Below are 57,671 nucleotides of genomic sequence, written 5' to 3' on the forward strand. Positions count from 1 at the left end.
TTCCAACAAGACATAGAAAATGAAAAACTAAAAAACGATGTACTCCGCGCTGAACAAGATTTCCTGAGGGCTCAGATCAATCCGCATCTGCTCTTCAATACCTTAAGCTTTATCAAATATGCCGCAAAAAAAAATCCGCAGGAGGCAGATCAGGCGGTAATGAGATTATCCGGCATCATGAGCTTTGCGCTCGACAGCAATACACCAACCATTAAGCTAACGAAAGAACTGGAGCAGGTAGAAAACATAATCGAGCTCAACCAACTTCGGTTCAACCACAAACTGAACGTCAGGTACTCCACTGAACTGGAAGACAATCAGGTAAACATTATCCCTATTGTGCTGCTCACCCTGGTAGAAAATATTTTTAAACATGGAAATCTTTCAGATGAATCCTGTCCTGCAGAAATCTGTGTAAAGTCTGCAAGTGACCATATTATTTTACACACAAGCAATCTGCCAAATCGAAATAGCAATGCCGTAATCAACAATAAAGGACTTTTGAACATCAGAATGAGGCTCGATCAAACCTATAAAAATCAGTATGAATTTATCCATGGTATGACAGATAATTTATTCAAAGTATACATAAAAATTAAAATACAAAATAATTAAACTCATCTTCCTAATTCATATCTTTAGTATTAATATATTAACATTAAAATTGATTCTGGAAAATGAAGTTAACCCTCTCGGCATTTAGCATTTGCCGCACACCAGTATTTTCAATCCTTGAACAGCCCGGCAATGTATGGGATAAATTAAAAGAGTATATTCATGAATCTTCACCTGACTTTTTTGAGCTGATCAAAGATTATGAATATGCCGATCTGACTGCCGCAGATCCGAAGATCAGGTTTACGGTATGGAAATATTTCAACCGGGCAAAGTTCAGAGCTACACCCTACGGCAATTTTGCAGCCTTTTCCATTGTGCCACTGCTCAGGGAAGCTCAGTCAGATCATATCAGCCTTTCTCAACAAACAATTGTGCACCGCTTTCCCAACTGGCAGGAAAAGGAACGTGTCAACTTCGATCCTAAATACCTAAGTAAGCACGCAGCATTCGTCAGGACCAATACCTCAGGATATCTGTGCGGTCAGGAATTACGCTATGTAAATATTGAAAAGGGTATGTTTGAGCTTTCGGCAATAGCTATTTCCACAACTATAGCGGAGACACTTAAATTTTGCCGAACGCAGCGCACACTTGCAGAAGTCCGTAATTTTTTGCGCAAAGACCAGCGTATAGGTCATGCACTCAGCAGTTACTTTATTGAACAGCTGATAGGTACCCAGTTACTGCTGACTGATTTCCAGCCAAATATCACAGGCACAGATTATTTTATCAGGCTCGGTTATACATTTGAAGAAAAGAAGAATGATTATATTATTGCTGAAAGAAAGAGATCTTCCGGTCATCTGTCTCAAAAAAACCTGCAGATCATTCCGGAAATGATCAACTTTTTAAATCAACACCTACCCCTTGAGGAAAACAAGTCACTGAGTGATTTTAAAGCGAAATTCAGTAAAAGGTTTGATCAGAAAAAAGTTCCCCTGATGGTTGCAATGGACCCTGAAATAGGTATTGGCTACAGGTCGCTTACACAAAACAAGGAAGAGGACGATTTGATCCACGATCTTAAAATATACAGGCAGCAAGCGCAATCAACCGTAAATAACATCAATTATACCCCACTGCATCAGTTTCTGCTAAATGAAATGCTGCTGCAGAAAACGATACAATTGGAAGAGTTGAAAGATTTGGGCCATGCTGATCAGGCCCAGATCCCCAATACGCTGAGTGCGGTAATCGAGTACAGCAGCGAAAACCTGATCATCAGACAGCTCGGCGGATGTACAGCAAATTCCTTATTGGGCAGGTTTTCGATGGCGAATGATGAGATTACTTTAGCAGGCAACAGGTTCGCCCAGCTGGAAGCAGAGGCAAATCCAGATGTGTTATTTTTTGATATTGCTTATCAGCTGGAGAAGAATGCTGATAATATCAATCGCCGCAGAGGTATTTATGCCGCTGAAGTACCCATTTTAAGCTGGTCAGAAAGTGGTCAGATCATCGATCTTGATGACATATTGCTGAGCGTTGTGCATGATGAACTGGTCCTTCATTCTGCAAAGTATAATAAGCGCATTGTTCCGAAGCTGGCTTCGGCCTACAATTACACACGCTCAGATCTTTCAGTCTACAGGTTCCTGTCGGATCTCCAGCATCAGCACCTGCGTTCTGATCTGAATGTAAATCTGACAGCCATGTTTCCGGGCCTTGCACATTATCAAAGGTTACAGTATAAACATGCAGTTTTATCCCCCGAAAAATGGCTGATACCGGATCATATCTGCAGCGGAAAAGACAGGGAACAAAATTTTGCTGCCCTACTTCAATGGTTAAAGGAAATTGACCTCACCAAGCCTTTTAAATGTGGTTTCTCCGATCAGACATTGATTTTTGATCCGGGCATAAAGGAAGACATGACCTGCTTTCTGCTTTTTTGTAAAAACAGAAAGGCCCTCTATATTGAAGAGACATTTATCACTGATGCAGCCCTGATCAAAGATGACAGGCAACAGCCTTACCTATCTGAATTTATCGTCAGTATACAGCACCATCAGCAGATCTATTTCCCCTGTACAATTCATCAGAAAGAACATCTGCCGAATATCAAAAGTGCGTTTCTTCCTGGTGAAGAATGGCTTTATTTTGAGATCTACTGCCATCCCTCAAACAGTGATGCATTATTGATGCTCATTGCCGGGGATTACCTGCGTCCCCTTAAAAAGAAACTAAAAAGCTGGTTCTTTATCCGCTACGGTGAGCCCTATTATCATATCAGGTTAAGACTCAAACCTGCACGCAATGAGGATATTGCGGAACTTGTTTCCAGACTATCTCATCTGCTGGCACCTCATTTCAAATCAGGAATTATCACGGACCTCCAGCTGAGAACTTACCACAGGGAAACAGAACGGTACGGACCGGAAAGAATGGAACTCGTGGAAAAATGCTTCAATAATAACAGTAACCTGATCTTATACCTGATCAGCAAAGCAGGCATAATCAACCATTACTATTATCAATCGATAGTTCTGTTAGAACAGGTAATGTATTTAGCTGCATTCAGTACGCAGCAGCAGCTGAATTATGCGGAAAGGACCGCGGCCCAGTTTGCTGCTGAAATGGTTATTCCTTCTGAAGGTTCCAGAAAAATCAACCTGGGATATAAAACTTTTCTGGCAGACACAGAGCACAGCTGCCTGACAAAGACAAATCAGAAAAAGATCGCAGATACATGCAGGTATTTTTTGATTGTCCTGGAGAAATGCAATGATACAGAAAAGGAAAAAATGTTATTTGATCTTTTTCATATGCACACAAACAGGCTTTTTAGCACGGATCAGCGCCTGCACGAAATGATTATGTATTATTATCTCACAAAAAAAATAAAAACCAGATTAGGGCGACTGCAGCAAAGTGTCAAATGAGATTAGTTGAGTGGCAAGTAGCTGTATTTCATAAAATTAATTCGCAAAAGATTCCTGACTTTCAACAAAATTACTATTTTTACATAAGTGGTAACATTGCAGTTTTAGTTACGAGCTCATTACTGCCAGCAAAAGATGATTTATGAAACCTTCAATCAAAAATTATTTTAATGCTCCATCTTTACTGATGACAAGCCTGCAAGCTATCGAGCATTTTCAATCTGCGCACAAGCTGTATCTCAAGACAGACAATGAAGAGTCAAGAAAGTCGATGGCAAAAGCGCTTCAGGCAGTAAAATTACTGCAGGTAGAATTATCTGTTCCTGATGAAACTGCAGACAGGATCAGGGTTGCATTCCTAAATCAGGTCACGGTACTTGAAGAAAAGATCGAGGCAATCCATCTGGATGACCTTTTCCCGGACCTTTACCGCGACAGTGAAACCCCCTTCAGGTTGCTGACGGATATCCTGGACAGTTTTAAAATCTCCCTGCTTTCAAAAGGAGAAGCGCATCCGTATATCGAACTTTCCAGCAGCAGCAATGAATGGAAAGATCATGGAGTGGTTGCCTTTTGCAGGGATGTAAAGAATAACCTTAAGGAAAGTAAGTTCAACAGCCTCTGGGATGCGCTTCAGACTTATCAGAAAAACAAAACACAGCTCAGTTATACTTTTGAGATCCTGTCCATGACCGGGAATTTAGGGAAGCACCAGTAATACGGCGTCAGCTTTTGCTATTTCAGAAAAATCAATAAAATCAATACATATTTTCCTATCTTCGCCAAACTGTCTCCGTAGTTCAATGGATAGAATTTTGGTTTCCGGTACCAACGATGGGGGTTCGAATCCCTTCGGGGACACATATGCTTACAAGTGCCTTTAGATGATATTTAAAGGCACTTTGTTTATCACTGAATTTAGTTTAACACTTTTCTTAGATACGCGCTCTCATGCAACCCGGATTATCACTCAAATTGAAATTGTTTATAGCAATCTCAGTCCTGCTGAATATTGCCTACATTTATAAACTATCAAAAGATTATTACATCACCTATAAAAAAAGAATTGCTTCAGAGCATGTCACATATCTCTACAACAGGCAGACTATTTACAAAGTGCTTCCGATCAATAAAAATGATATTGTGTTCATAGGCGACAGCCATACGCAGAAGTTTGATGTTGCTGAGTTTTTCAACAAAACAAATATTAAAAACAGGGGCATCGACGGAGATGTAACCGAGGGAGTTTTACTCAGGCTGAGTGATATCACGAAAGGCCATCCGGCTAAAATATTTCTTCAGATTGGTATTAATGATATTTTTCAGCGAAACGATCTTATCAAAGCTATACCAAACTACAAACGGATTGTCAGGAGGATACTGGAGGATAGTCCTGAGACAAAAATATATGTGGAGAGCATTTTGCCGAGTAAGTTCGCCAATCCTGACACCGTCATACGGTACAACAGGGCGATCAAACAGATCAGCCGCGACAATGGCTTAACGTATATAGATCTTTACGACAAGTTCAATTCTTCCGGAAGTTTAAAACCGATTTATGATTGTGGTGATTTAATCCACCTCAATGGCAATGGATATGTGTTATGGTCCGGTATATTGAAACCGTATTTATAAGACCCGGGTTACGACTATCAAATATTGTTGAAAAACTCCAGCAATAAACGGCCTGTAAAGATCAGTACCAGGGAAATATAAATAACGAACCCATAATCCGGATGTTTTCCATCTGAGGATCTTTTATGCAGGTACATTTTCTTCATTTAACCGGCAACTGATAAATAATAGTTCATTAAATCGGTCAGATCTTCGGCCTGAGGCTGCTGACTTGCCTTAGCTATAGCTTTGATATGCTCAGTGATGATTTCTTCATTACGCTGATCAGTATCACTGCGTTTTTCGGCCGTTTTGTTACAAGTGTAGAAGGGATAATGGTTTTGATGCTGGTTGAATAATGTTTTCATAGCTAATTGTTTTTATTTGATGATACAAATATAGCGGGGATCCGCAGCTGGCAGATTGCAATAATCGAAGCATTAATTACAAAATTCAAACAGAATAAATTTTTCGGGAAACAAGGCAAAAACCCCTTCCGCCTCAAAACATCACCTATTTTGTTAAATATCGACCAGAACATCTTATTCCTTAAACAAAAACAGAACTAACAATAGATTTCTTATTTTGATAGCATCTCATTTTACATTAGGTTTGGGTTAAATAATGAAAACCCAACGCCCTTGAGAGCTTTTTTTATCGCCATAGTTTTACTTAGCAGTATAGGGGCTGATGCCCAATCGAAAAATGCTCCAACAGGCACTGATATTTTTGCCCCTGCCGATTCCCTGATCAGGTTAAAACAATTTGACCAGGCAACAGTCCGGGTGAGGGCGATTCTGGCAAAAGCAAAGGCTGCTCAGCAAAAAAAAAATATGGCCAAAGCATATGCTTTGATGGGGAACATCTTCCTTATGCAGCGAAACCCTGATAAAGCGCTGGAAAATTACTTCCTGAGCCTTAACCTTTATGAGGTCAATAAAGATACAATAGAGCTGAGCAAGTTGTACACCAATATTGGAACATTGTATTCCATGCTGAAAGAACTGCCAAAGGCACGAGTATATTATCTGAAAGCACTGTCCTCAAATAAGCATGAAAATGTAGAGAGATTGAAAACACTGACCAATCTGGCAGGTGTATATGCAGAGCTGAGAGAAAAAAAAATCGCTTTCAACACATTTAATCAGGGAATTAGCCTGGCAGTAAAACTAAATAACCTGCCGCTTGAAGCGGTCCTGCGTACCAACCTGAGCAATTTTTTTATTGAAGAAAAGGACTGGAACAATGCCATTATCAATGCCCGGAACAGCCTGGCTTTACGCAACAAGCTACAACAACCGCTATCGGTCATTACCCTGAATAATCTGGGATATGCACTCGTTCAGACCGGGCAGTTTAAAGAAGGAATAAGCTGTTATACCGCCGCGCTTAACACCGCTAATCCACAGGAGAAGAAACAACTCTATTACAACTTATATCAGGCGCACAAATCTTTGGGTAAGCTGCCGGAATCCTTAAAGTACCTGGAGCAGTATAATAGTGTGAAAGATGCTATTTCAAAGCTGAACTATGAACAGAAAGTCGCTGAGATCACAGCAGCTTACGAATCGTTAAAGAAGCAGAACCGTATAAATAACCTGGAAAAACAGAATATTCTGCAGAAAAAACAGCTCAGACAACAGTTGTTTCTGATTGTCGCAGTTATCCTGATTACACTGTTGGTTTCCGTTTTAATCTACATGCGCTTTAAGAATTACAAAATAAAGGCAGCCTTAGAAAAATCACAGATCAAACGACAGTTATTGCTGCTGCAGCTGAACCCTCATTTCATCTTTAACGCATTGCAAAGCGTTCAGCGCTTTATTTATTTGAAAGACCAGGAACAATCGATGCAGTATTTAAACAGTTTCAGCAAGCTGATCAGGCTGACACTGGAAAACTCCGACAAAGACCTTATTCCGCTGGATGAAGAGATTGAAATACTTGACAACTACCTTCGCCTTCAAAGCCTCAACCATAGTCCGGCTTTCTCTTACCAGATCAACGTTAGCCCGGCCATTGAAACTGAAAATATAGAGATACCAGTGATGCTCCTGCAGCCCTTTGTAGAAAATGCAGTAATACATGGCATCAGGGAACAAAAAGAGGGTAAAATAAAAATCGACATCAGTCAGGAAACAGATGGCCTGCATATTTGTATAATAGATAATGGACAGGGAACAAATATAGCAGCAAGCCAGACAAACAACAAGATGCACCGTTCTATGGGTATGGATATCCTGAGCCAGCGAATACAGGAGTTTAACCGGGAAAACAAAAGTTATATCAAGTTAACCGTAAGCAATCAGCAGGATGTGAACTATCAGGGCACAGCAATACACCTGCAATTAGCAATCTAACAAATGAACAATCCAATCGCCTTCTCAAATATTTCATGTCTGCTGCTTGAAGATGACCAGCAATGGCTGGCTATAATGGAAGAAACTTTAGAGCAGCATTTCCCTCAATTGGCCATCTACTCCTGTACCAATATCACAGAGGCCAACCTCTCCTATTCAAAACATAAACCCGAATTACTGATCCTGGACATCAACCTCCCTGATGGCATTTCTTTTGAATGGCTGATGGAACTGCAGAAAGAGAAAAAAGATCAGTTCAGAGTAATTTTCACCACTGCTTTTGCTGCTTATGCTTTACAGGCATTTAAATTCAGTGCGATGGATTTTCTGTTGAAACCTTATTTGCCTCAAGAACTGACAGCGGCAGCAGACAAGGCATTAAAAAGCTTAAATGACAAGAACTATCAGCAGCAACTGGAAACCTTTATCCATAACTATACCCATCAGGACCAAAAGAAAATTGTGCTAAAGACGCTGGACGAGATTTTTATCATTCCCATCGGAGATATCCTCACCGTTGAAGCAGATAATAGTTACAGCAGATTCCTGCTAAAGGGCGGACAAAGTATCCTGGTATCGCAGTCACTTAAAGAATTTGACAGCCAGCTAAGTCCTTCGGGATTCATGCGTGTACATCAGTCACACCTGGTAAACTTAAAACATATCTCCGGATATAAGAAAAAGACAAATATGCTCCTTCTGGAAGGAGAGCTGCAAATCCCTGTTTCCCAACAGAAAAAGACTAAAGTGATGGACTACCTGAATAGTTTATAGGCTGGATAGTATCAAATTCAAAGCAGATAGAGGCAAATTCAAAACGGTTATGGCTCAGCCTGTTTTCCTAAGCAGCGGGTCTGTAAATTTGATTGATATACATCTATCAGTCAGAACATGAAGAACAAATTTATTATAGCAGCTATTTTAATATTTACAGCAGGTATCAGCCAGGCCCAGGCGCAGTTATTCAAAAAACTTCAGCAGAAGCTTGAAGATCAGGTGGACAAAAGAGTTGACGGAGTGATAAATGGTAAAAAAGGCTCAAAAAGCACGGCTGATGGAAAGTCTGGCAAGCCAATGCCAAAACTGGAAGAGGTCTACTCCTTTGTTCCGGGAAGTACTGTCTACTTTGCTGATAACTTTGCCTCAGATAAAGCTGGCCGGATGCCCAAAAAGTGGAAAACAAGTGGCGGAGGCAGTATTGTTACCGTTCCGGATGTACCCGGCAAATGGCTGGCACTGGCTCCGCGTACAACATACAGAATAGATAGTATCCTTGCGATGCCGGGGAATTTCACTGTGGAGTTTGATATTCTGACCAGAAGTACAGAGGCAAAGGATATGGGACCACTAATTTTCGGATTTGCCAGAGATAATTCCGGCCGGGCGTATATGAATGATGCCTATAACGACAACGCGATCGTAGGAACGCAGCTGCATTTCTGGAACGAAGCGGTAAACAATGCCAGCAGCGACACTCAAATTAACACCAACCTTGATTTCCCGCTAAGTAATTTTGCAAATACGACCATTCATATCTCTATGTCGATAGAGGGGCAGGATATGAGGATATATTTGAACAGGGTCAAATTATTGGATACCCGGATGTTTAAAGCTCATACCCTCAAATACTTTTTTCTTAGTGGCCCTTATAGTTATGAAGCAGAGGCAATGGCATATTTCGGCAACTTTGTAGTGTCAAAACTTTGATGTTGCTGGCAGGCAGGTAAATAACAAGGATTGCCGCACTGCACAAGCTATGAAAAGGTGAATTGATGTTAATTCACCTTTTTTATTTTTTCAATTTTCCCCGGAAAGGCAGATTCCCCTTCGAGGTTGACAATCTTCAAATCTGTCACACCGTGGCTCTCCACCAAGTGGCCAAAATAATCAGGGCGGTGATTACCCCATACTACGGCGCTGTTCCTGATTGTGATGTGATTTGCCTGGTCAAAATAGAATGCTGAAGTAAGACCTTTTAACAAGCCCTCCACATTGCTGGGCCGGCGGTCATAGCTGCCTCCGGTTATACCCGTCGTTTTATCTATAGTAAGATCCACCTGATCAAACACAATTCCTGAAACTTTATCCGCAGTAGAGCCCCCGACATATACACCGTTCTCACTTACACCCCGGATATTACTGAAATAAATATTTGTAACTGCGCCTACCCGGCCTTCAGTTTCGCCTTTAGGAAAGCGCCAGCCGGCATCTTTATTATTGCCCTTTGCACGGGGGTAAGCAGTCACATAAATCGGCTCTGCCTTGCCCCACCAAACATCAGAAAATAAATGAGAATCTACAATGATATTGGAGAAGATCACATCTGATACCGTTCCTTCATCGCGGTTCTGGATGCCTATCCCCCTGTTGCTTTTTTTGATGATACAATTGTTGATCAGTACATGACTGATGCTGTCCATGTTTTCGGAACCTATTTTTATTGCGCAGGAGCGTGATGTCATGGTACAATTGCTCACTACAATGTTCTGGCAGGGGCCGAATTCTTCATATTCCCTGCGGTTTTTCAGACAAATACAATCGTCACCGGATTCGATATAGCAGTTGCTGATCCGTACATTCTTGCTATGGTCCAGATCAATGCCATCGCTGTTTCTCACTTTCAGATTATTTAAAAGTGTGATATTATCTATGGCCACGTCATTACAGCCAATAAGGTGTACCGTCCAGTATGCGGAATTACGGATTGTCAGATCCCGGATACGGATATTCCTGCCTCCCACGACAGTGAGCAGATGAGGACGCGGATCAATCACATTGAAAGGCTTTAGCACAAAAGAATCTTCCAGTTCCGCCCCCATAAAAGATACCCCATTGCCATCCAGGGTACCTGCACCGCAAATCGTAACATTGATCAGGTTTTCCCCTCCTATCCAGATGGTACCCTCCCCTTTATTTTCGCGGAAAGCACTTTTCCTGTAAACCTGTTCATCAGGATTGGCAATAACAGTGGCGTTAACCTCTACTATAAACTCAATATTCGATTTTAGGTTGAATGGCCCTGCCATAAAAACCTTGCCTGCCGGCACAATTACTTTGCCTCCGCCGGATTTTGAGCAGGCATCAATGGCTTTCTGGATCGCAATGGCATTGTCAGTTTTTCCGTTTCCAACAGCACCGTAGTCAGTGATGTAAAAATCTTCTTTCGGCTTAGCCTGGAGTGGGTTTAAACCAGTAAGCAAAATCATTAAAAACAGACACGCAGTAATTTTTGAGATCATATCAGCTGTATAGTAAGGAGGGCTAAACTATAAATTATAAAATAAACAGCCCATTTTTATTTACGAAAACGGTTTCGATTAGCCATATCTAAGCCCTGGGGCGCGAAATTAAAAATAATTAAGGACAGGAAGTAGAATCTCTTTTGATAAGTGTCGACTTCAATGTGAGCCACTCATTAGGCTCAAAGTGTTTTTTATCCAGGATCTTAAACAGGATGGCCGCAGCTTCCTTTCCCATTTGGAGAGCGGGCTGGGTAATGGTAGTTAAGGATGGATTCAGCAGGGGGGCAGTGTTCAGGTTGGAGAAACTGATAATCTTTAAATCCCCGGGAATATTGATATCTAATTCCTTGCATACGTAATAACAGGGCAAAGCAAGATCTTCAATCGATGAGATCACGGCATCCGGCTGCTCTGTCAGCATCAGTTGTTTTATATTTTGATAGTTGAGCTCAGCATCCTTATCATAATTGACAGTAAGGGCATCCCTGTAAACCAGCTGATTTGCCTCCAGCGCATCCCGGTATCCAGCCATACGCTGTTTACCTGCATTAAGGTTATTCAGGGCATACAGGTAGGCGATTTTTTTACATCCGCATTCCACCAGATAACTGGTAGCATTGTAAGCACTTTCATAATCATCTGTAGTGATTTTAGCAGCATCAATATCCTCATAAACGCGGTCGAAAAAAACAGTCGGTATTTCCTTTACGAGCGTGGCAAAATGATCATGGTTATTGTTATCACTGGAGACGGAGATCAATATACCATCTACCCTTCCGCTGAGCAAACTCTCTGTAAAGGCAGTCTCCAGTTCAGTATTTTCGTGGGTCTGATAGATGAGCACGTGGTAACCACGCTGCCGGGCAACCTCTTCAATACCGTTGATAGCCTGTGAAAAAAAATTGTTCGCAATCTCAGGAATGATCACTGCTATGGTTTTTGTTTTATGACTTCGGAGATTACTGGCGGATGGGTTACGGTTATACTTTAACATTTTAGCGAGGTCCCAGACTTTCTGTTTGGTCTCGATGCTGATTTCATAACTGTCATTAAGAGCCTTGGAAACAGTGCTGATTGAAATGTTTAATTCCTTAGCCAGGGTCTTAATAGTAATCGTCTCCTTCATTTACTCAAAATTTTAGATATCATTCAATCAGCAATATAGCAATCCACTCAAACGTTTTCGTAAATAAAATTCGAAGAAAACAAAATAATATACTTTTTATTCACAGTTTTGGTAAATAAACCAGCTAATTGGTTTCCGTTATCCAAATATAACAGACTTTAAAATCAAATGTATGAACAAACTTAGACCCAAACTATCTGGGATTAAAGGGTATTGCAGCATCCTCTGCTTAACATTACTTTTTTCCTTCAGTTATTCTTATGCACAAACCCTCAACGTAAAGGGTGTTGTAAAAGATTCACAGGGCGTAACTATCCCTTCTGTCACCATCGTTATCAAAGGCACTACCAAAGGGACAACGTCCGACATGAACGGAGCTTACACCATTGCTGCTGCCAAGGGCAGTACTTTAGTATTCCGCTTTGTGGGTTATGAAGCGAAAGAAGTTGTGGTAGCAGACCAAAGCACCATCAACGTAACCCTGGCCGATGTCAGCAATAAGCTGAACGACGTAGTCGTGGTGGGTTACGGAACAACAACCAAGAAAGAACTGACGAGTGCTATTACTACGGTTAAAGCTGAACAGTTTAATGCCGGTGTGGTTTCTACACCTGCAGAATTGCTTGAAGGTAAAGTTGCCGGTTTAAACATTACTGGTGATGGTAATCCAAACTCAACGCCATCTGTTACACTCCGTGGCCCATCATCACTTCGTGGTGGCGATGCTTCTGTTCCATTCTATATTATTGACGGTGTTCCAGGTGCAGATTTTAAATTGCTTGCTCCATCGGACATCGCTTCAATTGATGTATTGAAAGATGCATCTGCGGCTGCGATTTATGGTACAAGAGCCACCAATGGAGTAATTATCGTGACTACTAAAAAAGGAAGATCGGGCCAGTTGAGGCTCACTTACGATGCTTATGGCTCTGTAAAATCAGTAGCGAATCAGTTTGAAGTAGCAACTGCTGCCCAGCAACGTGCTTATGTACAGGCTAACGGATTATCTTTTACTCCTGCGAATGACAATGGTGGCAATACCGACTGGCAAAAGGCTGTACAGCGTGATGCTGCCTATGCACAAAACCACAACCTATCTTTCGGGGGCGGTACCGATAAAACAATTTTTGGCGGTAGCGTCAATTACCTGAGCGATCAGGGTATAGTAAAAGGAAGTGACTTGAAAAGGTTTATCGGCCGCTTAAACTTATCTCAGAAAGCATTAAATGACAAATTAAAACTGGATTTTTCCCTGAGTAATTCTGTAACGAACTCTAATCTCATCGTAGACGATATTCCTCTGGCTACTGCTGACGGAAAAAATCCGGGATTGTTTAAATCTGTGGTACAATATCTTCCTACACGTCAGATTTACAATGCAAACGGAAGCCTGTACAACGATCCAACCCTGCAACTGGGTTATAATCCTGTGGGACTGATCAGCAATGATACCTACAAACAAAAAGTAAACTTATTACTGGCGAACACAAGGGCAGAACTGCAGTTGCCTTTTGGTATTGTATACAACCTGAATATTGCCTACCAGTCGAGGAAAACGGATAACAGCACTTATTACAGCCAGGTATCCGAACTAGCGCCCAATCTTGGCGGAAAAGCAATCCGCTCGACCTATGAGGACACTAAGAAATTAATGGAGCACTACTTAACTTATGACCATAAATTTGGTGACAAACACGATTTAAAAGCGCTTGTTGGTTATTCATATGATGAAACCAATTCGGGAGACGGATTTCAGTCTGTAGCACAAAATTTCCCTGGCGACGCAACCGGGTCAAACAATCTTGGCCTGGGTTACCAGACCGGAAACCGTGCCGATTTCGGTACAGTCAGAGAAGAAACGCTGAAACTGATCTCATTTTACGGACGTGTAAATTACAGCTACCTGGGTAAATATATCCTGCAGGCATCCCTTCGCCGTGATGGTTCAAATGCTTTTGGTACCAATAACCAATGGGGATATTTCCCTGCAGGTTCTGCAGCATGGAGGATCATTGATGAAGATTTCATGAAATCCCAAACTATATTTGACGACCTTAAAGTTCGTGTGGGTTATGGTAAAACAGGAAATGCACTGGGCTTCTCATCCTATACTCCTCTAACGCTGTATGATACAAAAGGTAGTTTTTATACCGGAGGCAGTTATGTTGGTGCGGTGGGTGTTTCGCAGAATCCAAATCCTGACCTGAAATGGGAAAGTACTGCAACAACCAATGCGGGTATCGATTTCTCCCTGCTGAAAGGAAGATTAGGTGGTTCATTTGATATATATAACAAGAAAACCACGGATATGATTTATCCGAGACCTGTTTCCCTGATCAACAATTATGTAAATAATACTGTTTCCAATGTAGGCTCGATGAGCAACAAAGGTGTGGAAATCAGTCTGAACGGTACGCCGGTTAAAACTGAAGATTTTACCTGGGGCGTTTACGGTAATATCTCATTCAATAAAAACAAGATTACTTCCCTTGGCGAGAACATTTCCAAAATTTATACAGGCGGTCCTGAAGGACCGGGACAAAGCGGAATCAGGGTATCTATCATTGAAGCAGGATATCCACTGGGAGAATTTTACACACTTAAATACCTAGGTGTAGTGAACGGGGTATCTACTTTTATGGGTGCTAACGGACAGCCTACTACGACTCCAAAAAGTACTGATCAGACTTATGCAGGAAATGCACAACCTAAATACATCTTTGGATTTGGCAATGATTTCAGCTACAAAAAATGGAGCCTGAACTTCTTCTTCCGCGGTCAGGGTGGCAACAAGATTATGAATGCTTCACTGGCGAGTTTCAATACTCCGGCACAGGCTTCAACACATGGTATACCTACACTTACACTGTCTGAACCAGTTACGGATATTAATGCCAACCTTTACTCCACAAAATATCTGGAGAAAGGAGATTTCATCAGATTGAGCAATGCTACACTGGCATATAAGTTTAAAATTGCCGGAAATTACGTGCACAATCTGCGTGTATATGTTACCGGAACCAACCTGCTTACTATCACAAAATACAGAGGCGTAGATCCGGAATTGAGCTTAAACGTAAACAACCAGCAAAGCGGACAGTTCATTGGTGTGGACAGCAACAACTTCTATCCAAGAACCCGCAGTTTCCTTGCCGGCCTGCAATTAGATTTATAATCACCCTCAAAAAAGAATCAACATGAATTACTTTAGAAAATATATAAAATCGAACCTGCTGGTTTTACTCGCAGCAGCCACTTACCTCACCGGTTGTACAAAGCTTGATTCAGTACCTGGCTCCGCATTAACCCCTGAAAACTTTCCAACCACCGCCGCACAATTCGTACAGGCTACAGGACCAATCTATACTTCGTTTTACGGAGGGCCCGGTCGCCCATTCTGGTTTGTACAAAACCTGAGTACCGACGAAAATGTACTTGTAGCGCGCGGCGGAAACTGGTACGACGGTGCAACATATGCCCAACTGTTTCTTCACACCTATAATGCTGATAATGGAAACATTGCATCCACCTGGTCATGGGGATTTGGAACAATCGGACAGTGCAACCAGGTCCTGAGCATATTTGCTACTGCACCTGACAGTCCTGCGAAGACACAAACGCTGGCCGAGGTAAAAACTATGCGCGCCATGTGTTATTTTTATATGATGGACCTGTTTGGCAATGTGCCACTCACTACCGTTTTTGCTGATCCGACTGCAGACCTGAGTACCAAAAGCCGCGCCCAGATCTTTACCTTTATCGAGACAGAACTGCTTGCACAAATCCCTAATCTAAGCGGAACAAATAGCATTGCAACCTATGGCAGGCCAACAAAAGGCCTTGCATATGCTATACTTGCAAAAATGTACCTCAATTCACAATACTATACAGGTACGGCAAGATGGCAGGATGCGGTAACAATGTGTGACAACGTGATTACCAGTGCTCAGTACGAACTGTCACCTGACTACCTTGCGATGTTTAAACCAAGCAATGGGCCATCAGTAAAGGATTTCATTTATGCAATTCCATATGACGGACTAAATGCACTGGGTATGACTTATGCCCGTTTTACCATGCACCCAAGCCTGCAGACCAAATACAAAATGCCATATACTCCGGCAGGGCCGATGTATACCTTGCCATCCTTTATTGCCTTATACACTGACGCCAATGACGTTAGGAAAAAGACATACCTTATAGGAAAGCAATTCAACAATGATGGCACCCCAATCCTTGTGAGTACAACTAACAAAGGCTTGAGTGACGCTTATACCGGCAGTGCACCCTCAGCAGCGGTGCAGCACCAGCTGGAATTTACTCCAGATATTATTTTCAGGAATGTGGCCACATTTGACGTTGGTAATGATGAACTTGCCAATGAAGAAGGTGCGCGCAGTATTAAATTCTATCCTGACAGTTTGAGTCCGGTGCGCGACCAGGGAAATGATGTGCCGATGTTCAGATATGCCGATGTGCTTTTAGAAAAAGCTGAGGCGATCCTGAGAGGTGCAAACGCTACACAGGGACAAACAGCTTTATCACTCGTTAATCTTGTCCGTGCCCGCGCTAAGGCTGCCCCACTGACTTCAGTAACACTTGCCGATATCCTCGACGAGCGCGGCAGGGAGTTCCCAATGGAAGGATGGCGCAGAAATGACCTGATCCGTTATGGCTTGTACGAAAGAACATATAGTATTAAAACTGATACGGATCCAAATAAACGACTCTTCCCCGTACCGCGCGCAGAACTCGCACTGAACCCTAAGCTTGTGCAAAATCCGGGATATTAGTTATAGGCAATCTTATAAGGAATCATCATATTTGTTTTAATCATTAACCTGAATGATCACAGCTACCTGAAATGTATCAGGTAGCTGTTTATCAAAATTTACATGAACCATTTATCAGTCTTCGATTACGTTGTTTTCTTAATCTATTTCATTATCGTATCCGGTTATGGATACTGGGTATACTGGAATAAGAAAAAAACAGGTACCAGCACAAAGGATTACTTCCTGGCCGAAGGCTCGTTAACATGGTGGGCAATAGGTGCCTCCATCATCGCCTCCAACATTTCCGCAGAACACTTTATCGGCATGTCTGGTTCCGGCTTTGCCATGGGCCTCGCCATTGCCAGTTATGAATGGATGGCGGCAGCTACGCTGATCATTGTAGCCGTATTTTTTCTGCCCATCTACCTTAAGAATAAAATCTATACCATGCCCCAGTTTTTATCGGGCAGGTACAACAATACAGTAAGTACATTAATGGCCGTTTTCTGGCTGCTGGTATACGTTTTCGTAAATCTAACTTCTATTTTTTTCCTGGGTGCAGTAGCCATTGAAACCATCACAGGCATCCCATTTAACACCTGCATTATCGCTCTGGCGATATTTTCGGCGCTGATCACACTCGGCGGCATGAAGGTGATTGGTTATACCGACGTGATTCAGGTATTTGTTCTGGTAGCGGGCGGACTGGTTACGTGTTATATGGCCCTTAACATGGTTTCTGATAAATTCAGCATCAGTACCGTTTTGGGCGCACTCCCAGTATTGCGGGCAGAAGCCGGCGACCATTTCCATATGATCTTTCATAAAGGGGATAAATTCTACAGCGAACTGCCGGGCATTGCGGTGCTTGTAGGCGGATTATGGATCAATAACCTTAATTACTGGGGTTGTAACCAGTATATCGTACAAAGGGCGCTGGGAGCTGATCTCAAGACAGGCCGCAGTGGTTTATTGTTTGCTGCTTTTCTGAAAATGCTGATTCCCGTGATTGTTGTTATTCCGGGGATCTGTGCCTATGTTCTTTATAAACATGGTTATTTCCATCAGGAAATGATGGATAACGGTGTAGTCAAACCTGATCACGCCTATCCTGTACTGATGAACCTGTTACCTGCAGGATTAAAAGGACTGGCCTTTGCTGCACTGACCGCAGCAATCGTAGCTTCACTTGCAGGAAAATGTAATAGTATAGCCACAATCTTTACCCTCGATATCTACAAGAAGTTTATCAATGAAGGGGCATCAGAAAAGAAGATGGTGAATGTAGGCCGATGGTCTGTAGTAATAGCATCACTTATTGCGATTGTTATAGCCCCTGCACTGCGCAGTTTCGACCAGGTGTACCAATTTATACAGGAATATGTAGGTTTTATCTCCCCCGGGGTATTTGCTATTTTCCTGCTGGGTTTTTTCTGGAAAAGGACAACATCAAAAGCAGCACTTACTGCTGCTTTGCTTACCATTCCATTATCAACACTGTTTAAATTCCTGCCTGAAATCACAAAGGGGGCAATTGAGGCCATTCCATTTCTCAACCGGATGTCCTGGGTATTCTGCATAATTATTGCGGTAATGATCATCATTACACTGACCGATCCAAAGAGTAAAAATAATCCTCAGGGATTAGAGATAGATACGAAAATGTTTAAAGTTAGTCCATCATTTATGGTGGCCTCGGTAATAATCTGCGGCATACTTGCAGCGTTATATACCGTGTTTTGGTAAGTAAATAATTAAATTATCACAATAAAACTAAAGCGTATGAAAGAGTTAAGCAAACAGGAGATCTCTCCATTGGCTAGCCTCGATGAATGGGAAGATGATGTGCTGATGAGATATCCTGAACCAGGTACTCCGGCAAAAGCCAAAGATGAATTCAGAAATTATGACAGCCCTGAGATTGAACCGGTAAGGGAATTCTATAGGCTGAACCACAAATACCAGACTTACGGCAATGTGCTGGCAAAAAAAGCAAATTTCCTGAAATTTGATAAAATGGAAATGCCATGGTGGTCGGCCATGGAATACCTGAACACGCTGATCGATGATTCAGACCCTGACATTTCGCTGGACCAGTTACAGCACTTGCTGCAAACGGCCGAAGCCATCCGCGCCGACGGTCATCCAGACTGGTTTGTATTGACCGGGTTTATACACGACCTGGGTAAGGTACTCTGTTTATTTGGGGAGCCTCAATGGAATGTTGTTGGTGATTCGTTCCCTGTGGGCTGTAAGTTCTCTGACAAGATCGTTTATCCGGAGTTCTTTGCAGACAATCCGGACAGTACCGATGAGCGTTATAATACAAAATATGGTGTTTATACCCATCAGTGCGGTTTAGACAATGTGCATATGTCCTGGGGCCATGACGAATACCTGTACCATATCACTAAGGATTATCTTCCTGAAGAAGCACTGTATATGATCAGGTACCACTCATTCTACTCACAGCACAGAGAACACCAGTATGACCACCTGCTGAATGCGCATGATCAGGAAATGTTCAAATGGGTAGATAAGTTCAATCCATATGATTTGTATTCCAAGAGCCCTAAACCACCGGTAGTATCAGAATTAAGGCCATATTATGAAGATCTGATCGCTAAGTATTTACCGGCAACAGTTAAACTTTAATATGTACAGTTTTCAAATTACCAGCCAGTCGTATTCATTCATTCGTCTCTTCCGAAGCAATACGACTGGCTAATTTCTTTACCTACTTTTTTCTGCCTGTTTTTATCTTCAACCAAGATCCCCCTTCTGTAGTTCCTAAAACTTTAACTTTCTGCGGTTGAGATTTTTTAACATCACATTTTGACAATAAAATGTCGCAATTATACGGCGATATGTGTTTTAGGGCAATTGCCGGATTTGTAAATTTGACTATTAATAATAATCTGCGATGGTTGCTTTTAATAATCATATCTATCCACCCGGCCCGGATATTCCAGTGGAACTGGATGCAGGCGATGATACTATTGATCAGATCACAAAGCTGTTCCGCCAGTTTGGAAATATTTACAAAGTATACTCTGAAAGGAGAAAATCTTATACCTATGTGATAAACGATCCTGAAATGATCAAACATGTCTTGATCACAAATAACAGGAACTACACTAAAGGCGTAGGTATCGATCGTGTAAAAATCCTCCTTGGCAATGGAATTATGGGCAGTGAGGGCGAATACTGGAAAAAGCAGAGAAGAATGGTTCAGCCGGCTTTTCACAGGAAGGTGACCGAGAGGCTTTCCAGATCTATTGTTACAGCCAACCAGAAAATGGCCGCAGAATGGGGGGTGATGGCAAAGCAAGGTGAGGCTATTAACCTGACTGCAGAACTGAGCAGGTTAACTTTAAACATAGTGCTGCAGTCACTGTTCTCCACCGACCTCAATTTAATTGAAAAACAGCATCGGATGCATCCTTTTATGCTGCTCACGGAAGAACATGCACGCGATTTAAATTTTGCATTAAAATTCAGGTCGCTGGCATCCGAAATCCGAAATATAATGCAGCGAAGAGCACAGGATGGCCGTACTGAAGATGATTTTTTATCTATGCTAATGACTGCGCGCGACCCTGAAACGGGGGAAGGCATGTCTGATAAAGAAATTATCGATGAGCTATTGACCCTGATCGTAGCTGGTCATGAAACTACAGCAAGTGCCCTGAACTGGGCCTGGTACCTGCTTGCAACCCATCCACAGGTTTATCAGCAAATGAAACTAGAGATACAGGCGCTAAACGGTATGCCTCCTGGTTTCGGGCAGCTTCAACAGCTAGGTTTCGTCAAGCAGGTGATCGATGAAACCATGAGGATGTATCCGCCAGGATGGCTGCTCACCAGAAAATCCATAACCGATGATCAAATTGGCCGCTACCATGTCCCTGCAAAAACAGACATATTCATCTCTCCTTTTCTGATGCACCGCCATCCTGATTACTGGGAAAACCCGGAACAGTTTATGCCGGATCGGTTTAGCTACCCTCAGAAAGACAGAGGCCGCTTTGAATATTTCCCCTTTGGGGGAGGACCCAGACAGTGCATCGGGGATTACTTTGCACAGGTAGAAATGCAATTGCATCTGGCTATCATCACACAGAAATATGACCTGCAGGTAGTGGTACCTGAGCAAATAACCATGGAAGCCCGGATCAACCTGCGCAACCCGAATCCTTTATATACCTTTCTATCGCTAAGAAAATGAACTACCCTTCTACATTGATACAGACACTGAACAATCTTCAGCATTCATCCTCTTCCATAAATTATATCCGCGGAGAGCAGGAGAGCTACAGCACTTCATATGCTGAACTGCGCGAACGTGCACTTGGCCTTTTACACCATTTCCAGCAATCGGGCTTAACAAAAGGCGATCATATCGTACTGATCACTCAAAATAACACGGCTTTTGTGGAAGCATTCTGGGCTACTGTACTGGGGGCAGCGGTAGCTGTTCCTGTGTCATTCGGCATTTCTAATGAGCACCGCTGGAAATTATTCAGGATCCTCAGCCAGCTTAACCAACCATGGATCGTTATCGACCAGGCAAATGTTGTACGTCTTGAAAAATTTGCAGAAAATAATGATTTGCATGAAGAGTGGTCACAGCTTAAGGACCGTCTTTTTATAGTGGAAAAGATTCCTAACTTCAAGGAAAGAGGAACAATAGCACAGGTTGAACCCGAAGAAACTGCTTTGATCCAATTCTCGTCGGGTACCACAAGCGACCCTAAGGGTATAGTGCTTTCGCATAAAAACCTGGTCACTAATATTGCAGGGATTGGTGAGGGGATGAAGATCAGCAATGCTGATACAACTTTTAGCTGGATGCCGCTGACTCATGATATGGGCCTGATAGGGTTTCACCTCACCCCACTGTTTTTTGATATTGACCAGTATATCATGCCCACGGAGATCTTTATTCGCAGACCCTTGTTATGGCTGGAAAAGATCAGCCGGAAGATCACTGTTACCTGCTCTCCCAACTTTGGGTATCAGCACTGCCTCAATGCATGGAAAACTTCATCCGGGGAGAACATCGATTTATCAGCCATCAGGCTGATCTTTAATGGAGCTGAGCCAATTTCTGTTAACCTGACCGAACAGTTTCTGAAAACTTTTGAGCCCTATGGTTTGAAACCAACAACCATGTTTACCGTATACGGACTTGCCGAGGCCAGCCTGGCTGTTGCCTTCCCTGAAGCAGGCAAGCTTTTCAAAACTGTAAGCCTGGGCCGCAGCCACCTTAAAGCAGGAATGGAAGTGGTTGCAGATCAATCCGGGATTGCCTTTGTCGTGGAGGGAAAGGCTGTGAAAGGCTGCAAGATCCGTATTACAGCAACGGAGGGTACGCTCCTGCCGGCGAATACGATAGGAAGGATAGAAATCAGAGGCGACAATGTTACCAGCGGTTATCTTAACCTTCCTGAAATCAATATGCAGATGATCCGGGATGGTTGGCTCAATACGGGTGACCTGGGATTCCTGGATGCTGACCAGAACCTGGTTGTTACCGGCAGGGAAAAAGATATAATTTTTGTAAACTCCCAGAATTATTATCCACATGATATTGAAATGATTGTTGAAGACAGTTTATCTATTGACAAAGGGAAAATTGCAGCCTGCGGTGTCCGGAAACCAGGGGATATTCAGGACCAGGTCATCCTGTTCGTTATCCACAAAGGTCCTCTGGAAGGATTTGTGCCACAAATCCCTGCCTTAAAACGCACTGTTAATGAGCAGGCCGGATTGGAAGTGGCAGAAGTGATTCCCCTGTCTAAAATTCCAAAAACCACCAGCGGGAAAATACAACGCTATTTACTGGGTTCGCAATACCTGGATGGAGAATTTGACGGAATGCTTGACCAGATCCGCCAATATAGCTACCTTATAATGCCAAACAAAGGCCCTGCACTGGAGGGAACGGTAGAACAAGTACTCACAAACATATGTACAGAGCTGATACCTGAAAAGAAGATTGGCCCGGACGACAATATCTTTGAAGCTGGCACAACCTCTCTTTTACTTGCCAGTATTTACCAGCGGATTGACGAAGCCTACCCTGGTAAACTTGAGCTGACAGATTTTTTTGATTACCCCACGCTCAATGAGCTTGCTGCTTTTATACGGAGTAAGGCATAATGCTGCTATTCATAAGCGCCCCGCTGGTATTTCCACCGGCGGTGGCTCCATAGCCAACCAGCGGGATTGGCCCTGATTAGCTTCTCTGCATGCCTCACATAGGCAGGCAGGATTTGCCGGTTATCATAACTATATGGCGGTTGTGCGATTTCCTCCAGCTTGACCTCATAATATCCCCTTCTTACTTTATGAACCGCCATAAATACCACCGGCAGTTTGGTCATTTTTGGAAGAGATTCCGTACCCATAAAAAAAGCGGTTTCCTGATTGAGGAAAGTAGTCCAGTACTTTTGCTGGTTGTCCTTTGAGGGCATTTGATCCGCCACCAGGCCGATGATGCGCTGTTCCCTGATCCGCTTTGCAACCAAAGGGAGTGTGTCGTCTTTTGGAATAGGATTACCTCCGAATCTGGACCGGATTTTCAGCACAAATTCTTCAACCTTTTTATTACTGATGGGCATATAGACAGCATCTACCGGCACTTTAAATTTTATGCTCCCTGCAAGCAGCATCCATTCCCAGTTAAACTGATGTGTAGCCATCGTAATCACTGATTTACCCTCCTTCAGATAACGTTCAAGCACGGTGGTATTCACAAACCTGACCCTTTTATCCAATTCTTCGGCAGTCATTTCAGATGCTCTTAGTGTTTCCACCAGCCAGTCAGACATGTTCAGATAAAACTGCTTTATCAGCTGCCTGACTTCCGCTTCAGTTTTTTCCGGAAATGAAAGCTTTAAATTGCTATAAATCACCTTGTACCTATACCTGATTACATGATAGGCGAGAAAAGCTACGCAATTGGAAATTACATACAAGATTGATAAAGGCAATTTTGCCATTCTCCGTAACAAAAACATATCATATCAAAATTAACAGCTGTAAAATTATTGCCCGTTTACCTGATATCAAAAATTATTGCGCACAGGAGACCAACTATTACATTAATAGGTATAATCTGGAAAAGAAAATCACATTATGATGAGAAAATGAAAGTTTACTGATGATAGTTTTACTTCTGTCTAATCCATTTCTGAATCATCGAAGCAATAGTTTCTTCTACAAAAGGTTTGGTCACCACATCATCCATTCCCGCATCATAACATCTTTTTTTATCGCTGCTCAGACAACTGGCAGTAACGGCAATAATAGGAATATGACCCTCCTGTTCCAATGCCCTTATTCTGGTAGTGGCTTCATAACCGTTCATATCAGGCATCTGTATATCCATTAAAATCAGGTCAGGCAGGCTTGCAGCGCATGAGTTGAGGGCTTCGCGGCCATTAAAGGCTTCAATCAATCTGGCGTTGGGCACAATTCTTTTGATGACAGTTTTGGTAAGCAGCATGTTCACGGGATTATCTTCTGCAACCAGAATGGTCAGTGCTTCTGAGTATATACCCCTGGTTATATATGCAGGCAGCCCTGGTTTCTGTATTGCATGTTCATCTCCGGCTTCAGCTTTAAAAGCGATATCGAAATAAAAGAGGCTGCCCTCACCTGCTGTACTTTTCAGCAGCAGGCGACTGCCCATTAATCCCAAAAGCTTATTGGAGATAGTCAGTCCCAGCCCCGTCCCCCCATATTTTTTGGTGACTGAACCATCTTCCTGTGAGAAGGCTTCAAAGATCTTGGCCCTTTTATCTTCACCGATCCCTATTCCCGTATCGCGGACGCCAAATCTGAAGGTTGACATGCCGGCATTGACGGTCATCAGTTCTATCTTCAATTCTATTTCTCCTGTTTCAGTAAACTTGGAAGCATTCCCAAGCAGATTGATCAGCACCTGTTTTAAACGGATGGCATCGGCCCATATAAATCTTGGCATATCAGCGGCAATATTCATCCGCATAGTCAGTCCTTTTTGTTTGATGGTATGGGAAATAATATCAGTCGCATCCGCAGTCAACTGATAAATATCACACTTTTCGATATGGAGATCCATCTTTCGTGCTTCTATTTTTGCAAAATCGAGGATATCATTGATAATGGTTAAAAGAGAATCGGCCGACTGGTTAACGATAGCAAGATATTGCTGCTGCCGCTCATTTAGACTGGTTTTCAGAACCAGGTCAGTAAAGCCGATAATACCGTTTAAAGGTGTTCTGATTTCATGGCTCACGTTGGCCAGGAATTCTGATTTGGCCAGGTTTGCCTGTTCTGCCTGCTCTTTTGCAAACCGCAGTTTTTCTTCACTGGCGGCCAGCTCTTCTTCTCTTAACTTATCTGCTGTGACGTCTCTTCCAATCGAAAAAAAGCGGCCTGTCAGAGGTTCTGGGGTAATTGTCCACTGGACGTACCTGTAGTCGCCTGCCTGAGTTCTGGTACGATAGGTATGCTGCACAGGATTTACTCCGCTTACCAGCTTTTCCAGCTCCTGCCGGATACTTATTGTATCTGTGGGATGAACCAGGTCATACGCGGATGTATGCAGCAAAGAGCTGTTATCCCATCCCAGAATCTTTTTAAATGCTGGATTAATCTTTCTGAATGATCCGTCAGCATCTGTAATACAGATGAGGTCGTCGGACAGTTGAAATATCTTCTCAAAGTATCTCAGTTCTTCTTTCTGACTGCGCTCTGTTATCAGTACCATAATCTCTTCTGCAAGCAGTTTCAGTGATTTCTTCTGCCTTTCCGTAAGTGATTTTGGCTTATAGTCTATTACTGCTAACGAACCCAGTGCATAACCTTTGAGATCAATCAGCGGGTAGCCTGCGTAGAAACGGATATTAGGGTCTTCCAGAACCAGTTCATTATTGCTGAAACGCGCATCAGAACTTGCGTCACTTACTTCCAAAAGCACATTATCCATGATTGTATACTGGCAAAAGGATAAGTCTCTGTAGGTTTCCCTGTTTGTTAAACCCATGATAGACTTGAACCACTGCCTTTTTTCATCAATAAACGAGATAAGCGCAACAGGTGTATCGCAAACCAGCGAGGCCAATTCGGTAATACGGTCAAATTCGTTTTCATTTATTGAATCTAATATGGCGTAGTTATGCAGGGCACTCAGACGCTCCTTCTCATTTTCAGGTATAGGAATCTTAATCAATTTCTTATTGGAGAGCTTGTATATAAGCTAATACAAAATGAAGTTAGATAAAGTGCCGCAAATACATTCCGTTCAATTCGTTCATTCAATCAGGTCTTCGCAGGGGATAGTAAACCAGAAGACACTACCAGTTCCCAATTCACTCGCAGCGCCAATCTGTCCTTTGTGTTTTTTGACGATCTCCGAACAGATATATAGGCCAAGTCCCAATCCTGTATATTTTGCACCGGAATGATCACTTCGCCAGTAGCGGTCGAACAGATGTGGAACCTGGTCTGCTGGAATGCCAGGACCAAAGTCTGTAACAGAGACTTTTACATATCCGTCCTGCCTGCTTATATTCAGGTGTATTTCTTCAGAATCCGGGGCATATTTCACTGCATTGTTGACAAAGTTAACCACTACCTGATCAATGCGGTGTTCATCTGCATGCATCTGAGTCGTGAGATCCCCTTTTACGATCAGCTGATGATTTCCGGTTACGCGGACATGGTTACAGCAGAGGTCGAGCATTTCTGCAATATTGAAAGTTGTTTTGTCAAGGCGAAGTTGTCCTTCTCCGTACCGGTGCATATTTAAAAGGTCATCCACCAGGTGGTTGATTTTCTCCATGCTTTTGATGGCAGAATCAACAAGGCGTGGAAAGTTAGGGTTAGAAGGATTGCTCTTGTATCTGTCAAGCAACTGAAGATTTGCTTTTAAAATCGTAACAGGAGTTTTCAGTTCATGACTGGCAACGCCTAAAAATTCTGCCTGCCGCTGCTCCAGCTCCTTGCGCTCGGTTATGTTTTGCGTTACGCCTACCAGCCTGGTTACTTCTCCATTAATATCATATCGTGGTTTGCCTGATGCATTGATCCACTGTTTTGTACCGTCCGGCCATACAATCTGGTATTCGGCCTGGTAGACAGTATCGTTCATAATTGCAGAATTGATCCTTTCCTCCACGTATTCCCTGTATTCAGGAATGATGATTCCTAAGAGATCAGCGAAATTATAAGTAGCATTATCCTTTAAGCCGAAGTTCTTTCTGCATTGTTCGTTGCAGAGCAGCACTCCCGTTTTCATATCCATATCGTAAGAGCCGAGCTTGCCGGCATCCAGCGCAAGTGTTAAACGCTCATTTGTAACTCCCAGTTCCAGGTTTTTTCTTCTCAGCTCCAGTTTATCTGTTACCTGTTTGGCAATGATAATCAGCGAATTTACCTGTTCATTACTGAGCTCTCTGGTATTATGATCTATCACACATAGCGTACCCAGCGCGAAACCATCGGTGTTCACCAGCGGCACACCTGCATAAAAAGTAATATTGGTTTCTCCGGTTACCAGGGGGTTATCTGCGAACCTTACATCCTTGGTTGCATCGGGCACGGTCATGATCTCTGCTGAGGATGCAATTGCATGGGCACAGAAGGAAAAGTCCCTTGGTGTTTCAATAGCCTGCAAACCTTTATGAGATTTAAACCATTGCCGGTCGTTATCAACCAGACTTACCAGTGCAATTGGCGTCTGGCAAATAGCCGAAGCCAGGGTGGTCAGGTCGTCAAAATCTTTTTCTTCGGCAGTGTCTAAAATATGGTAAGAATCCAGGGCTGCCTGACGCTCGCGCTCATTACTTAACAATGGATATCTGGCATTATCTGCCGGTTGGGTACTATTGGAAAAAGAGGTGTCAGGCATGAATCATCATTAGTGTATCAAAAATACGATTAAGCAATAGGAAGCGGGCACGTAAGCCAGGTTTGACCTATAGCTTGACGGAATATCCGCTAACATTCAATACAACGCAGATCAGGCCCAGAAGTTTTTATAATTAACGCTCATCCGCAGGCATAAGGGAAGCCTGGATAAATTCTTCGAGCTTTTCGCCAATCTTTTTTTGTTGAGGGGTAATCTCTGTCAAGTTAAATGCAGCGTCAGTGACCTCGATGTCATAGAGTGCTGTTCCTGCGCTTTCGACCAAAATATGATCGTGATTGATCCCATACTGCAAGTTATCCTTGGGAAACATCTCCTTGAAGTTGCTCTTCAAAAGATCATAAAATATTTTTGAAGTGATGTTTTTTGTATTTGTATATGTTTTCATAGGCAAATATTCAACAAGGCATTTTTAAATTATGTTTTGTATTTGTCACTCTAAAAAGTTGTATTAAAAACTATTTTTTCAATTGTTCAGGCTTGGGGCGATTTAAAGGCTTGTGGTGATCATCAATTGCATCACATCGGTTGTCTGATCCCCCGCTTCCTCACGCTGAAGCCAGCGCGTATAGCCAAACTCTATATCCATATGTTTATTGAAGCGGTACCCTGCAGAAGCATACGGCCTGTTCTGGTCAAGGAATTTACCATTCACATTCCCTTTATGCTGCACATTTACAAATACTTCATTTTGGAGATTGGCGTAGATCCCGCGGGTAAAATCGTTATTGGCCAGCAGCGGGATTTGTGCGCTTAACAACAGACGGGCGCGCTGGGAGAACTGATAGCTTTCAGCCCTGACAAAACGCTGTTCCAGCCTGCTCCTGATCGTCATTTCTATCCGCTCAACCTTAAAGTTATGCAGGTACTGCTGGTAGATACGATGTTCCGGGATGTAACTCTTATTGCCCTCCTCAATTTCCCAGTCGCCCTTGTGTGCATAACCCAAAGCTATTGCCTGATGTTTGTTCAGGTTATAACTCAGGGCTGTTCGCAGCAACAGTGCAGAAAAATACGTGATATGATCAGTGCTGCGCAACTGCACATCCGCCAGTATATCAAATTTTTTGCTGATTTTTTGTGTGTGCGAGAGAAAAAGCCAGGCCGCATTCTCCTGGGCAGAAAGGCTGTTGCTGATTAGCAGCAGTGCTAGGTTCAACAGCACAACTGGTCTTATTTTTGCGCTTTTCTGAGGATGTTTCATCAAGTCATAACCTTAATATCCTCAAAAAGTTCGGTTGCGAGGAATTAAACGCGCAAACAATTTTTGTCAATAATCCGTTAGCATACTAATCATTAACTCTTATGAATGAAATAATTATGAAAAGATTTTTTTACTTACTGGCTGCAGCTCCATTTTTTGTCGCCTGTAACTCTCAGCCAAATAAGGGCACGGACACTGATAGCCTGTCTCAGGATTCGGCAACTACTGAAGCATTAAACCTTCCTGCTCCTGATACCAATGCCGCAAAAAACAATTTCAGCAAAGTTATTGGCTGGCCTGCAGGAAAAACCCCAGTTGCACCCGCCGGGTTTACTGTATCGGCTTTTGCCAGCAACATGAAAAGCCCCCGGAGTATATATATTGCACCCAATGGTGATATACTGGTGGCGCTGTCTAATTCTGAACGGGATGTCAAGGATAAAATAGCAAATGCTGTCAGCGGCAAAGCCAAATCTGAAGTCGGAGGAGAAAGTGCAAACACTGTATTGTTATTGAGAGATAAGGACCATGATGGCAAGTTTGAAGTAAGAAGTACCTTCCTTTCAGGACTGAACCAGCCTTATGGAATGCTGATTATCGGCAACTCATTTTATGTAGCCAATACAGACGGCTTGTTCCAGTATCCTTACCAGACGGGAGAAACCAGGATTACAGGCAAAGGTAAAAAGATTGTGAATCTGCCTGCCGGCGGTTACAATAACCACTGGACCAGAAACCTGATTGCCAATGCAGATAATTCAAAAATATATATTTCTGTAGGCTCTGGCAGTAATGTTGGAGAAAATGGGATGGAAAACGAAATGCGCCGTGCCAATATCCTGGAAGTAAATCCGGATGGTACAGGTGAAAAGATCTATGCTTCGGGACTGAGAAATCCTGTTGGACTGGACTGGTCACCAGGCTCAAAAATATTATGGACAGCCGTTAATGAACGGGACGGTCTGGGCGATAACTTAGTTCCGGATTATATTACGAGTGTAAAGGAAGGTGCTTTTTATGGCTGGCCTTACTCCTACTATGGCCAGAATGAGGACCCCAGGATGAAAGGCAAGCGACCTGATCTGGTTAAGTCGGCCATTGCTCCTGACATGCCTGTTGGTTCCCACACCGCCTCACTGGGATTGGCTTTTTATACAGGAAATAAATTTCCCGACAGATACCGGAATGGTGCATTCGTGGGCCAGCATGGCTCATGGAACAGATCTGAACTTTCAGGGTACAAGGTTGCATTTGTTCCGTTCAAAGATGGCAAACCAGCCGGAAAATTGGAGGACTTCCTTACAGGTTTTATTTCTGACGCTTCAAAAAGTGAGGTTTATGGAAGGCCTGTTGATGTAGCAGTTGCTCCAGACGGATCGATCTTAGTAGCGGATGATGTAAGCAGTACGATCTGGAGAGTTAGTGCAAAGTAAAACTAAATAAAGAACGGAAAATAGTATGGGCCTGATTAAAATCCGGCCCATTTTTTTTATTTGGCACACAACCTTGGGGAATATAATTGGATAACAGGCATTTATTTCCCCATTTTTTGGCCTAATGAGAAAAAAAATTAAAGTAATTTCTTTAACAATGACTCATACACTACAATACTAATTGCTATATAAAAGTAGTATACACAGCCATTTATAGCTTTCATGACCAGAAATAAACATCAACTTAGGAGATTTAATCTACAAGTAAATTATGACGGGGAACAAAATACCCACATTGTGTAATTTTTCCTCTATTGCTATTGGTAATCCAAATATTTTATTTAGGTTTGTATATAATTAAACAGGTCTCAAAAAATGAAAAATAATAAAGCATTTAATTTCGAATCAGATTCGTCGCTTATTAAAACTCCATCAGTGCTAAATAAAGTAATTACGCTAATTCAGGATTTTTTTTCAATGGAACCTGAACAAAAGCAATTGATACCTGTCGAGTCGGTATATCACAATGAGAGTAACCGTTCTGCGCGGCATATTGCAATGATCAATTTGCTGAATCATGGAATGCATGCTGACCATGCAGATCTTATTTTAGATGAAGCCGAAAACTGGGAACTGGATTATGATTTATTAAATCCATCAAAGGTTGCTGTGCACGGAAAAAGTGTATGGATAGATGCCCAGGATTACTAGAAAAGAGAAAGCAGCCTCTGGATAGACGCTGCTTTTTTTATTATTCAAAAATTAGTTTACTGTTATTCCCGGAGTGATTATGCTTCATGCAAAATACCCTAATTGCATTTATTTGATTTCTTAAATTCCTGGTTGTACATTTTCAGGTTGCTTTTCAGGGATTGACGCGCAACGTGGATTCTGGTTTTAACTGTACCAATAGGTATGTTCAGCATATCAGCAATTTCGTGATATTTATATCCTTCAAAATATTTGATGAAAGGCGTATAGTATTCATAGCTCAATTGCGCCAAAGCCCTGTTTACATCATCACTGATAAATTTATTATTTGCCTGGTTAGCTGTTGCACTTTTCATCAGTTGTGCAGAATTCACTTCTTCAGTTGTATCAATGATACTGCGTTGTTTCGCCATCCTCCTGTAATCATTGATAAATGTATTTCTCATTATTGTATATAACCAACCTTTTAAATTTGTTCCTTCCTGGTAAAGTTTTGAGTAACGGATAGCTTTTAACATGGTCTCCTGTACCAGATCGTCTGCATCGTCAATGTTCTGCGTAAAGTTCATTGCAAAGTTTTTCAGGGCAGATTTGTGATCGTTAATTTGATAATTTAAAGTATTGTTAATCATAGCTGGAAGGTTAGGCGTTTATAATAAATGTAAAATAGATACTGTTTTATTATTTCAACTCTCATACCAAAACCGGGTTTTTAAATGCCGGTGAATGGTATGGAAAAAAATTTCCGGCCTGTTATTCCTTTTCATCGGGATGGACCGAGATCATTCATTTAAGCGAAAATCATCAGAATGTTTCCTGCTGATTTATAGTTTGTTAACCATGAAAAAAAATCAGCTTATTATTGTGTTTTACTGAGACTAAGCGCACTAAAAGATTTACCCTAAAAAATCTACTTCCCGAAACTGGCATTCTTTGGCAGGTTTTCTCAACACTTATAACTGTACTATTTTTGGTACGACCAGGTTCTCTAATTAAACAGCTTTGGGATTTCTGCTGCTGAGATAAGCATGCCAGAGGATCATACATGCTATAGTCCGGTAGGGTTTCCATTGTTCGGTGATACTGACCATCGCCTCTCTTGTTACGCTTGCCTCAAGCGATTTCACCTTCTTTAATGCGCTTACTGCAGCCAGGTCTCCTATCGGAAATATATCCTTACGCTGAAGGGTAAACATCAAATAAATATCAACCGTCCAGTTGCCAATGCCTTTAAGACTGGTTAATTCTTTACGGATAACATCATTCTCACTAAGCTCCAGAGCGGCGAGATCAATCTGCCCGCTAACAATTGCTTCGGCCAGATATCTTACATAAGCAGTCTTTTGTCTGCTAAAATAACATCCCCTCAGCTCCTCATCTGATAACATTAAGAGGTTTGCCGGAGTTATCTGTTGTATCTTTTCTTTTAGTTTGTTCAGGGTTGCCAGGGCTGAGGCCAGTGACACCTGCTGTTCAAGGATAATATGAACAAGACTCTCAAATGTATTTGGCCTGGTCCACATTGGCGGATACCCATAGACAGCCATTACATTTGCAAGATCAGCATCCACTGCAGCAAGGCGGTCACAAATCAAATGATAGTCTGCTCTTATAAATTGATCCGGCATAGGGTATAAAAGTACAAATAACAGCTCAGATCTTAGCTGTTAAACCCTCCGGATATCACATGGGTTGTACCTGTGATATATGTACTGTTGACAGCCAAAAATAAGCAGTGAGTGGGCAACTCCCTCTGGCTCTGCGTATCTTCCTAAAGGGATCATCAACTTCATGATCTGCTTGAGTTCATCCCGGTTACCGGAGATCAGCTTTTCCTCCGGATTACGCATGATCCTGCCTTCAAAATTGATAGGGTCAATGGTGTTTACCCGGATATTTCTATGTGCAACTTCTAAAGATAGCGTCCGCATCAGGCGCAGCATTGCATGTTTGCATTGTGTGTATCTACCTTTATCTGCTGGCCTCCAATGTCCTGCCATGGAAGTCACCAGAATGACACTTCCACGATCATTCATTTCGGGGAGCACATACAGGCAACCGAGCCAGGCGCCACTAAAGTTTACGCATTTGGCATAAGCGAAATCTTCCTCAGAAATCTGTACAACAGGCATGATCAACTCAATCACCCCGACACAATAGATGTAAACATCGATTTTACCAAAGCGCTTTACCGTCTAACTTACAAACGGGTATCGCTTGTTCGGGTAACATCTGCTACGACATAAGCCAGTTCATTATGGTTTAACGTTTTAGCAGCGAGTTTCAACGCTTCTTTATCATTATCTACAAGCATTACTGATGAACCTTTTGATAAATATAACTTCGCGGTAACCAATCCAAGTGCGCCAGCGCCACCGGTGATAACTACGACCTTATTACCCAGTACTTTCATTGAGATATAATTTAAATGAGCGAATCAACTCCTGAAGTAACTTAAAAAACACCAGTTTTGAAATCCCCAGATCTGGTAGATTATACGCTTGCTAAAACTGTAATAGAAAAAATATAAAAACAATATGCACGGAATTAGGTTATTTCAGCATACATCTAATTAAAACTTAAAAACTATGGGAAATCTACTTTATTTAATCGCAGTAATTCTAGTTATCATTTGGGCAATCAGCTTCCTTGGCGGATTTTACACAGGTGGTATAATTCACGCATTGTTAGTCATTGCTGTAATTGCGATTGTTCTGAGATTAATACGCGGCGCAGCTTAATTTTCAGAGGTAAGAAATTAAAAAGGGTGACGACTTTTGCACATTGCATGATCGGCACCCTTTTTTTGCGTGTTACTACTACGGATTCTACTATTCCAGCGTTTTTACACCAGAAATAACTGCTGCATCTTTTTGATGCAGATCCAGCACCACAACTTCGTTATTCCCTTTCTTAAGCCAGTTCGCAGGACAATACAAATGAAACTGCGGCCCAACATTCCAGTATCTTCCTAGGTTGTGACCATTTACCCAAATGACACCTTTCTTAAATTTGCTTAGGTCCAGGTATGTATCTGCAGCAGCACTTAATTTAAAATTCCCATTAAAAAATACACCATCATGAAGATCACCTTTTTCAGCTGGTTTTAATCCGCTGACAAAGCTATCGTCCATTGGCAGGTTAAAGATTTCCCAATTGAACAGTGTCATTCCTTCAAGCGCAACACGATCAGTAATTCCTTTACGGTCGATCATGTACTGAGCAAAGTTGATGTGCCCCATATTCTCTACCAGAATTTCCAGTACCGGGTCTTTTACGTCTGTTTCCGGCAGCCTGACCGTCCATTTACCACCATCGCGGTAAACAGTATCTACCAGCTTGCCATTTAGTAACACCAAAGCATAATCATGAGGTTCGGTTATGGTAAGCTCGCCGCTCTTGCGACCGATCAGTTTTGTACGGTAAACAATAAAGCCTTTATATTGGCCCATACTCTCCATTGTTTTCACCTGCGGAGATTTAACAGCCTGCGGCAGTTCATTCCAGATACTGGTAAAGGGCTGCATCTGGAAAGCTGGTACCACCGTAACAGCTGTCGGCTTAGGTATTTTCGGTAATTTTTTACCGGTGTATTTTGCGATCAGCTCACGCAGCGCGTAGTATTTGGCCGTAGGCTCACCGCGTTCATTTATTGGCGAGTCATAGTCATAACTTGTGATATCAGGCTGAAACTGTACAGGAGTAAATGCATTGGCACCGGCATTAAACCCAAAGTTTGTACCGCCATGGATCACGTATAAATTAAATGACCGTTTGTGCTCCATCAGGTAAGTAACCTCTTTCACAATATTTGCCAAAGCTGGTCTCTGGTATTTTTCTTTCCAGTGGGTTAGCCATCCGGGATATGTTTCAGCACTGAATGCCGGCACATCAGGGTTCTTTTTAGCAGCCTGCTCAAAATCAGCATCGCTGCTGCCACTGTCAAGACCTATGGCAGCACCTTCAACTGTTCCTGCTTCCATCATAAAAGGGGTTGGTCCGTCAGCAGTATAAAAAGGCACGTCAATACCGTTATCCAGCCATAATTTTTTCAGGGCGGCGAGATAATCCCTGTCATTTCCGTAACTGCCGTATTCATTTTCTACCTGCACCATAATGACAGGTCCGCCATTGGTGATCAGTAATGGCTTGATCTGTTTGGAAATCTCAGCTACGTATTTGGTTACTGCGGCCATATATCTCGGGTCCATACATCTCAGCCTGATATCAGGAATGCTTAAGAGATAAGGTGGAAAGCCTCCGAAGTCCCACTCTCCACATACATACGGACCGGGCCTGAAAAGGACCCACATACCTTCTTCCTGGCAGATTTTCACGAATTCAGCGATGTCCCTGTTTTCTGATTTCCAGTCAAACACCCCTTCTTTCTCTTCGATGTAGTTCCAGAAAACATAAGCGGCTATGGTATTACAGCCCATAGCTTTGGCCATCTGAATGCGGTGGCGCCAGTACATTTTGGGGATTCTGGCCGGATGCATTTCACCGCTGATGATCTGATAAGGCTTGCCATCCATCATAAAGTCAGTTTTGGCAAAGGAGAAAGAATGTTTCTGCTGTCCTTTTGCTATACCGGACAGCAGCATCAATAAAAGTAACGGAAAGTAATATTTCATTTTGTATGGTAAGTTGTTTGATCATATAGACACATATTTCTATCAATTAGCCCACGCCTATGATCGAAAAAGTTTAAAAGTAGAGAATTTTACCATTCATCAGCCTTGTTTTTATTTAAATGCATAACTATTGTCACTTTTTTATTAAGTTAGGATAAAATTAGCTTATCACTTTGAAAAATAAAAAGGCCAATTTCTCAGAACTATGGAGTCAAGTGAGCATTCATGACGACAAAAAAGCCTTTGAATCAATTTTTTATTTGTTAAATGAGCCCTTGATTCAGTTTTGCATGATGTATATTCATCAGACTGAAGCGGCTGAAGACATTGTCTCCGATGTATTCTTTAGGTGCTGGACCAACAGGAAAAGTCTGTCAGAAATAAGGAGCCTGGATACTTATCTCTTTGTTGCAGTTAAAAACCAATCCCTGAATTATATTAAAAAGTTTTCAGGGATACATTTGGTGCAGATTGATGATACCAATGAATTTCAGTTAATCAATACCTTTAATCCCCAGGAAGCACTGGAAACTAAAGAACTAATGTTGAAGCTTGAACAGGCTATTGATATGCTGCCCCAACAATGCCAGATCATTTTCCGCCTGATTAAAGAGGAGGATTTACGCTACAAAGAAGTAGCTGAAATCTTAAATATTTCCCCGAAAACAGTAAAAAATCAGCTCTACAGAGCGATGAAAAAACTGAATGTGGTGCTGGCGGAACATGCTGTCCCTGCCTATAAAATCGGCGAAGCTTTACTGAATCTTCTTTTTCTTGTCTCTTTTTTTAAAATATTTCATTAGACATGTGGGCCATTTTAAAGGATTGATTGTCTTTACCATAACCAGGATATAATCCTTATATGGAAAACGAAAGATTTATTCAACTGCTTACTTTAAAAATTGTAAATGAGCTGACTGACGCCGAGCGCGAAGAGTTGAAGGATATTATCAGCAAAAATCCGGAATTACGCCATAGAAAGGAAATACTAAATAAATTCTGGAACAGGAAAAGGGTATCATCGCGTGACAATATGGCCATGTTCAACAAACTGATGGCACAGATTGAAGCGGACGAAATTCTTAATGGACATAGACCATCACCCAGTAACGATGAACCTGTTGTGCTCTTCAGGCCATACTTGAAGTACTGGTACAGCGCGGCTGCAGTAATATTAATTTCTATCAGCATTTTCACTTTTTACAGCAAGTTTTTCCCCTTCCATAGTCAGGAACTGTCTGTAAAATGGCTTAAAAAAACTACGAGACCTACTTTCAGAGAGACTATTAGGCTGGCTGACGGAACTGTTGTCACCCTGAATTCTGCTACTACATTTAAATATCCAAAGCGTTTTTCTGGTGACACACGCGAAGTTTATCTGAATGGGGAAGCTTATTTCGACGTTCATAAAGATTCAAGACATCCCTTTATTATTCATGCCAATAAAATGAATGTAAGGGTATTGGGTACCGCATTCAATGTCAAATCCTATATCAACGAGCCACTGAGCGAAACAACACTGATCCGCGGTTCTGTTGAAGTAACACTCAATGACCGCCCCTCAGACCGGATCATCCTGAAGCCCAGCGAAAAGCTCATCGTCAAGAACAATACCGGTGCTTTAGATAAGCCAGAGCTAAAAAATGTCCCATCATTAGGGGAAAATAGCAGCAGGAGCACAAATTATGCACTTACCAGTTTAACCCATTATCCCAATACTGACAAAACAATTATAGAAACCTCATGGGTACAAAACAAGCTGGTATTCAGTGATAAAAATTTTGTAGAACTATCCCTGCAACTGGAAAGATGGTACGGAATACCATTTGTTTTTGTAAACGACAGGATGAAAACAGAGCGGTTCTCCGGCATCTTTGAAAGAGAAACCCTGGCTGAGGCGCTTGATGCACTGAAGATCGTTACACCTTTTAAATACAGAATTACCAAATCAAAAGTATTTATCTACTGACAAATAAAAATCAATCAACAAACCAAAGAAACCAAATGCTTATGACAAGAGAAAAAATTACTTAAAAAGAGCGGGAACTCCCCGTAAGAGTGATTCCCGCCTTAGATGTATCAAAGCTATCTGCCGTAATCTCTGACCAGACAACGGCAATTGTTCACCTTTAATCCAGTAAACATATGAAATTTTTTAAACACCCCAAAATGGGTGTAATGGAGAAGTATTGGCTACTAAAGTCTCTATTAATCATGAAATTAACCACGCTATTAATCATTCTGTTTAACTTAAATGTCGTTGCAAGTGGCTTCTCGCAGACGAAGGTTACAATTAACCTGAAATCTGCCGACTTTAAAAAAGTCATTTCCGCTATTCAGAAGCAGAGTGACTATCATTTTGTATATAGCGAATCTAATCCACCGTCGATCAAAAAGATTGACCTTCATGTTCAAAACACGGAAGTCCCTCAACTGATCAGCGATCTGCTGGCCAATTCAGGATTTAAATACAATGAACTGCCCAACCACCTCATTGTAATTTCCGAATCCGGTATGGAAATGTCGGTTATCAGGTTTACAGGTAAAGTAGTAGACGAAAAAGGACAGCCTCTCCCAGGAGCAACTGTAAGAATCAAAGGTGTAAAATCGGGCGCAACAACTGATACAAATGGTTTTTTTGCGCTGGAGGCACCAGACAACTCTGTGCTGATTGTGAGTTACATCGGATACAACGACAAAGAGGTTACCGCCAGCGGTACAGCACCATTGCAGATCGCATTAGTGCCAGAAGCAAAAAGCCTTACCGAAGTCGTTGTAGTAGGATATGGTACGCAAAAGAAAGTAAATCTGACTGGCGCCATTGCAACGGTAAATGCTGACAAACTGGATAGCCGCCCAATGGTTAACCTGGGTGATGGACTGCAGGGATTGATCCCCAATCTGAATGTAAACCTGAACAGCGGTCAACCCGGACAGGGCGCAAGTTTCAATATCCGGGGACTAACTACCCTGGCACCGGGCTCTACACAAGTTACAACAACTTCACCTCTGATTCTGGTAGATGGAGTAGCACGTGACCCGAACCTTATTGACCCGAATGATGTTGAAAGTGTAACGGTGCTGAAAGATGCAGCATCTGCATCGATCTATGGTAGCCGAGCTGCCAATGGCGTAATGCTGATTACTACCAAATCGGGTAAGAAGGGCCCAACGAGGGTAACATATTCTGGATCTTATACCATCTCCCGCCCTACTCAGCTGGCGGATCAGGTAAACTCCGATGACTACATCAAGATGTTCAATTATGCCAACAGATCGGGTCAGCAAAGTGGTGGATATACTACAAATCCATTCACTGCGCAGGATTCAATTATGGCAGCAGCATACAGAAATGATCCTGCCAATAACCCTACGGGGTATCCTGATCCGGGAAATCCTAAAAAATACCGGTATGTAGGGAATACCGACTGGGTTAAGGAACTTTATCCGGGATGGGCACCACAGCAGCAACATAATATCTCGGTTACCGGAGGCGAAGAAAAAACCACATATGCTGCAGGTATGGGTTATTTCAGACAGGAAGGCCTGCAGGAAAGTGCTAATCAGGTTTACCAGAGATATACACCTTCTTTAAAAGTAAATACTGATGTAAATAAATGGCTTACTTTCAACTTCAACATGTCGCTGACGCATGTTGATAATGATCAACCCGGCCCCACAAGGATTAATCAGGGTGGCCCGGGTAATGGCAGCTGGCTCGTAGCAGGCTTACCGCCAACCATGCCTATATTCAATCCTGATGGTAACGGGCATTATGCAGGTCAGGGAAATTACACCAACCCTTTTGCCGTCAACGCACTTTCCGGCCGCGATATAGACAACCAAAATGATTTATGGACGACCGGCAGGGTGATCATTAAACCAGTAGATCATTTAAGTGTAGTTGCTGATTACACTTTCAATTCTTTTTCTCAATTTGAAAAGGCTAATATGATCCCTTACAATGAATATGGCGTAAACGGGCAGTTTCTGAGTATATTTCCATGGACAAACCCTTCGCAGGTTTCGGAAAACAGACAAAACAACACCTATAAATCGCTGAATACTTACGCCACATATGAGAATACTTTTGCCAACAAGCATTATTTCAAAGCTTTGGTTGGCTATAATCAGGAATATTACCATTACCGCCTGAGCAATGCGACAGCAAGGAGCCTGATTGATCCTACACTTCCGGCTATCGGAATCAATACAGATACCAAGCCGGTTGTTGGCGGAGTGGAAACTGAATCAGCTTTGATCGGAAGTTTCAGCAGGTTAAACTATATTTATGACAACAGATACCTGATTGAAGTAAATGCACGCTACGACGGCTCTTCCAGGTTCCCGGCAAATGACAAGTATGTGTTTTCTCCTTCAGTTTCATTAGGCTGGAATATCGCCAATGAAGCTTTTATGAAAAATATCAAAAATACTGTTAATGAATTAAAAATCAGGGCCTCATACGGACAACTCCCCGACCAGCTGACTCCAGGAAGAAGCAGATCTGTTCAGGACAGAAACGGTGCAATGCCAGGCGCAATATCCTATGGCAACATCAGTTCCTATGCACAATATCCATATATCGCGACACAATTAACCGGAACAGTACCATACCTGATCGGAGGGCAACCCGGAACTATAGTAAAAGCACCGGCGCTACTGAGTTCTAATCAGACATGGGAGAAAGTGCAGACAAAGAATATTGGTCTCGACTTTGCATTCCTGAATGACAAACTAAATGGTAGCTTTGATTACTTTATTAACAATACAAAAGACATCCTGGTAAACAGTCTGCAATTGCCGGCAGTGTTAGGTGCCGCTACGCCCCCATCCAACTCAGCAGATTTGAGATCAAAAGGATGGGAACTAAGCTTAAACTGGAAGGATAAAGCACTGAATGGAGATTTCCATTATGCTGTAACACTGAGCCTTTCCAACAACTCAAATACCAAAGTAACGAGGTATGCAGGTAATCCTACAAACAACCTGGGAGACTTTAGGGTAGGTCAGGAATTGGGAGAAGTTTGGGGCTATACAAACAACGGATATTACAAAACTGATGCTGAAGCGCAGGCAGTAGATAATTCTGCGCTTGCGGGTTACAAATGGCTTGCCGGTGATATCAAATATGCCGACTTAAATGGTGATGGAAAGATCAATTACGGGAACAGTACACTTGCAAACCACGGCGATTTGAAAATTATCGGTAACCAGACTGCGCATAACCGTTTTGGGCTGAATCTAAACGCCACTTATAAAGCATTTGATTTTACGACTTTCTTTCAAGGGGTATTGTCTCAGCGGTTCTATCCGAATGAATATACCTTTTATGCTTTCAGAGATGATGAATACAGCATTCCTTCTACCTATTCAACGGATTACTGGACACCTGAAAACCCAAATGCATTTTTTCCAAGGGTACGTTTCTCCGGCGGCGGCAATGAACAGGCTCAGGACAAGTACCTGCTGAATGCGGCGTATGCCAGGGTGAAACAGATTACCATTGGTTATACTTTACCTAAAGTGCTGACAGATAAAATCAAAATGCAAAGGTTGAGAATTTATGTAACAGGCGCCAACCTTTTCACCATCACTTCACTGAACAGGAACTATGATCCGGAGGTTATATCATTTAACACCTACCCATTGAACAAGTCATTGTCTTTTGGAATTCAGGCATCATTGTAAAAGAATCATTAACCGCTGTTTTAAAACGTTAAAAAAAGATATTCACATGAAAAATAGACATATATTATTATTTACGATATGTGCTTTGATGCTCTTTATGGCCTCCTGCAAAAGGGATAGCTATCTTGACCGTGCTCCACTTAGCGATATCAGTCCGCAGAAATTTTTTAAAAATGAAACGGATCTTCAGTTATACTGCAACCAGTATTACAACACGCTTCCTATTCAGAATTTCCTGCGTATGGATGATAATTCTGATGACAAAGCCAATCAGACAATCAACTCAATTTTAGCGAACACCTATACCATACCTTCGGCAGCAAGTTCCACCGATCTCCCAGGTACAGGTGCAGTAAGCGCCGGGACCACTCCTGTTGCCGGTACGGGCACAAACTGGAATTTTGCCCTGATCAGGACTTGCAACTTTTTCCTGGCGAATTATTCAAAGGCAGACCTTCCAGAAGCAACTAAAAATGTTTATGTGGGCGAAACGTTGTTCTTCCGCGCAAATGATTTCTGGAAAAAAGTGAAGGCCTTTGGTGACGTTCCCTATGTAAACAAATACATTACTGATACATCGTCGTCTGTACTCTATGGTGCACGTATGCCGCATCAGCAGGTCATGGATTCTGTTTTAAAAGACCTGAATTTCGCAGTAGCTAATATTCCGGTTACACCTTCTCAGGATGGACGTTTAACAAAGTATGCAGCACTTGCACTGAAAGCCCGTGTTTGCTTATGGGAAGGAACCTACAGGAAATATTTTGGCAACGCAGGGGACCCCACCCCATTTTTACAAGGCGCTGTTGATGCTGCTGAGCAGATCATGACCTCCGGCATGTTCAAAATTTACAATACCGGTCATCCGCAAACTGATTATTACAACCTGTTTATACAGGAAGAACTCCAGGGTAATTCAGAAGCTATTATGCCAATGCGTTATATTATTAATGTGCTTACAAGTGATATTGACAGGCAGCTTGGCCAGAGCGGAGACGGTTATAGTAAAAACTTTGTAAGATCATTTTTGTGCACTGATGGCTTGCCTTATTCACTGAGCCCTCTATATAAAGGTGACAACACCCCTGACGATGAAGCGACCAATCGTGACCCAAGGTATAAACAGCAAATCGCTACCAGGGGATTTGACCTTTTAGCCGGAGACCTCATCACCCTTCCGCGCATAGGGACAACCAATACGTCTACCGGTTATCAGGCGATCAAAGGCCGTTCAAACAGCCAGATTGCCTGGACAGCTTCGCAGGATACCTATGACTTTTTCATCTTCAGATATGCAGAAACTCTTCTGATAGAGGCAGAGGCACGTGCTGAATTAGGTACATGTACCCAGTCTACCTTAGACAACACGGTCAACATTTTAAGGGACCGCGTTGGTATGCCCCATATGCTGATTTCAAGCCTTGTAAAGGACCCTAAATCAGACTTTCCTGCTATACCGGTATTGCTGGATGAAATCAGAAGGGAAAGACGGATAGAACTTGGTTCTGAGGGCTTCCGTTTTGATGACCTGCACAGATGGAAAGCGGGTCCACTGATTAATAACCCTGAGACTATCCTGGGTATGAAACTGACTCCTGCATTGAAAGCACAATACCCGGCTTCACAGGTAGCAAGTATTGTAGTAGATGCCAACAGTTACATTCGTGTATATCCGAATTTCACTTCACGTACCTGGAATGACAAAATGTACTTATTCCCTGTACCAACTGGTGAAATCACATTGAATCCGCAACTTAAACAGAATCCGGGCTGGTAAATGGGGATGTATAATCCCCATGTTCGGGCATTGCAGCTACCTGTTTTTATCCGGAAGTTTACATCGTAAAATATCCTTATTTCGATTTCCCCGGGGTGCCTCCGGTGACTACACCGGAGTCGGGGTGATAGGTTAGTTAATAACGTCAAAAGCCGGTTACTGTGGATGCAGACCGGCTTTTGTTTTTAAATAGTATCACCGTTTTAGGGGATTTACAGTATCCTGATTTATGCAGACTTTTACATCAATCATTCAAGATTATCCATGATTGATTCCAGAACGTATAATGGAATTGATATTGGAGATAGGTAATAACTGAAAGCCGGTTTTTGTGGATGCAAAACCGGCTTCCATTTTATACTAAGGGTTTGGTACAATCAATTTGTTGCTCTGAAGTTCACGTCCCGAGATCGGCCAGATATAATTCGCAGCCGTTGGCGCAACAGCAGGAGCTATTCCTGATGTTCCTATTTTTGAAGGTAGTGGCTGTTGTGTTCTTTTCAGATCAGGAGCCCTGAATCCTTCACCCAGCAGCTCAATCCTTCTTTCCGTGAGAATTGTGTTGATCAGACTTGCAGCTGTACTGATATCGGCCGCTGCAAAGGTATAGGCGGGGTCAGAACGGCGTCTCACTGCGTATAACAGTTCGGTAGCCCTCGTGAGATTGCCCGTTCTTGCGCTGGCTTCAGCAGCATTCAGTAAAACTTCAGCATACCTGATCACAGGAATATAATCTGTAAAAGGGGAAGGTGTTTTATATTTCGCTAAATACGTAAGGGATCCTGCTTTTACCAGCAGTGCAGAGCGTGCATCTGTAGCAGAGCTCAGTGCCGGATTGGCAAAGATTCCCGCTGTGTTCAGGTAATACTCGGCATTTCCAGGTGTGGTATTGAAATAGTATGCCAGCTGATTTTGTGTTCCTGGTGCGTCTGTAGTAGTAAAAGGGAAAGACAATAACGTTTCAGAAGCTGTTGCCGTACCGGTATAAGAACCATTAAAAACATTGGCAATACTGGCATCAAGCCTGCTTCCCCCTGTTGGAGCCTGGAAAGGGGCCGATGCAGAAATGATTTTTGCCGACTCAGCAACAACCTGTGCGTAATTAGCCTGCGTAAGGTAAACCCGGGCTTTCAGCGCTATCGCTGTATTTTTATAAGCACGGAACGCACCATTAACCGGAGTGGCAGGAAGTTTGGCTTCAGCATCATCCAGATCTTTTAGAATCTGGGCATAAACCTCTGCTACTGTACTTCTGGCCAGATCATTTGTTCCTCCACCCGTTAGTGTAGTTTCAGAAACCAATCTTAAAGGCACACCCAGACTGGCACCATTGTCAAAAACGTAAGGTTTTGCATAGGTCTGAACAAGGGCCAGATAAGACAATGCCCTTAAGAATTCTGCTTCGCCTGTATATTGACTGGCAAGCGTGGCATCTACTTTTGAGCTATTGGCCTGTAAGCCTGCCAGAAATACGTTGGCACGGTTAATTGCTGCATAAGCGCGACTCCAAAGGTTTACCACTTCATTGGTATTGGAGTTTACATTCTGGCCCCAGGTGTCTAAACCGGTAACCCCGTTTGGTTTATTTACAATAAACTCCTCTCCCCGGATCTCGTTATATATAATATATCTGCCTCCGTAAAATTCGCCATGTCTGACACCAGCATATAAACCATTGACCTGGAGCAAAATCCTCGCAGGGTTATCAAATGCTTCATTATCGATAATACTGGTGGTAGGTGTCGGATCAAGCAGATCCTTTGTGCATGAACCGGCAAACACCATGATGGATGCAAGTAAGGCTGCACTTATGCTGTTTTTATATTTTTTTATAGTCATCATCGTTGTCAAAAATTAAAATCCCACATTAAGTCCGAATGTAAATATCCTGGCAGACGGTACGCCGTTACGGTCAACACCCGGCGAAAGATTGGAGTTACCATTGGTAGAAACCTCAGGATCCGAGCCTTTATAACCGGTAAATACCGCAAGGTTGGTAGCCTGCACATATACCCTCAGAGAAGCTATACCTGCCTGGTTAATCAGTTCTGCAGGGAATTTATACCCGAGAGCTACATTTTTAAGCTTGGCATAGGCACCGTTCTGAACATTGGATGAATTGGGAATAGCTGAACCATTTGAATAATTGTCTCCATATTCCAGTCTAGGGATATCAGTGATCTGTCCCGGAGTAGTCCAGCGGTCAAGTATATCAGTATGGTTATTCCAGAAACGCTGATCTCTCAAGGTAGCCTGGGTACCATTATAGATTTTGTTGCCTCCTGAAAAAGTAATACCCACACTCAGATCAAAATCCTTATAAGTGAAATTGTTATTTAAGCCACCATAAAACGTAGGGATACTTTTTCCGGCGATTTTTCCGTCAAGTGTTCCGTCTATCGCCGGCGCTGTTGTACCATCCAGGTAAGTCCATGGAGTTCCCCCTGTTTGCTTGTACTGCACTTCGCGGCCAAAGCGGTTGATAAAAATACGTCGTCCGTTATCAGGGTTTACTCCAGCGGTAGGCACTACAAAAATAGACCCCAGTGTATAACCTACCCTGGTTATATTCGCTGTTTCTAAACCTGAAGTTGATCCGTAAATATCTGCGTTACCCTCTGCCAGTGCAGTAACCTTATTGTTCAGCGTGCTGATATTGAAATTGGTCGTCCAGCTGAAATCAGACTTAACTATGTTTTTCGAAGTAATGTTAAATTCAAAACCACGGTTGAACATGGAACCTACGTTTGCAGCGATGGTGTTCACCGGATCGCCGGGGATACCACGTGATGGCGACTGAGGTGAGTTGAGGATCAGGTTGTCGATACTGTTGTTGTAATAGTCAATATCTGCCTGGATACGTCCTTTCAAGATGCTGAAGCTGATACCAGCATCCGTTTTTTTACTCGTTTCCCATTTCAGGTTGGGGTTACCTGCCTGACTAAAGAAGACAGTAGATGTACTGCCGTAAAGACCCGAGTTGAACAGGGCCAGTGATGCAAAATCATTGACACCGATATTACCTACTACACCATAACTGCCTTTCAGCTTGAAATCATCAAAGATAGCCGCAAGGCTGCTGCTTTTGAAAAAGTCCTCTTCAGCGATATTCCAGCCGATAGATGCTCCCCCGAAATTTCCGTACTTATTGTTAGCTGACAACCCTGAGAAACCGTCCCGTCTGAATGTTCCACTCAACAGATATTTCTTGTCAAAATCGTAGTTTACAGTTCCGAAGAATGATCGGAATCCGTTTTCGGTATTGAAGTTGCCGGTAGCTGCAACACTACGCACATTCAGGAAATTTCCCTGGTAGTTATTAAAGTAACCATCTGCAAGATTTGTTCTTTCTGTACCTGTTCCGACATTGGTAGTATGGTATTCTTCCTGACCCACCAGAGCATTGATGTGATTTTTACCCAGGGCAACCACATAGTTCAGGGTATTGGTCCAATCTCTCCTGTTATACTCTTCGAAAGTATTGAGAGCATATCCATTAAAGCTCTGTCCGTCACCGGCAATCGGATTCTGGAAAGTTGTATTGGCAGTATTCAGTTTATTGATGCTGTATTGAGTTTTCAGTTTTAAACCCTTTACAATTTCCAGCTCTCCATATACATTCGCAATGATATTGTCGTTTTTAGAGGTAAACCTGTCTTTGTCGAGCAATACAACAGCATTTGGATAATTACTTCCAATTGTATTTGCACCCAAACCTAAAGTACCGGTAGAGGTGATGTTGTAAGAACCGTCTGCATTGTATGGCGAAACATTAGGTGCAAGTACCAGCGGCAACCTTGCAAGACCACCTGTACTATAAGCCTGCCCTAATAATGATCCTGTGTTAGGGCCGATGTTCAGCGTATTACTGTAACTGAAATTGGTTCCGACAGTAATTGCTTTAGATAAATGGTGGTCAACATTTCCCCTGAATATCTTGCGTTCAAATGAATTGGTTTTGATGAAACTTTCCTGCTTGCTGTATCCAGTAGAGAGGAAATACGATGTGTTTTCGCTGGCACCCGAAACATTCATATTGTGATTCTGCGATATACCTGTCTGGTACACAACCTTAAACCAATCCGTTTCTACGGTTTTGCCACTCGCATCGGTCTGCAGTGCAAAACCAGGATCAAGCCTGGGGCTGGTATTTGCCCTTGCTTCATTTTTTATCATGACATACTGTTCTGCATCCAGCATTTCTGGTAAATTGAAAGCCTTGGTAATCCCCACCCAGCCATCATAGTTTATACGTGTTTTCCCCTGCTTTCCTTTTTTCGTGGTGATCACTACCACACCATTCGCAGCCCTTGATCCGTAGATAGCTGTAGAGGATGCATCCTTAAGAATATCTATTGATTCAATATCATTTGGGTTGATATCGCCCAGGGGGTTATTCGAGGCACTGTTAGCACTTACCGTTGAGGTATTGCCGGTAATTCCGGTAAACACAGGAACTCCATCAACAATGATCAGCGGATATGAACTCAGCGAGATAGAGTTAAATCCCCGTACCCTGAAAACCGGAGGGTTATTCAGCACACCATTAGGCTGTATAATGTTTACACCTGCCGCCTGTCCGGCAAGCGCCTGTTCGAAACTCTGAACCGGCTTGTTAGCGATCTGCGCAGCACTTACTTTTACTGCCGACCCTGTAAATTCTTTTTTAGTGGTACTGGAATAACCCGATACCACAACTTCACTCAGTTGATTCTGGCTGGAAACCAGTGCCACATTTGCCCTGCCTGATGTAATTTCCACAGTTTGAACAGTATAACCTACAAAACTAAATGTAAGAGTTTTTATACTGGAAGGTACAGCTATCGTATATTCTCCGGCAGCATTGGTCCTTGTAGTAGGTCCACCACGTCCTGTGGATACACTTACGCCAGGGAGCGCAGTTCCATCACCTGAATCGGTGACCTTACCGCTGATGCTGCGCGTTTGCGCGAAGGCTTGAACGCCAAAAAGCAAAATCACCACTAATAAATAGAGTATTTTTTTCATCATGTTATATTTTGTTTTAGATAGTTAATAGTTGTTTTTTTCTGAATGAATTCTTACAGATCTGATCTTACTGAAATTCTTTGTCTCTGGTTATATCATAGGCAGGGGATTTAGGGATTTTACAAAAAACCTTTCGGAACTGAAAGGCTGAGGAATTTAAATTATCGATAATGCTCTACCTTTCAAATCCTTGTATCAAATGACAGGGCAGATGATAATCCATATAGCGGTTAAAAATAAGTTGAGGCTGAGCGCGTCTGATCATTTTTCAAATATATATTATAATTCTACTAAATTAGTATACTTAATAACTAATTTCACTAACATTTACCTCAAATGATCATATATAATTCATAAACCACCACCGATTTATATTTAAGGCTAGTTTTTATCAACAGAGATGTTATATTTAATTACTTAGTATAATTTTAAAACATCAAGAGCAACAAGAGTACTGACTCTTGAGAAATAAACAAAGAAAACGAGGAATTTAAATTACGCAATCGTTCCCGTAAACAAGAAAAGTGTTCCTTATTAACAAAATTTTAAACAAAAAAACACCTTATTTGGCGTGAATCAATTAAATATTTGTTCATGTATGCAATTATCTTCCTCAGCACAATGAATCCAGACAAATTTCAGCTATTTCATCAGGAATAATACCAGGGCATCTAAGCTGATGTGAGTTTAAAAAGAAGCATTAACCAATAGTTCATGAACAAATAGCTGTTGGAAGCCTGGCGGTGGTGCAAAACCCGTAAAAAAGAAAGGCGGAGAAAGAAATTCTCCGCCAGCTGTGTACATTTTATAAGCAGCTATTTACTGCATTGTTTTATTCAGCGCAATAATGGCTGTCTTGAAATCCTCACGGGCCACTAAAAACTGAATATTGACTTTCCTCAGGGCAAAACCTGCACTTTTAATATTTACTCCATTTTCAGTGAGCGCAAAAGCACTTTTAGCCAGGAGGCCTGGCTGATCCATATTTGACCCGAGCAAACACACCATAGCTGCTTTTTCAACAGTAACCTTTTCAAACTTGCTTTCCAGGTCGCTGATCAGTTTTTTATCAAAATCCCGTTCCCAGATGACAATGGAGATACTGTTTGCACTTGTAGCTTTGAAAGTATAACTCAGTTTATGATTGTAGAAAATCTGCATGATCTGCAGGTCGCTGCCCACACTGCCTACCATTAAAGGGTCATATACATCAATAATCAGTAATTTATCAGTACCGGTGATCAGTTCCACCCGTTTGTGTTCAGACACAAATTCACGGGTAATCAGCGTGCCTGGGTGCGAGGGCTCAAAAGTATTTTTAATCCGCAGATTAACACCATTGATTTCCAATGGCTTGGATGCCTTGGGATGGATTGCCTCCATACCCACATCGGCAAGCTGATCAGCGATATCATAATTGGTGTAGCCGACAGGTATGCAATTATCTATACCAACCAATGCCGGATCGGCTGTAGAGAGATGGTATTCTTTATGAATAATGGCTTCTTCAGGTTTTAAGAATTCAGCTATCTTACTGAAAGTAACTTCAGAGTATCCCCTATCAAATTCACGCATAATTCCTTCCGTACCTTTCGCATATCCTGTAACTATACAAATGGTTGTTGCAAAGTCAATGTTTTTGAATGCATGCCTGATGCGCTGGTCAATAGTATAGGCAAGATGGTCATCAAATCCGCTCAGGTCAACAAGCCTGGCATTGATACCCCTATTCTGCAGGATATTGGTAAAGTTAAAGGCAGAATGGCTTTCGCCGATTGATGCCAGGATCTCCCTTGCCGCCTGTAAAATACCTTCCCTGCTCACATAGCCGGATGCGAGAATATTGGATAGATTTTCCAGATAGGTCTGCGCCTCCATGATATGCTTTTCAATAAATTGATCGGCAACGGCGAGATCCAGACCAAGATCTGCATATTTCTTATTGATTGCCTTTAATTTAACAATCAGATCTTTCAGGGGTTTGTGGAAATTCTGATGTTTAGCTATGCGGTGGTAAACACCGGGAGCACCGGTCTTCTTGTTTTCGAGCAACAGGTCCGTCACACCTGAAAATGCTGATACTACAAATATTCTGTTGTAAAGCTGTTCGCCTGTGCGTTCAAATAAAATGATATTTTGAAGGACATCTTTGAGGGCACTCATCGAAGTACCACCTATCTTTTCTACTGTTAACATGGCATAAAATTATCAATTTTATACCAGATCAACCTATGTTTATCTGCTGTAATCTGATCTTAAAAACAAATTACTACAACTTAATTGAGTAAGGGGAAATGCGAAGCCCTGAGCTTGTGCTGCAGGGCTTCTATTTTGGTGTGTGTTTTTCTTTAATATTAAAGGTATATACTATTATTGTAATATCCTAATTTTTTAATAAAATATTTATTAGTTTTACTGCCAGGAGATAAGATCGTTCATAAGACCTTTAAACAGGAATAAAAAAACGTTTTAACAATACCAATAATTCTTCGTTTAATTTAGCTTTACGGGAATTGAACGAGGATATGAACTATAAAAAGATACTTTTACCTGTCCTGCTTGGCGGACTATTGCTCTGCGGAATCAGCTGTCAGCAGTCACAGCAAACCGATTTTAATACGTATGGCCGCCGGGTGGCTGCAGAAACTTTAAAAAATGCCGGTCCAGAGTTCTCTTTCCCATCAGAACCAGCTATACCAGGTAGCAGTAAAACTGACAACAGAATATATGACACGAGGGACAGCACTGCCAGTCAGATTTTACTGGGAAACCCCAGCGGGGCAACAAACAGTACAGTCAATGCAGAAAACTATCTGATTGATCAGCAGTATTATGTTGAAAGTTACAGCAGGACGAAGGGCAGTCCAAACTGGGTGAGCTGGCATATCGGGGCAGAAGATCTGGGAAACACCAAACGACTAAATAATTTCAGACCAGACACAGATCTTCCTGAGGGATGGTATGAAGTCAGCAATACAAGTTACAAAGGATCAGGTTTCGATAAGGGCCACAACTGCCCCAGCGGAGACCGCAGCAGTTCTACTGCGGCCAATTCTTCAACTTTTCTGATGAACAACATGATCCCTCAGGCACCAAACAACAATCAGCATACCTGGGAACATCTGGAAAGTTATTGCAGGACACAGGTAAAAAAAGGCAACGAAGTGTACGTGGTTATGGGAAGTTATGGTAGTGGCGGGACTGGAAAGAATGGATACTTTGAAAGTATTGATAACGGAAAGATCAATGTGCCTGCCCATATATGGAAAGTAGTTGTCATCATTCCTGAAGGCAACAATGACCTGCAAAGAATCAATGCCGGCACCAGGATCATTGCCGTTGATACACCAAATGACAATGCTATAGCGCCCAACTGGATGAAGTACCTTTGTACAGTAAGGGATATTGAGAAGGCAACAGGTTATGATCTGCTTTCTGCCCTTCCGAAAGCATTACAGAACCGCATTGAAGTGGAAAAATTTAAAGGCGGAAATTAGCCGGACTGCGTTTGAAAATTACGTAAAATACTGGTCCGATAAGGTACGCAACGCAGAGAATAGCTGCCAGGGACAGCGCAAAATAAAGTTCCGAATTATTTTCCCTGTAACATATAATCGCAGTTACCGCAACAAATGCGATCAAAATAAATAGCTTTCTCATTGTATTCTTAATTGTACAGCGAAAGTGTCAATAATCCGGGTATGATAGAAATGTCTCCGGATAGACTGATACAATGTATCGACGAATTGCTACCATCTCTTGCAATGTATTAATATATAATGTTAAGAAAATGATATTACTTAACATAAATATAATATAATGATAACATGAATATCACATATATTTGAAAGAATAGCAAAGATATATGAAAAAGAGCAAGCTCAAATCACTGATAAAATCAGCAAGAAAAACAGCGAAAGAAGATATTAGAACGAGTTTAGTGATTGAACTGAAAGAAATCGCTTCTAAATTTGGAACAGGATCTAAAAAACTGCACAAAGACATTGAGAAAGGGTCGAAACAACTGGCGAAAAAATTAGCAAAAGATATTAAAATTAATAAATCAACACTTGTAGCAACTGATCAGTCCATAGCATCTAAAGCGGTTGCAGATGAACCACCTTTTCTTTTTCCAGAGACAACACAAGCATAGATACTAAACTGACTGGTCATCTTTGCCCAAAATGTCATTGGAATCTAAAAATAATAAGTTTTCCGGGTAAAACTAGAGAGCTTTCCTAAATTTACGTAACTGATTACATAAGCAGATACACGTAAACGATATGGAATTTTTTGATAAAGCTGGAAAGATAGCCATAGGCAGCAGGCTGCGTATGCTTACCGAAAAAATAACGGAAGATGCCGCACATATTTATAATTTATACGAGGTTGATCTTCAGCCTAAATGGTTTCCTGTTTTCTATGTTTTATCTCTGGGAGAAGAAAAGACAATCACGGCAATCGCAAAAGAAATCGGGCATTCCCATCCATCAGTAAGCAAGATCATTAGCGAGATGTCAAAGAAGGGGTTGGTTACAGAAAAAAAAGACAGCAGTGATGGCAGAAGGAACATGATAAAACTTTCCAAAAAAGGGAATGAGATCCATGAAAAGATCCGGCATCAGTACACAGATTTGGAATCAGCCATTGAACAGATCTCGGAGCAAACCAGCCACAACCTCTGGAAAGCCATAGAAGAGTGGGAGTTTATCCTGGAACAGAAGTCGTTATTAACCAGGGTAAAAGAACACAGGAAAAAACGGGAAAGCGGGAACGTTGAGATCGTGGATTATAAACCTGAGTACCAAAAGGCATTCCGGGCACTCAATGAAGAATGGATTTCCAGGTATTTTAAAATGGAAGAAACCGATTACAAAGCACTGGATAACCCTGATGGATATATCCTGAAGAAAGGCGGCGCTATACTGGTTGCTCTTATCGACAATGAACCCATTGGTGTGTGTGCGCTGGTAAAGATGGACGATCCTGAGTATGATTTCGAGCTGGCTAAAATGGCCGTTTCTCCAAAAGCACAGGGAAAAAATGTTGGCCGTCTGCTGGCCCTGGCGATCATTCAAAAAGCAAAAACGATGGGTGCTGCCAAAATCTACCTGGAAAGCAACACCCTGTTAAAACCTGCCATCAACCTCTATCATAAGCTGGGCTTTGAAAAAATCGCAGGACGTGCTACGCCGTACGAACGTTGTAATATTCAAATGGAGCTGGTGATAGTTTAAAAAGATCTGCCAGTTTATCCACTACGAAATCTACTTCTTCAGCAGTGTTGTACCTGCTGAAAGAAAATCTGATAGTGCTGCGTGAAGGATCGTTGCCCAAAGCACAAAGAACATGTGAACCTGCGGCGGAATGGCTGCTGCAGGCACTGCCACCAGATGCGCATATCTGAAAGATGTCAAGGTAATCAAGAGGAGAAGCACCGGTAAGCGTTTGTGGAATTGCCGCACTCAGCACAGTAGAAAGGCTTATGTTTTTTTGAGCAGAATTACCGTTGAATTGTACGCCCGGAATGGAATTGCTGAGTTTAAGGATCATCCTGTCCTTCAGACCGCTGATATGTTTCTGGTAGGCATCCCTGTTTTCGTAGGCAATTTCAAGTGCTTTTGCCAGACCCACAATGCCTGTTACATTTTCAGTGCCGCTGCGCTGGCTGCTCTCCTGGGCGCCGCCATTGATAAACGGGCGGATTGCTGCTGCAGAACGTTTGTATAAAAATCCGGCACCTTTTGGCCCATGGAATTTATGGGCCGAACCTACCAGGAAATCAGCTTTAAGTTTTTGTGTATCGTAAAGGTATTGCCCCATGGTTTGTACAGTGTCTGAATGAAAAACAGCACTGTACCTGCTACAGACCTCTGCAATTTCATCGATATCATTCAGGTTACCTACTTCATTATTGCCGTGCATTACAGATACAAAAGCTTTTTCGCCTGCAGCCAGTAACTGCTCCAGATGTGAAAGCGAAAGGTTTCCCCTATCGTCATGCTCCAGGTATACCAGTTCAATCTCCCCGTTTTTCTCAAGGGTCTTTAATGTATTCAGTACGGCATGGTGCTCAAAGGGAGATGTAATGGCCAGTTTGATCTGATTTTCGCGGACTGCGGAAAGGATAGCGGTATTATCAGCTTCGGTACCACCCGAAGTAAAGATAATATGTTCTGGTGTAGTATTTAACAGTTCTGCAATTGTTCTCCTCGACTTCTCTACTGCTGTCTTGGCATCTCTTCCGCAATGATGAGCCGATGAAGGGTTACCAAAATTCTCGAAGAAGTATGGCTGCATAGCCTGGAAAACATCAATGCTCAAAGGTGTTGTTGCTGCGTTGTCAAGATAAATTTTCATTTCCATCAATTTTTAAAGGTGATTAAATAATAAATAAACTTATGCAGAGAGGCAGATGGAAAACGATCTTATCTATCCGCCTTGCAGCGGAAGGATTTAGCACCTTGTAAATTACAGGTTGCTAAGACTTCACAGGGCCTTTCCCTCAGTCTTTCTGGATAAGTAAATAAATTCAAGAACTGTTTATTAAGAGCAAATATAGTAATAGTCTACCAAATTAGTATATTTTATTTGAATATTTTTTTATTGCTGATCATTATACATAGATATCTTGATACATTTATTTGTAAACAAGGATACCCTCTATCGCCAAAACATCCATATTCGTTTGGTTAAAACACCTTATTGCATCTTGTGGGGAGCATACAACAGGTTCATTCATTACATTAAAGGATGTATTGACTACAAGCGGGCAACCTGTAAGTTGGTAAAAGGCATGGATCAGCTTATAAAAATCAGGATGGTCAACCGCATTAACGGTTTGTAAACGTGCGGAGCCGTCAATATGTGTTACCGCGGGCATGGTGTTAGTTTTTGTTTGACTTACAAACAGCATGTAGGGACTTCTCCGTGCAGCTGTAAAATAGTCACTTACAAACTCCTCCATTATTGCCGGTGCAAACGGACGGAAAGTTTCCCGGAATTTGATCTTTTGGTTGAGAATTGCCTGCATCTCTGGATTCCTTGGATCGGCCAGTATGCTGCGGCATCCCAGTGCCCGGGGGCCAAATTCCATGCGCCCGTTGAAATATCCTACTACTTTACCAGCTGCAAGACATCGGGCCACCTCATTGTGAAGATTATCGGGCTTTATCCAGGAAAGATGTTGATCATCTAAAGCCTGTTTCACCTCCTTTTCTGTATATAAAGGCCCAAGCAAAGCGTTTTTCATTTTGTCCTCTTTACCAGTTACAATTCTGGCATTACCCAGATATTGGTGATATACCGCATATGCTGCTCCTAATGCTCCGCCTGCGTCTCCGGCGGCGGGCTGTATCCATATCTGCTTAAAGCCCGAGTGACGAAGAATCTCCGTATTGATTACACAGTTTAAGGCCACTCCTCCGGCCAGGCACAAATTGTCTGAAGGATATTGCCGGTAAAGGTCTTTGCTGAGCAGCAGCATAATTTCCTCGGTCACTTTTTGGACGGAACATGCAATATCCTGATGAAACTGACTGATATTTTCTTCGGGCTTACGTGGATCTGCATTAAACAAACGGTGAAACTTTTTGCTGGTCATCGTCAGGCCTGTGCAATAGTTGAAGTAATCCATGTTCATCAAAAATGATCCGTCAGCTTTCACATCAATCAGATGCTGATAAATCAGCGCTGTATACCGCGGTTCCCCATAAGCGGCCAATCCCATTACTTTGTACTCATCAGAATTAACCTTAAACCCGAGATAGGCTGTAAATGCGGCATAAAACAACCCGAGTGAATGCGGAAACCTGATCTCTCTCAATAGCTCTATGTGATTACCTGTACCCCTGCAAACCGTAGTGGTATTCCACTCCCCTACCCCGTCAACGGTTAAGATTACCGAATCGTGAAAGGGTGATGGAAAGAATGCCGACGCTGCGTGCGACTGATGATGGTCGGCAAATAAAATAGCATTGTCCTTCTTCCAGAGAGGATCGATCTGATGCAGCTGGTCATTGATACTTCTTTTGATAAACAATTTATCCTTTAACCAAACGGGCAGGGATTTCAGAAAAGCATTCAGTCCGCGGGGAGCAAAAGCCAAATGAGTTTCCAGCAGCCGTTCAAACTTCAAAAAAGGTTTTTCATAAAATACAACATGGTCAACCTCTGATAATCTTATACCTGCAAACTCAAGGCACCAGGTTATAGCCTGCACAGGAAAAGACTCATCATTTTTAATCCGGGTAAACCGTTCTTCCTGTGCTGCCGCAATGACCTCATCATATTTGAGCAAACATGCGGCACTGTCGTGGAAAAAAGCAGAGATTCCCAGTATATACATCTGGTTAAAATAAAGAATAAATAAATGGCCCGAGTACCGATCCCTGGGCAAATACAATGATGAGGCTCAGGATCAGCAGCAGGATAAACAAAGGCCAGAGCCAGTATTTCTTTCTGCTTTTCAGGAATATCAAAAATTCTAAGATCAGTTCCATAAGTAAAAATCAATCAAAATTATTCTGCAAATGCTTTTATAGTAATATCTATTGTTTCCTTAAAATTGTCGTTTCATAGAACTCTCCTCAACATGCGTGGCTTTTTCCCAGTAGGTGGACGCCTTTTTCTGCGCCTTTAATTTCAGGAGATCTTTACCCAGTAATTTTATAACAACACTCAGGGGCGTAAGAATTAAACAATAGACCAGCGTTAACAATATCCAGGTATTGACTTTTCCAAGAGTTATCGAAAGTTTAGTCCAGCCCCGGTTAAAAGGAGTGAGCATCCCTGGCATAAACAGGGCAGCAAAAATCATAATAAATGAAATAACTAACAAGACTGGCATAAACTGATGCTTTATGAACGCCCAATATATAACGATCCCTAAGCATACCGCCCCCAATGCAAGGCCAAATTTCTGGTTGGTAGTTCCATTATGTTGTTTCATCTGTACTGTTGTTTATCAGTATTGTATTCACGGAGTTTATTGAGATAAGTCAACGCTTCTTTTGGCTGGTCAATCTTTAGGCAGAGCAGGTACAAACTCTCCAGATTACTTTTCGAAGGCTCCAGCCAATATGCTTTTTTTAAATATAATAAGGCATATTTGAAATTCCCTGTATCAAAAGACAGCCTGCCGGCATAAGTAGCATAAGTTGCATTATAGGGATTTTCCAGTGCCACCGCTTCAGCGGCTTTCAACGCAGTGGCTTTGTCATTGATTTTCATACTGTATCTAAACAGCTCATCCATGGCGTCTGTCCAGCTGATCCTGTCTACAGCGAGTGCACCGGCAATTTTTTCTGCTATCCCTGCGCCGCGCTTAAAGTCAGAGCTGATAGGTTCATTGAATGGCCAGCCCGTTTTTAACATCATGATCTGATAAGCCCCATACAGGGAATCCACTTTTGTGACAGGCATTTGCTTTAGCAGCGTTGAAAAGGAAATCTCTGCACCAGCAACAGGGTGTATTACATGGCTTGACTTCATTTTCTGGTAATAGGCCTCACTCATAAGGGCATACCCAATCAGATTGGGATGAACATGTTCCAGTAACATTTCCTTACCCAAAATGCCGTGTGGGGAATATTGTTCGAATAATTTCCTGCTGTCGGTTAAATAAATACCAGGATAGCGCGAAGCTATCTTTCTGATGGCCGCATTCATTGCCTGT

General features: G+C 42.2%; 44 protein-coding genes, 1 tRNA gene, 1 pseudogene and 1 riboswitch (1 of these 47 running past the window's edge). Of the genes and pseudogenes, 24 read left to right on the forward strand and 22 right to left on the reverse strand.

Annotated elements, in window-relative coordinates; all coding sequences use genetic code 11:
- The 5 genes from ABWY16_RS01505 to ABWY16_RS01525 form a co-directional block, all read left to right on the forward strand.
- Positions 1 to 615: sensor histidine kinase (locus ABWY16_RS01505; RefSeq protein WP_353902882.1), on the forward strand; the 615-nt coding region annotated here is incomplete at its 5' end.
- 62 nt (positions 616 to 677) lie between these two features.
- Positions 678 to 3,500, forward strand: a complete 2,823-nt coding sequence (locus tag ABWY16_RS01510) for a lantibiotic dehydratase (RefSeq protein ID WP_353902883.1) — start codon at positions 678 to 680, stop codon at positions 3,498 to 3,500.
- A gap of 142 nt (positions 3,501 to 3,642) precedes the next feature.
- Entirely contained in the window at positions 3,643 to 4,218 is a 576-nt protein-coding gene (locus ABWY16_RS01515; protein ID WP_353902884.1) for a hypothetical protein, read from the forward strand.
- 71 nt (positions 4,219 to 4,289) lie between these two features.
- Positions 4,290 to 4,361 (forward strand) — tRNA-Arg (locus ABWY16_RS01520).
- Between the two features lie 114 nt (positions 4,362 to 4,475).
- On the forward strand, positions 4,476 to 5,135 hold the full coding sequence (locus ABWY16_RS01525; RefSeq protein ID WP_353902885.1) for a GDSL-type esterase/lipase family protein: 660 nt from the start codon (positions 4,476 to 4,478) through the stop codon (positions 5,133 to 5,135).
- A gap of 17 nt (positions 5,136 to 5,152) precedes the next feature.
- Here ABWY16_RS01525 and ABWY16_RS01530 read toward each other — a convergent pair whose 3' ends face one another.
- Positions 5,153 to 5,281: a hypothetical protein gene (locus tag ABWY16_RS01530; RefSeq protein ID WP_353902886.1), complete on the reverse strand. Its 129-nt coding sequence runs from the start codon at positions 5,279 to 5,281 to the stop codon at positions 5,153 to 5,155.
- Positions 5,282 to 5,482, reverse strand: a complete 201-nt coding sequence (locus ABWY16_RS01535; RefSeq protein WP_353902887.1) for a hypothetical protein — start codon at positions 5,480 to 5,482, stop codon at positions 5,282 to 5,284.
- Between the two features lie 273 nt (positions 5,483 to 5,755).
- Between ABWY16_RS01535 and ABWY16_RS01540 the strand changes: the two genes are divergently transcribed.
- The 3 genes from ABWY16_RS01540 to ABWY16_RS01550 all read left to right on the forward strand — a co-directional run bounded on the left by ABWY16_RS01540 (position 5,756) and on the right by ABWY16_RS01550 (position 9,181).
- On the forward strand, positions 5,756 to 7,474 hold the full coding sequence (locus ABWY16_RS01540; RefSeq protein WP_353902888.1) for a tetratricopeptide repeat-containing sensor histidine kinase: 1,719 nt from the start codon (positions 5,756 to 5,758) through the stop codon (positions 7,472 to 7,474).
- Between the two features lie 3 nt (positions 7,475 to 7,477).
- The gene (locus tag ABWY16_RS01545) at positions 7,478 to 8,248 is read left to right on the forward strand and encodes a LytR/AlgR family response regulator transcription factor (RefSeq protein ID WP_353902889.1); all 771 of its coding nucleotides are present in this window, start codon (positions 7,478 to 7,480) and stop codon (positions 8,246 to 8,248) included.
- Between the two features lie 117 nt (positions 8,249 to 8,365).
- On the forward strand, positions 8,366 to 9,181 hold the full coding sequence (locus tag ABWY16_RS01550) for a hypothetical protein (RefSeq protein WP_353902890.1): 816 nt from the start codon (positions 8,366 to 8,368) through the stop codon (positions 9,179 to 9,181).
- Positions 9,182 to 9,249: 68 nt separating this feature from the next.
- On the opposite strand, the gene ABWY16_RS01555 is transcribed toward ABWY16_RS01550, so the two are convergent.
- Both ABWY16_RS01555 and ABWY16_RS01560 read right to left on the reverse strand, forming a co-directional pair.
- Complete coding sequence (locus ABWY16_RS01555) at positions 9,250 to 10,713, reverse strand: glycoside hydrolase family 28 protein (RefSeq protein ID WP_353902891.1); 1,464 nt, start codon at positions 10,711 to 10,713, stop codon at positions 9,250 to 9,252.
- Positions 10,714 to 10,831: 118 nt separating this feature from the next.
- Positions 10,832 to 11,842, reverse strand: coding sequence for a LacI family DNA-binding transcriptional regulator (locus ABWY16_RS01560; protein WP_353902892.1), 1,011 nt, complete (start codon positions 11,840 to 11,842; stop codon positions 10,832 to 10,834).
- Positions 11,843 to 12,014: 172 nt separating this feature from the next.
- On the opposite strand from ABWY16_RS01560, the gene ABWY16_RS01565 reads away from it, so the two are divergent.
- From ABWY16_RS01565 to ABWY16_RS01590, 6 genes are all read left to right on the forward strand, one after another.
- Positions 12,015 to 15,017 carry a SusC/RagA family TonB-linked outer membrane protein gene (locus ABWY16_RS01565; protein WP_353902893.1) on the forward strand — a complete coding sequence of 1,001 codons (3,003 nt, stop codon included), beginning with the start codon at positions 12,015 to 12,017 and terminating at the stop codon, positions 15,015 to 15,017.
- A 22-nt stretch (positions 15,018 to 15,039) separates the two neighbouring features.
- Positions 15,040 to 16,635: a RagB/SusD family nutrient uptake outer membrane protein gene (locus ABWY16_RS01570; RefSeq protein ID WP_353902894.1), complete on the forward strand. Its 1,596-nt coding sequence runs from the start codon at positions 15,040 to 15,042 to the stop codon at positions 16,633 to 16,635.
- 102 nt (positions 16,636 to 16,737) lie between these two features.
- On the forward strand, positions 16,738 to 18,363 hold the full coding sequence (locus ABWY16_RS01575; protein WP_353902895.1) for a sodium/sugar symporter: 1,626 nt from the start codon (positions 16,738 to 16,740) through the stop codon (positions 18,361 to 18,363).
- A 36-nt stretch (positions 18,364 to 18,399) separates the two neighbouring features.
- Positions 18,400 to 19,272, forward strand: coding sequence for an inositol oxygenase family protein (locus tag ABWY16_RS01580; protein WP_353902896.1), 873 nt, complete (start codon positions 18,400 to 18,402; stop codon positions 19,270 to 19,272).
- Between the two features lie 268 nt (positions 19,273 to 19,540).
- Positions 19,541 to 20,845 carry a cytochrome P450 gene (locus tag ABWY16_RS01585; protein ID WP_353902897.1) on the forward strand — a complete coding sequence of 435 codons (1,305 nt, stop codon included), beginning with the start codon at positions 19,541 to 19,543 and terminating at the stop codon, positions 20,843 to 20,845.
- Positions 20,842 to 22,782, forward strand: a complete 1,941-nt coding sequence (locus tag ABWY16_RS01590) for a non-ribosomal peptide synthetase (RefSeq protein ID WP_353902898.1) — start codon at positions 20,842 to 20,844, stop codon at positions 22,780 to 22,782. The genes ABWY16_RS01585 and ABWY16_RS01590 overlap by 4 nt, the downstream gene beginning before the upstream one ends.
- Positions 22,783 to 22,787: 5 nt before the next feature.
- On the opposite strand, the gene ABWY16_RS01595 is transcribed toward ABWY16_RS01590, so the two are convergent.
- The 5 genes from ABWY16_RS01595 to ABWY16_RS01615 form a co-directional block, all read right to left on the reverse strand.
- Positions 22,788 to 23,642, reverse strand: a complete 855-nt coding sequence (locus tag ABWY16_RS01595) for a lysophospholipid acyltransferase family protein (RefSeq protein WP_353902899.1) — start codon at positions 23,640 to 23,642, stop codon at positions 22,788 to 22,790.
- 152 nt (positions 23,643 to 23,794) lie between these two features.
- A complete protein-coding gene (locus ABWY16_RS01600) occupies positions 23,795 to 25,840 on the reverse strand; it encodes a histidine kinase dimerization/phospho-acceptor domain-containing protein (RefSeq protein WP_353902900.1) in 2,046 nt (681 codons plus the stop codon).
- A gap of 81 nt (positions 25,841 to 25,921) precedes the next feature.
- Positions 25,922 to 27,520, reverse strand: a complete 1,599-nt coding sequence (locus ABWY16_RS01605; RefSeq protein ID WP_353902901.1) for an ATP-binding protein — start codon at positions 27,518 to 27,520, stop codon at positions 25,922 to 25,924.
- Between the two features lie 133 nt (positions 27,521 to 27,653).
- Complete coding sequence (locus ABWY16_RS01610) at positions 27,654 to 27,926, reverse strand: hypothetical protein (RefSeq protein ID WP_353902902.1); 273 nt, start codon at positions 27,924 to 27,926, stop codon at positions 27,654 to 27,656.
- A 102-nt stretch (positions 27,927 to 28,028) separates the two neighbouring features.
- Complete coding sequence (locus ABWY16_RS01615; RefSeq protein WP_353902903.1) at positions 28,029 to 28,703, reverse strand: DUF2490 domain-containing protein; 675 nt, start codon at positions 28,701 to 28,703, stop codon at positions 28,029 to 28,031.
- Positions 28,704 to 28,858: 155 nt separating this feature from the next.
- Between ABWY16_RS01615 and ABWY16_RS01620 the strand changes: the two genes are divergently transcribed.
- A complete protein-coding gene (locus ABWY16_RS01620; protein WP_353902904.1) occupies positions 28,859 to 30,175 on the forward strand; it encodes a PQQ-dependent sugar dehydrogenase in 1,317 nt (438 codons plus the stop codon).
- A gap of 375 nt (positions 30,176 to 30,550) precedes the next feature.
- Entirely contained in the window at positions 30,551 to 30,886 is a 336-nt protein-coding gene (locus ABWY16_RS01625; protein ID WP_353902905.1) for a hypothetical protein, read from the forward strand.
- 98 nt (positions 30,887 to 30,984) lie between these two features.
- Here the strand turns inward: ABWY16_RS01625 and ABWY16_RS01630 are convergent, their stop codons facing one another.
- The 4 genes and pseudogenes from ABWY16_RS01630 to ABWY16_RS01645 form a co-directional block, all read right to left on the reverse strand.
- Positions 30,985 to 31,518 carry an RNA polymerase sigma factor gene (locus tag ABWY16_RS01630; RefSeq protein ID WP_353902906.1) on the reverse strand — a complete coding sequence of 178 codons (534 nt, stop codon included), beginning with the start codon at positions 31,516 to 31,518 and terminating at the stop codon, positions 30,985 to 30,987.
- A gap of 360 nt (positions 31,519 to 31,878) precedes the next feature.
- On the reverse strand, positions 31,879 to 32,514 hold the full coding sequence (locus tag ABWY16_RS01635) for a DNA-3-methyladenine glycosylase family protein (protein ID WP_353902907.1): 636 nt from the start codon (positions 32,512 to 32,514) through the stop codon (positions 31,879 to 31,881).
- Positions 32,515 to 32,553: 39 nt separating this feature from the next.
- A pseudogene (locus ABWY16_RS01640) lies at positions 32,554 to 33,066 on the reverse strand (SDR family NAD(P)-dependent oxidoreductase); the annotation flags it as partial.
- A 20-nt stretch (positions 33,067 to 33,086) separates the two neighbouring features.
- Positions 33,087 to 33,299 (reverse strand): SDR family NAD(P)-dependent oxidoreductase, encoded by a 213-nt coding sequence (locus tag ABWY16_RS01645; RefSeq protein ID WP_353902908.1) that lies wholly within the window; start codon positions 33,297 to 33,299, stop codon positions 33,087 to 33,089.
- A gap of 175 nt (positions 33,300 to 33,474) precedes the next feature.
- On the opposite strand from ABWY16_RS01645, the gene ABWY16_RS01650 reads away from it, so the two are divergent.
- A complete protein-coding gene (locus ABWY16_RS01650; protein WP_353902909.1) occupies positions 33,475 to 33,627 on the forward strand; it encodes a lmo0937 family membrane protein in 153 nt (50 codons plus the stop codon).
- 90 nt (positions 33,628 to 33,717) lie between these two features.
- On the opposite strand, the gene ABWY16_RS01655 is transcribed toward ABWY16_RS01650, so the two are convergent.
- Positions 33,718 to 35,520, reverse strand: coding sequence for a glycoside hydrolase family 35 protein (locus ABWY16_RS01655; RefSeq protein WP_353902910.1), 1,803 nt, complete (start codon positions 35,518 to 35,520; stop codon positions 33,718 to 33,720).
- A gap of 215 nt (positions 35,521 to 35,735) precedes the next feature.
- Here ABWY16_RS01655 and ABWY16_RS01660 point away from each other — a divergent pair, with 215 nt between their 5' ends.
- The 4 genes from ABWY16_RS01660 (at position 35,736) to ABWY16_RS01675 (ending at position 42,988) form a co-directional block, all read left to right on the forward strand.
- Positions 35,736 to 36,323: an RNA polymerase sigma-70 factor gene (locus ABWY16_RS01660; protein WP_353902976.1), complete on the forward strand. Its 588-nt coding sequence runs from the start codon at positions 35,736 to 35,738 to the stop codon at positions 36,321 to 36,323.
- Positions 36,324 to 36,382: 59 nt separating this feature from the next.
- Complete coding sequence (locus tag ABWY16_RS01665) at positions 36,383 to 37,489, forward strand: FecR family protein (protein ID WP_353902911.1); 1,107 nt, start codon at positions 36,383 to 36,385, stop codon at positions 37,487 to 37,489.
- 176 nt (positions 37,490 to 37,665) lie between these two features.
- Complete coding sequence (locus tag ABWY16_RS01670) at positions 37,666 to 41,211, forward strand: SusC/RagA family TonB-linked outer membrane protein (RefSeq protein WP_353902912.1); 3,546 nt, start codon at positions 37,666 to 37,668, stop codon at positions 41,209 to 41,211.
- Between the two features lie 46 nt (positions 41,212 to 41,257).
- Entirely contained in the window at positions 41,258 to 42,988 is a 1,731-nt protein-coding gene (locus ABWY16_RS01675; RefSeq protein WP_353902913.1) for a RagB/SusD family nutrient uptake outer membrane protein, read from the forward strand.
- A 360-nt stretch (positions 42,989 to 43,348) separates the two neighbouring features.
- Here the strand turns inward: ABWY16_RS01675 and ABWY16_RS01680 are convergent, their stop codons facing one another.
- From ABWY16_RS01680 to ABWY16_RS01690, 3 genes are all read right to left on the reverse strand, one after another.
- Positions 43,349 to 44,830, reverse strand: a complete 1,482-nt coding sequence (locus ABWY16_RS01680) for a RagB/SusD family nutrient uptake outer membrane protein (RefSeq protein ID WP_353902914.1) — start codon at positions 44,828 to 44,830, stop codon at positions 43,349 to 43,351.
- Positions 44,831 to 44,842: 12 nt separating this feature from the next.
- Complete coding sequence (locus tag ABWY16_RS01685) at positions 44,843 to 47,998, reverse strand: SusC/RagA family TonB-linked outer membrane protein (protein WP_353902915.1); 3,156 nt, start codon at positions 47,996 to 47,998, stop codon at positions 44,843 to 44,845.
- 816 nt (positions 47,999 to 48,814) lie between these two features.
- A complete protein-coding gene (locus tag ABWY16_RS01690; protein WP_353902916.1) occupies positions 48,815 to 50,191 on the reverse strand; it encodes an aspartate kinase in 1,377 nt (458 codons plus the stop codon).
- Positions 50,192 to 50,520: 329 nt separating this feature from the next.
- Here ABWY16_RS01690 and ABWY16_RS01695 point away from each other — a divergent pair, with 329 nt between their 5' ends.
- The 3 genes from ABWY16_RS01695 (at position 50,521) to ABWY16_RS01705 (ending at position 53,232) form a co-directional block, all read left to right on the forward strand.
- The gene (locus tag ABWY16_RS01695; RefSeq protein ID WP_353902917.1) at positions 50,521 to 51,492 is read left to right on the forward strand and encodes a DNA/RNA non-specific endonuclease; all 972 of its coding nucleotides are present in this window, start codon (positions 50,521 to 50,523) and stop codon (positions 51,490 to 51,492) included.
- A 368-nt stretch (positions 51,493 to 51,860) separates the two neighbouring features.
- Positions 51,861 to 52,148: a hypothetical protein gene (locus ABWY16_RS01700; RefSeq protein ID WP_353902918.1), complete on the forward strand. Its 288-nt coding sequence runs from the start codon at positions 51,861 to 51,863 to the stop codon at positions 52,146 to 52,148.
- A 130-nt stretch (positions 52,149 to 52,278) separates the two neighbouring features.
- Positions 52,279 to 53,232 carry a bifunctional helix-turn-helix transcriptional regulator/GNAT family N-acetyltransferase gene (locus ABWY16_RS01705; protein WP_353902919.1) on the forward strand — a complete coding sequence of 318 codons (954 nt, stop codon included), beginning with the start codon at positions 52,279 to 52,281 and terminating at the stop codon, positions 53,230 to 53,232.
- Here ABWY16_RS01705 and ABWY16_RS01710 read toward each other — a convergent pair.
- The 5 genes from ABWY16_RS01710 to ABWY16_RS01730 form a co-directional block, all read right to left on the reverse strand.
- Positions 53,183 to 54,355, reverse strand: coding sequence for a cysteine desulfurase family protein (locus ABWY16_RS01710; protein WP_353902920.1), 1,173 nt, complete (start codon positions 54,353 to 54,355; stop codon positions 53,183 to 53,185). The genes ABWY16_RS01705 and ABWY16_RS01710 overlap by 50 nt on opposite strands.
- A 65-nt stretch (positions 54,356 to 54,420) precedes the next feature.
- Positions 54,421 to 54,520, reverse strand: a riboswitch (SAM riboswitch).
- A gap of 115 nt (positions 54,521 to 54,635) precedes the next feature.
- Positions 54,636 to 56,342 (reverse strand): carbamoyltransferase family protein, encoded by a 1,707-nt coding sequence (locus ABWY16_RS01715; protein ID WP_353902921.1) that lies wholly within the window; start codon positions 56,340 to 56,342, stop codon positions 54,636 to 54,638.
- A gap of 4 nt (positions 56,343 to 56,346) precedes the next feature.
- Entirely contained in the window at positions 56,347 to 56,496 is a 150-nt protein-coding gene (locus tag ABWY16_RS01720; RefSeq protein ID WP_353902922.1) for a DUF5989 family protein, read from the reverse strand.
- 59 nt (positions 56,497 to 56,555) lie between these two features.
- Entirely contained in the window at positions 56,556 to 56,945 is a 390-nt protein-coding gene (locus ABWY16_RS01725) for an SxtJ family membrane protein (protein WP_353902923.1), read from the reverse strand.
- Positions 56,942 to 57,671: the final stretch of an SGNH/GDSL hydrolase family protein gene (locus tag ABWY16_RS01730; protein WP_353902924.1), read on the reverse strand. Its footprint extends 959 nt past the window's final position; only the last 730 of its 1,689 coding nucleotides appear in the window; its start codon lies off the right edge, out of view; its stop codon occupies positions 56,942 to 56,944. Before ABWY16_RS01730 ends, ABWY16_RS01725 begins: the two co-directional genes overlap by 4 nt.

The organism is Pedobacter sp., assembly GCF_040513095.1.
Classification (GTDB): domain Bacteria; phylum Bacteroidota; class Bacteroidia; order Sphingobacteriales; family Sphingobacteriaceae; genus Pedobacter.

What these genes read in the sequence shown, in the direction of transcription:
- ABWY16_RS01510 (WP_353902883.1), top strand. Translation starts at nt 678, where the DNA reads ATGAAGTTAACCCTCTCGGCATTTAGCATTTGCCGCACACCAGTATTT.
- ABWY16_RS01515 (WP_353902884.1), top strand. Translation starts at nt 3,643, where the DNA reads ATGAAACCTTCAATCAAAAATTATTTTAATGCTCCATCTTTACTGATG.
- ABWY16_RS01530 (WP_353902886.1), bottom strand. Translation starts at nt 5,281, where the DNA reads ATGAAGAAAATGTACCTGCATAAAAGATCCTCAGATGGAAAACATCCG.
- ABWY16_RS01535 (WP_353902887.1), bottom strand. Translation starts at nt 5,482, where the DNA reads ATGAAAACATTATTCAACCAGCATCAAAACCATTATCCCTTCTACACT.
- ABWY16_RS01545 (WP_353902889.1), top strand. Translation starts at nt 7,478, where the DNA reads ATGAACAATCCAATCGCCTTCTCAAATATTTCATGTCTGCTGCTTGAA.
- ABWY16_RS01550 (WP_353902890.1), top strand. Translation starts at nt 8,366, where the DNA reads ATGAAGAACAAATTTATTATAGCAGCTATTTTAATATTTACAGCAGGT.
- ABWY16_RS01555 (WP_353902891.1), bottom strand. Translation starts at nt 10,713, where the DNA reads ATGATCTCAAAAATTACTGCGTGTCTGTTTTTAATGATTTTGCTTACT.
- ABWY16_RS01560 (WP_353902892.1), bottom strand. Translation starts at nt 11,842, where the DNA reads ATGAAGGAGACGATTACTATTAAGACCCTGGCTAAGGAATTAAACATT.
- ABWY16_RS01565 (WP_353902893.1), top strand. Translation starts at nt 12,015, where the DNA reads ATGAACAAACTTAGACCCAAACTATCTGGGATTAAAGGGTATTGCAGC.
- ABWY16_RS01570 (WP_353902894.1), top strand. Translation starts at nt 15,040, where the DNA reads ATGAATTACTTTAGAAAATATATAAAATCGAACCTGCTGGTTTTACTC.
- ABWY16_RS01575 (WP_353902895.1), top strand. Translation starts at nt 16,738, where the DNA reads ATGAACCATTTATCAGTCTTCGATTACGTTGTTTTCTTAATCTATTTC.
- ABWY16_RS01580 (WP_353902896.1), top strand. Translation starts at nt 18,400, where the DNA reads ATGAAAGAGTTAAGCAAACAGGAGATCTCTCCATTGGCTAGCCTCGAT.
- ABWY16_RS01585 (WP_353902897.1), top strand. Translation starts at nt 19,541, where the DNA reads ATGGTTGCTTTTAATAATCATATCTATCCACCCGGCCCGGATATTCCA.
- ABWY16_RS01590 (WP_353902898.1), top strand. Translation starts at nt 20,842, where the DNA reads ATGAACTACCCTTCTACATTGATACAGACACTGAACAATCTTCAGCAT.
- ABWY16_RS01595 (WP_353902899.1), bottom strand. Translation starts at nt 23,642, where the DNA reads ATGTTTTTGTTACGGAGAATGGCAAAATTGCCTTTATCAATCTTGTAT.
- ABWY16_RS01605 (WP_353902901.1), bottom strand. Translation starts at nt 27,520, where the DNA reads ATGCCTGACACCTCTTTTTCCAATAGTACCCAACCGGCAGATAATGCC.
- ABWY16_RS01610 (WP_353902902.1), bottom strand. Translation starts at nt 27,926, where the DNA reads ATGAAAACATATACAAATACAAAAAACATCACTTCAAAAATATTTTAT.
- ABWY16_RS01620 (WP_353902904.1), top strand. Translation starts at nt 28,859, where the DNA reads ATGAAAAGATTTTTTTACTTACTGGCTGCAGCTCCATTTTTTGTCGCC.
- ABWY16_RS01625 (WP_353902905.1), top strand. Translation starts at nt 30,551, where the DNA reads ATGAAAAATAATAAAGCATTTAATTTCGAATCAGATTCGTCGCTTATT.
- ABWY16_RS01630 (WP_353902906.1), bottom strand. Translation starts at nt 31,518, where the DNA reads ATGATTAACAATACTTTAAATTATCAAATTAACGATCACAAATCTGCC.
- ABWY16_RS01635 (WP_353902907.1), bottom strand. Translation starts at nt 32,514, where the DNA reads ATGCCGGATCAATTTATAAGAGCAGACTATCATTTGATTTGTGACCGC.
- ABWY16_RS01645 (WP_353902908.1), bottom strand. Translation starts at nt 33,299, where the DNA reads ATGAAAGTACTGGGTAATAAGGTCGTAGTTATCACCGGTGGCGCTGGC.
- ABWY16_RS01650 (WP_353902909.1), top strand. Translation starts at nt 33,475, where the DNA reads ATGGGAAATCTACTTTATTTAATCGCAGTAATTCTAGTTATCATTTGG.
- ABWY16_RS01655 (WP_353902910.1), bottom strand. Translation starts at nt 35,520, where the DNA reads ATGAAATATTACTTTCCGTTACTTTTATTGATGCTGCTGTCCGGTATA.
- ABWY16_RS01665 (WP_353902911.1), top strand. Translation starts at nt 36,383, where the DNA reads ATGGAAAACGAAAGATTTATTCAACTGCTTACTTTAAAAATTGTAAAT.
- ABWY16_RS01670 (WP_353902912.1), top strand. Translation starts at nt 37,666, where the DNA reads ATGAAATTTTTTAAACACCCCAAAATGGGTGTAATGGAGAAGTATTGG.
- ABWY16_RS01675 (WP_353902913.1), top strand. Translation starts at nt 41,258, where the DNA reads ATGAAAAATAGACATATATTATTATTTACGATATGTGCTTTGATGCTC.
- ABWY16_RS01680 (WP_353902914.1), bottom strand. Translation starts at nt 44,830, where the DNA reads ATGATGACTATAAAAAAATATAAAAACAGCATAAGTGCAGCCTTACTT.
- ABWY16_RS01685 (WP_353902915.1), bottom strand. Translation starts at nt 47,998, where the DNA reads ATGATGAAAAAAATACTCTATTTATTAGTGGTGATTTTGCTTTTTGGC.
- ABWY16_RS01690 (WP_353902916.1), bottom strand. Translation starts at nt 50,191, where the DNA reads ATGTTAACAGTAGAAAAGATAGGTGGTACTTCGATGAGTGCCCTCAAA.
- ABWY16_RS01695 (WP_353902917.1), top strand. Translation starts at nt 50,521, where the DNA reads ATGAACTATAAAAAGATACTTTTACCTGTCCTGCTTGGCGGACTATTG.
- ABWY16_RS01700 (WP_353902918.1), top strand. Translation starts at nt 51,861, where the DNA reads ATGAAAAAGAGCAAGCTCAAATCACTGATAAAATCAGCAAGAAAAACA.
- ABWY16_RS01705 (WP_353902919.1), top strand. Translation starts at nt 52,279, where the DNA reads ATGGAATTTTTTGATAAAGCTGGAAAGATAGCCATAGGCAGCAGGCTG.
- ABWY16_RS01710 (WP_353902920.1), bottom strand. Translation starts at nt 54,355, where the DNA reads ATGAAAATTTATCTTGACAACGCAGCAACAACACCTTTGAGCATTGAT.
- ABWY16_RS01715 (WP_353902921.1), bottom strand. Translation starts at nt 56,342, where the DNA reads ATGTATATACTGGGAATCTCTGCTTTTTTCCACGACAGTGCCGCATGT.
- ABWY16_RS01720 (WP_353902922.1), bottom strand. Translation starts at nt 56,496, where the DNA reads ATGGAACTGATCTTAGAATTTTTGATATTCCTGAAAAGCAGAAAGAAA.
- ABWY16_RS01725 (WP_353902923.1), bottom strand. Translation starts at nt 56,945, where the DNA reads ATGAAACAACATAATGGAACTACCAACCAGAAATTTGGCCTTGCATTG.